This window comes from Iodobacter sp. BJB302, from assembly GCF_002735645.1.
GTDB lineage: Bacteria > Pseudomonadota > Gammaproteobacteria > Burkholderiales > Chitinibacteraceae > Iodobacter.
The window spans coordinates 1-57533 of the sequence record NZ_PDZG01000015.1 but is presented as its reverse complement, the minus strand read 5'-3'; the positions used below and the strand labels follow the sequence as shown (position 1 = coordinate 57533).

Genomic DNA, 57533 nt, shown 5'->3' with positions numbered 1-57533 from the left:
TATAAAGAAACCCAATGCTCGCAAAAATGGCTGATTCAGCAACTCAAAATGGACCCCGGCTCACTCACCCGCTTGCTTAAAGCCATGGAAAAAGAAGGCTTAATCCAGCGCAGCAACGACCCGCAAGACAACCGCCTCAGCAACGTCACCCTCACCCCACAAGGCTGCGCCGAAGTAAACCAGGCCCTGCCAAAACGCAGTGCATTTTTAAGCGTTATTCTGGAAGAATTTAACGACGAAGAATTGCTGGCCTTTCAGGGCATGCTGAATAAATTAGAGCGGGGCTGTGAGAAGGCGGGGTTAAGGGATTTGTAAAATACACTTTTCAAAATAAGATCTGCTGTTCCACAGAGCTACACCTTGAACCACAGAGTAAAACGAGAACACAGAGCACACAGAGAAAACCCATCAGGGCTCGCTTCTCTCTGTGAAACCCTGTGCTGTCTGCATCCTCTGTGGTTCAAAGCTCAGCCGCCGATCAAGGCGAAAAACCTTGCCCGCATATCACTTAACGCAGCGACTCAATCCGCTTTAAAGCCGCTTTCAGCGTCACAGCCGGGCAGCCGAAGTTGAGGCGTACAAAGCCGGGCAGGCCAAAGTCACGGCCATCTGACAGGCCCACACCCAGCGCTTCAAAGTGCGGCAAGGGGTTGACCGGATCCAGCGCTCTGGCATCGATCCACGCCAGATATGTTGCCTCGGGCAGGGTGATTTTTAAGCGCTCAGAGCCCGCAAACCAAGCCAATAAAATATCCCGGTTTGCCCGCAAAGTGGCGATCAGCTCTGCATGCCAGATGCCATCATCGCGGTAAGCGGCTTCGGCGGCGGTAAAGGCCAGCAAATTCACTGATGGCACAATGCCGGCCATTTGTTTTTGAAAGCGGGCACGCAGTGCCGGATCAGGAATCACCGCCAGCGAGCAGCCAAGGCCAGCGATATTCCATGTTTTGGAGGGTGCAAGCAGAGTAATGGTTTGTGCGGCAAAGCTGAGATCAAGCGCGGCCAGAGGCTGATGTTTCAGGCCTTCCGCCAATAGCAAATCGCAGTGAATATCGTCCGAGCAGATGATTAAATCGTGACGGCGGGCGATGGCAATCAGCCGGGTCAGCTCATCCGTCGTCCAAACACGGCCTACCGGATTATGCGGATGGCACAGCAGCAATAACTTGGTTTTAGGCGTGATTGCCGCTTCCAGCGCGGCAAAATCCCATTCCCACGCATTATTTTTTTGCAGCAAGGGCACGGTCAGCAGGCTGCGGCTGGACAGGCCCGGTGCACGTAAAAAGGGCGGGTAGATCGGCGTGGCGGTCAGTACTTCATCACCCGCCTCGCCCACCGTGCGGCAAGCCAGATTTAAACCTTGCACCAGGCCCGGTAACCAAACGATCCAGCTGGCATCAATCTGCCAGCCATAATGCTGAGCTGCGTAAGCCTGCACCGCCTCCACCAAGCTGTCCGGTGCATCGGTATAACCAAACACGCCATGCGCCACACGCTCTTGCAAGGCCGCCATAATAGAAATGGGGCTGGCAAAATCCATATCGGCCACCCACATCGGCAGGACGTCTTGCCCTGCATATTTATTCCACTTTTGGCTTGAGGTCGCGCTGCGATCGATGGGTGTTTGGAAATCCATAACAAAATCCTTTTACAAAATAGTAAGCAAAGGATAACGGTTTAAGAAGATGCTTGATAGACACAGATCTTCATAAGACCGTGCCCGCCAGGAATATCAGCTTACGCAGCCAGCGCTTGCTCTAAATCAGCCAGCAAATCTTCAAGGCCTTCAATCCCCACCGACAGGCGAATCAGATTATCGCTGATGCCCAATTTTACGCGGCGCTCTGGCGGCACCGAAGCATGCGTCATCCGCACAGGCTGGCTGATCAGGCTTTCTACACCGCCCAGGCTTTCTGCCAGAGTAAACAGTCTGGTCTGCGTCAACACTTGATGCACATCGGCGTCGTTCCCTTTCAGATAAAACGACACCACCCCGCCGCCGCCTGCCATTTGCGCTTTGGCCAGCGCATATTGAGGATGGCTTTCTAGGTAAGGATATAAAACGCGCTCAACGCGCGGGTGTTGCTCCAGCCATTGAGCGATACGCAGGGCATTATGATTATGCCGCTCCATACGAATCGCCAGCGTACGAATCCCCCGCAGCGCTAAAAAGCTTTGAAACGGATCAAGCACCGCGCCGATAGCGTTTTGCAAAAAGCCTAATTGCTCCGCCAGCTCCGCGTTATCCCCCACCACCACCGCTCCGGCGATCACATCAGAATGGCCATTCAAATATTTGGTTGCCGAATGCAGCACGATATCCACGCCATGCTCCAGCGGGCGCTGCAAAGCGGGGGACGCAAAAGTATTGTCGGCCACTGTAAGCATGCTGTGCGCTTTGGCAATCGCCACGATGGCGCTTAAATCACTCAGGCGGTTCAGAGGATTGGACGGTGTTTCAATCCAGATCATTTGGGTTTCTGGCTTGATAGCCGCTTGCAGCGCTTCTAAGTCGCCGGTTGGCACATAAGTCACCGTTAAGCCTGCGGTACGCTGTTTTACTTTTTCGAATAAACGCCCGCTGCCGCCGTATAAATCATCCACCGCCACTAAGTGACTATTTACCGGCAACAACTCCAATACCGTGGCAATGGCGGCCATGCCGGACGCAAAAGCATAGCCGCGTGTGCCGCCTTCTAAAGCGGCGATCGCCACTTCAAAAGCATCGCGTGTTGGATTGCTGGAGCGCGAATACTCGTACTGATCTGGCTGCCCAGGGGAAGGCTGGCGGAAAGTAGAAGAGGCATAAATCGGGGTATTGATCGCACCCAGTGGATCGCGATGCAGGCCGCTGGTAACGGCAAGCGTTTCAAATGTGCTCATGGGATGGCTCCGGGGGTGTTATGACTATGTGGCAAGGCTAAATCCTGAACCACAGAGTAAAACGAGGGCACAGAGGGCGCAGAGAAATCCAGCTGGTTTTAGGTTTTCTCAGTGAAGCTTTGTGCGCTCAGTGCTCTCTGTGGTTCAGGATTTAACGCTTTTTCCTATTCATCAAAGGTGCTTTAAATACAAACTGCACTCAATATGCAGCGGTGCTTAAGCCGCTTCACTCACAAATTTCTTGCGCCAAAAGGCGAGCAAATCGCTTTGGGTAATCAGGCCGTAAAAGATTTTCTTATCCGCAATCACAGCGATTTTGTCGTCATTAAATACCTGCAATAAATCGCGCAAGGATGTATCAGGGGCAAGGGTTTTAACGTTGCTGCTCATGGCGGCGCGCACCGGCATAGCAAATTGCTGGGGCTCACCGTGTACAGACAATAACAAATCCCACTCGTCGATAATGCCTACAATTTCGCCATTTTCCAGCACCGGCATTTGCGATACATCGTTGCTGCGCATACGCTGCCAGGCTTGGGAAAGCGGCTCATCCGGGTCGGCAATCAAGGTGGCACCGCTGGCGTGCGGACGGCTGATCAGATCGGCCAGATTGCCCGCTTTAGCGTGCTCGATCATGCCCTGATCGATCATCCAGTGATCGTTATACATTTTACTTAAGTATTTATTGCCGCTGTCACCAATAAAAGTCACCACACGTTTAGGCGTGGTTTGCTCACGGCAATAGCGCAGTGCTGCGGCCAGCAGCGTGCCGGAAGAAGCCCCTGCAAATAAGCCTTCGGCCTGCAGCAGAGCGCGGCCGGTTTCAAAGCTTTCTTTATCGCTGATCCGGTAGCTGCGTTTGATTGAGCCGCCTTCAAATTGTGGCGGTACAAAATCTTCGCCTATGCCTTCCACCAGCCAGCTGCCTGCCATGCCAAATGCGCCGGTTTCTACATAATCAGCCAGAATCGAGCCCACCGGATCGGCCAGCACAAACTCAGTTTTCGGGGAAACTTTAGCAAAAAAGCGCGATAAGCCAGTTAATGTGCCGCTGGAGCCCACGCCCACCACGACCGCATCTACTTTTTCATCGAGCTGACGCCAGATTTCCGGCCCTGTGGTTGTTTCATGCGCGGCGGGGTTAGCGGGATTAGTGAACTGATCAATATAAAACGCTCCGGGAATCGCTTGCGCCACGCGGCGGGCTTTATCCTGATAATAATCAGGGTGGCCCTTGCCCACATCAGAGCGGGTCAGAATCACTTCTGCACCCAGTGCCTGCAAGTTCAGCACTTTTTCACGGCTCATTTTATCGGGCACCACCAGCACAGTGCGATAGCCCTTGCGCCCCGCCACCAGAGCCAGCCCCAGGCCGGTATTACCTGCCGTGGCTTCTACAATCGTGCCGCCGGGCTTGAGCTGCCCGTTTTGCTCCGCCGCTTCTATCATCGAAAGTGCAATACGATCTTTGATCGAGCCACCCGGATTTTGGTTTTCAAGTTTGACAAACAAACGACAAAGCCCAGTATCAAGCTGGGTAATTTCAACCACAGGGGTATTACCGATCAAAGATAAAATGGATGCGGAATTCATAAATACTCACTTAATTAACAGCAAGCGCAGAAAAAGAAACGGCTGCTGTATCAGAATAATGCCGCGCCGCCACATCAAGATGCGAGCGCATACGGCCTTTTAAAACATTTTCACCAACATGACTAAATAGCCGATTGGCTGGATCGCTTGCTTCGCCCTGTACTTCTTGAGCAAGGGCCGCCGGAAGCTGCAGCAGCGGCACCGTGGCATCCAGCCTTGGCCCCATAAAGAAGGCATAAGACAAACGTTCCACCCCTGCCGGTGGCGACACCACCCTGTGCACCGTGGCGCGTAAATAGCCATTGGACGACAGCTCTAACAGCTCGCCAATATTCACCACAAAGGTGCCGGGAACCGGCGGCGCATCCAGCCAGCCCTCTGCGGTAGCCACTTGCAGGCCGGATTGAGTATCCTGCATCACCAGCGTAAGCAAGCCCGCATCTTTATGCGCGCCTACGCCCTGCTCTGCCTGCGTTGAGCCAGGGTAGCGAATCATTTTCAGATGCTGAAATGGCTCTCCCCGGTAAAGCGGCGCAAAAATATCAGCAGACTGGCCCAAAGCCAGCGCAAAGGCCTGCATTAAACGCTCGCAAATATCACTTAAAGTATCCTGCCAAAGCAGCAGGCCCGACTTCAGTGCGGGCAAGCTGGCCGGCCATTGATTGGGCCCGCGTAAACGCCGCCATGCGGGCTGCTGATCCAGCGCAGCAAGGCCCTCATTCATAATGTCGAACTGCTCACGCTGATCGGCACGCCCTGCCGTTAGCTCACCGCCAAGACGGGTATAGCCCCTGAAATGCGGCGAATTAACCATGGCCACGGCGGTTTTTTCGGCGTCACTCAGGGCAAAAAATTGCTTAGCCAGCTGCAGCATATCCTGCTGGTATTGCAGGCTGAGCCCATGGCCACGCAGATAAAAAAAGCCGTAATCACGCGCTGCAAGGCGCAAATCACGCAAAAACGCTTCACGATCAGCGCTGTCAAATAATGCTAAATCCAGTATTGGCAAACTCACACACACCTCACACACTCGTTAATCACATTCCTTTTTGGCAATTAAAAGAGCGTCGACAAGAACAAGGCCAAGGCTTAAACATGAGTAATCCCTCAAAGCGCATCATAAAAAAGCTGATTATCGTTGTTTTTTAGAACAAATCGATCTATGTAGCTAGCTTATCCTTTTTTTATATCATTTGGCTATAAAAAATTGATCTGTTAGTGCTTTCCTGTGGAACTTTTGGCCAGGCATTCAGGCTCTGGCATCCTAGGGCTTGTGTTGTACTTTGCTCATGAAAGGTCTAAAACAAAGCATCAGCTCAACAAAGAAGGCAGTGAATAACGCGGATGAATGCTCGTCAGCCCCTGCCAGCTTTCTTTACTCCAGGCTTTCACATTTTCAAGCACCTTTTTATCAGCAAGCAGGTGTGCCGCCTTATTTGGATAAAAAAATGAAATTTATTCTCTTTTTATTCAGTCTGATCTCAGGCCATGCGCTGGCCTTAACACTCACTACTGAAGACTATCCGCCTTTTAATATTGTCGATCCCAAAACACAAAAGGTCAGCGGCATTTCTACAGAAAAAGTAAGTGAAGTCATGCGGCGCAGCAAAGAAGCTTTTACTATCACGCCCTACCCTTGGCTAAGAGCATTTCAATTAGCGCAAAAAGAAACAGACACCTGTGTTTTTTCAACCACGCGCACACCAGAGCGCGAGGCTTTATTTAAATGGGTAGGCCCGTTAGTCAAAAACAATTGGTATATCTTTGCCAGAACAGGCGATACCCGCAGCCCTAAAAACCTGAAAGAATTAAAAGCTTATACAATAGGGGCTTACCGGGGTGATGCCATTGCAGAGTATTTAGAAAAAAATGGCTTTAAAACTGATCTTGCCAAAGCAGATGAAGATAACCCGCAAAAACTGCTCAGCAACCGTTTTGATTTCTGGGCTAGTGGCGAGCTGCTGGGGCTGTATCTTTTAAAAAGAAAAAACCTGAGTGATAAAATCATTCCTATTTTGCTGTTTAACCAGACAGAAATGTATCTGGCCTGTAATTTAAAAACCAGCCAGGCAAAAATAGACAATTTCAATAAAACATTACAGGATATGGATAAAGACGGTACCAACCTCGCCATCGAAAATAAATATCACTGATACCCTGCCCATCCGTATTTCAGCCCCCCCATCAATTCAGTTTCCCGGCCGCATTAAACTCCATCTTTGCAATAAATATTCAATACAAAAACCCCATATTGCACATTAAAATCTGACCTTCCTGCATAGAAAATACGGCGCTTTCCCGCAAATCTGAATATTCGGCAAAGCCTGTAAACGAGCAGCCTGGATTACTTTAAACGGAAGAGGTAAGTCTTTTTTTGGCTATCCAGCTTCTGCCTCAGCAAGCCAAAATCTGTAGCCTCTGAGCACAGGCAAAATTACCATGCCAATAGCAAGCAAAAAATACTGTTCAGCTTTCAGCAATCATGCGAATATTGCATTTGGAAGCAATACTTTAGATCAAAAATGAATATAAATATGCGCAAATTCTTACTTGCAGCCAGCCTGCTGGGCTTTACCCTGCATGCCTCTGCCGCTGATTTACTGGATACCGTAAAACAACGCGGAACCTTAAAAATTGCAGTTGAAGGCACTTACCCTCCATTTAACTACAAAGAAAACAATGAATTAACAGGGTTTGAAGTTGAATTGGCCAAAGCCTTAGCCCAAAAGCTGGGTGTAAAAGCGGAATTCAGCACCAGCGAATGGAGCGCAATGCTGGCAGGCTTACAAGCTGGCAAGTACGATATTGTGATCAATCAGGTTGGTATTACTGATAAACGCAAGGAGACTTTTGACTTCTCCGAGCCTTACACCATCTCCAGCCCGCAGCTGATTGTGCGCAGCAATGAAACACGCAGCTTTAAAAATCTGGATGATTTAAAAGGCAAAAAACTAGGTCTTGGCCAGGGCACTAATTACGCAGACATCGCTAAGGCAGTTGGCAGGATTGATGTTAAAACCTATCCAGGCTCGCAAGAATATTTACAAGACCTGGCCCTTGGCCGCATTGATGCAGCACTGAACGACAGCCTGCTGATTCCGTACATTGTAAAGAAAACCAAGCTGCCGCTTAAAGCAGGCGCGCCCTTGGGTGATCTTGAAAAATCAGGCATCCCTTTTGTGAAAGGCAACCCTAAATTTAAGGCCTCGCTCAATAAAGCCTTGGCGGATTTACAAGCAGATGGTAGTTTCACAAAAATCTCGAAAAAATGGTTTGACCGTGATGTAAGCAAACCGCCTGTTGCACAGTAAAATATCATGGCAGATTCCCAACACACAGAATCTGCCAGATGAGCAAGACCTGCGCCCCCTGTAATAACCGGGGGCTTTTATTTTTGGAGTGATTAATGGATTTACCCGGTTTAATTCAGCTGCTTAAAGACGCCTTTCCTATCCTGCTGCAAGGCGCAGGCTATACGCTGTTTCTAGCTTTGGCTTCCATGCTGGGTGGATTACTGATCGCCATACTGGTTGTCATAATCCGGCTGAGCAAGTTACCCGTGCTGGCGCAGTTAAGCGCCGTGTATGTCAGCTGCATCCGTGGCACACCACTGTTAGTGCAACTCTTTGTGATTTATTTTGGCCTGCCCAGTATCGGCATCCAATTTGAGCCGCTGACAGCCGGTGTACTGGCACTGAGCCTGAATGTCGGCGCCTACTTATCTGAAACGCTGCGTGGCTCTATCAATGGCATTACACAGGGCCAGTGGGACGCGGGTAAAAGCTTGGGGCTGACCAACAGCCAGACGCTGCGCTATGTCGTGGCGCCACAAGCTTTGCGCCTGGCCGTGCCCAGCCTTTCTAACAGCCTGATCAGCCTGATTAAAGATACCTCACTGGTTTCGGTGATTTCGGTCAGCGAGCTGATGCTGGCAAGTAAGGAAGTAATTGCCACCACCTTTCAGCCTTTCCCGCTTTATTTGGCTGCGGCAGCCATTTACTGGGCAATGAGTGCCTCATTTGAAGGCGTACAAAGAAAGCTGGAAGAAAGACTTAACAAAATGTATATCAGATAAACACACAGCCCGATCGGGCAGAGGCCTTTCAATGAGCGAGCCCGCCAGCTTACGCAAAAGCAAGGCCTTTATTTTATTCTGGTTTACCCGCGTGCTCAGCGCGAGTGGCTTCCAGATTTTATCGGTTGCACTGGCGTGGCAGGTGTACTCGCAAAGCCACCAGGTTTTAGATCTTGGCCTGATTGGCCTTGCACAATTTGCACCGCGCCTTTTGTTTATGCTCTCTGCAGGCGATGCAGCAGATCGCTATGACAGGGGCCGTATTGTGGCCATCAGCCAGCTGGTACAAGCGCTGACAGCACTGGCGCTGGCCTGGGTGGCCACTCAGGCACAGCTTGGCCGTGAATGGATTTTTCTGCTGGCCGTGATTCTGGGCACCGCCCGCACCTTTGAAATGCCCGCCCTGCAGGCTTTGTTACCGAGCCTGGTTCCATCAGCCCTGCTGCCCTCCGCTTTAGCGGCATCCTCATCCGGCATGCAGGCCGCCACGATTATCTCGCCTGCTCTGGGCGGTTTTTTATATGTATTGGGTGCCAGCAGCGTGTATAGCATCAGCGCAGCGCTCTATTTACTGGCACTCTGGCTGATCATGCAATTACCTGCCGCCTTGCCCAGAGCCATCAGCACCGAGGCACGCCTGCCCGCCTTACTGGCAGGGATACGCTATATCCGCAGCAAACCCGAGCTGCTCGGTGCTATCTCGCTTGATCTCTTTGCCGTTTTACTTGGCGGAGCCACCGCCCTGCTGCCGGTTTATGCCCGGGATATCCTGCTCACCGGCCCGGTGGGGCTGGGTGCATTACGCTCTGCACCTGCAGTTGGTGCCTTAGGGATGTCCGTCTGGCTGGCCTGGTACCCGCCGCAGCGGCGGGTGGGCAAGCTGATGTTTGCTGCCGTAGCGCTTTTTGGCATCGCAACCATGGTGTTTGGGGCATCCCGCTCATTTCCCTTATCACTGCTGGCGCTCGTGATCCTGGGGGCAAGCGATATGATTAGTGTGGTTATCCGATCATCGCTGGTACAGCTTGAAACGCCGGATGAAATGCGGGGCAGAGTCAGCGCCGTCAATGCGCTTTTTATTGGCGCATCCAACCAGTTGGGGGAATTTGAATCAGGCCTGACAGCGGCCGCATTCGGTACCGTGCCATCGGTCATAATGGGTGGCGCAGGCACCCTGATGGTAGCAGGCATCTGGATCAAAAAATTTCCGGCACTTGCAAAAAGGGACCGGCTTTATAAGAGGTAATGCAGGCCGCAGAATAATTACTGGGTATATTCATTAATCATTTTCGTAATAATGCCGGTTTTTTTCAGCTCTTCAATAGCCATATTCATTTTTAAAATAAAGTCTTCTTTTTCAGGCCACTTATACTCACTGCCATACGCAATAAAGGCATCTTCTTCAGAAATTTCTGCCGCTTCAATTAGTTTTATTTTTGATGCCTCAAACGCATTTTTCCATTTTCTCAGACTGTAAATAACGGATAATCTGTCATTCGCATAACAAGCGATCCGGCCCACCAGTAATTTTTTAATATTTGGATCATTGCCTTTCACCTCCTCAATACTCAGCCTGCCTGATTTAACCGCAGCCACCATTTTGTCACCTAGTGTAAATCCAAGATTAACGCCAATAAGCAAACCATAAAAATCATTTGGAAATACCTTATGAGAGGGAGAAATCATATCTTCCCGGCAAAACAGCACCACGCGCTCCCGGTAAACTGGCACAGAATAAGCCTGTATATAACGGCGGTCTTTATTCAGATAAGGCGGAAACAAAGCAAAAACACGGCCATTTTCAATGCCTTTTAAACCACGCTTCCATGGAACAGGCCGCAGCTCCAGCAAATAATCAGGGGCCAGTTTTTCTGCTGCAAGCTTTAAAAAATCAACATAAATGCCTTTATATTGCCCGTTTTCAATAAAAGAATAAGGTGCATAATCATCATCGCCTTCGATAATGACTTTCTCTGCCGCAGATATTTTTGCTGCAAAAAGTAAAAGCATATAAGCAAGGAAAAGCTTCATCAGCTGGCCCCTTATCCGGCAGAAAAAGTAAAACATTGTCCAGACTTCCGCCTTCAGAATAGTCCATGATGCTTGTTTCACCCTGCTTAAAGCGGAGCGCACAAACAGGCAACCCGCTGAGCGCTATTTCTGCAGCCCAGCCGGCTTCCACTAAAAATCAAGGACTTAAAAACCACAGAATCGTTTTAACAGAGGATTTAAAACCTGCAAGCCACAGGCAAGTCACTTACTATCAAGTATTCTGACTAAAACTGATCACTGAATAGGTAAGCCATGCTGCAATTGCCTGAACTGGTTGAACTGGAAGAAATCATCCTGCAGGCAGGTGATGCACTCCATTTACAACAGCATGGTGAGGTCAAAAGTGCAGAAATCAGCTTTCCCCTTTACAGCATCAGTATGGGCAGCCAAAAACCCGAAGCGCCTGTGCTTGGTTTTTTTGGCGGCGTGCACGGGCTGGAGCGCATCGGCAGCCAGATTGTGCTGGCATTTTTGCGCTCTTTATTAGTCAGGCAGCGCTGGGACAGCAGCTTGCAGCGCAAGCTGGAAACCATGCGCCTTGTCTTTATGCCGCTGATTAATCCCATCGGGATTGCCCGTGGCACCCGCAGCAACGGGCGTGGCGTCGATTTAATGCGTAATGCCCCGGTTGAATCCAGTGAAAAGACCTCCTTTCTGGTGGGGGGCCACCGCATCAGCCCTCTTTTGCCCTGGTACAGAGGTGAATTTAATTCACAAATGGAATTAGAAAACCAGGCGCTTTGCCATGTGGTTAAAACTCAATTACTCAGCAGCCCATTCAGCATCGCGCTCGATTGTCATTCGGGATTTGGCTTAAGAGACAGAATATGGTTTCCCTATGCCCACACCCGCAGCCCTTTTCCTAATTTACCTGAAATCTATGCGCTAAAAGCTTTGTTTGATCAAAGCTATCCGCACCACCCCTATGTCATTGAGCCGCAGGCTTTACAATATTGCACCCATGGGGATATTTGGGACTATCTGTATCAGGAGAATAGCGGCAGCGGCCATTTATTTCTGCCGCTCACGCTGGAATTAGGCTCATGGTTATGGGTAAAAAAAAACCCCCGGCAATTAATGTCGCTGCTGGGGTTATTTAATCCTATTGTGCCACACCGTCAGCAGCGCGTATTACGCAGCCATTTATTACTTTTTGAATTTTTATTACGCGCAGTGCACGATCACACTCACTGGCTTCCTAAAACCAATCATTATTTAAACTGTAAAGAAGAAGCGGAAGCTTTATGGTACGGAATACTATGAAAACATGGGTTTTATTACGCGGGCTGATGCGGGAATCCAGGCATTGGGGTGAATTTATTCCCAAGCTGCAAACGGCTTACCCCAATGACAGACTGATCACAATTGACTGGCCGGGCAATGGCCTTTTGCATCAGGAAAAAAGCCTGATCGATATCAGCGATATGGTCAGCCATATCCGCCAGACTTTAATTAATCAGCAATGCAGCGGCCCATTTTATGTGCTGGCCATATCCCTTGGGGCAATGGCTGCCGTTGCATGGGCCAATGCGTTTCCAAAAGAAATACGGGCCTGCATTCTGATCAATACCAGTTTGCGGCCCTTTAATCCTTTTTATCACCGCCTGCGCCTGCAAAGCCTTCCCGCTTTAATCCGCGTATTATTCAGTGATACGGCGGGCAAAGAAAAAATCATTTTAGAATTAACCAGCACCCGCCAGCCTCAGGCCGCATTAGCCCAATGGATTCAATTTCAAAAAGAGTTTCCTGTTTCACGAGCCAATATCCTGCGCCAACTCGCTGCAGCGATGTTTTATCGTGCCAGCAAACCCGATGTACCGCTTTTACTGTTATCCGGGGCCAAAGATCAGCTGGTCAGCCCGGCCTGCTCGCAAACGCTGGCAGAAAAATGGCAAGTGCCCTGCTGGGTTAACACACAGGCAGGGCACGATTTACCGCTGGACGACGGCGATTGGGTACTCAATAAACTGGCCCTGTATTTAATGAGCCTGCATTAATTGCTCATCAAGCGCCTGAATACACGCTTGCATTTGATTGCGGCATTGCTCAATTAAAGCGGGTAAATCATCCTGCGTTAAGCCCACAGTAGGAATAGGAGCCAGCGATTTCATCAAAAGCTCGGTGCCCTGCCACTGATTAAGCTGCATATGATTAATATAGGTGCTCACACAGACCGGCAAAATAGGCACACCCGCATTAATCGCCATTTGAAAAGCCCCTTTTTTAAAGGGCAATAAACCACGGCCTTTATTACGAGTGCCTTCTACAAAAACCCAGATTGATGTGTCTTTATGCTGCAAGGTATCTGTGGTGGCCAGCATGGCTTTTTTAGCCCGCTGAGAATTGCCACGGTCTATCAGCACATTGCCCGCCAGCCAGAATAGCTGGCCAAAAAATGGGATCCATTTCAGGCTTTTTTTACCAATCGTTACGGTGCGCGCTGGCACCGCGCCACCAAAAACAAAGAGGTCATAGTTTGACTGGTGATTCGCAATAATCACGCAAGAGCGCTGATGCTCCAGTAAATCTTTTATCTCGGCCTTTACTTTAAAGCCAAGAATACGCATGGCAGGCAGCGAATAAAGGCGCCCGCAAAGGCGACTATTATCGGGATTAAACGGGCGGCAGAGTCCAATCAGGATGCCAATCATGCCAGCTAAAATAAAGTGCACCGACATCAAAAGCATACGAAGCGAATAAAGCATACAAGCGCCCATGGTAAGAAAGGGCAGCAGTGTACGGATCTATGGGCTACTTCACAATCAAAGTCGCCGAATGGTTGAGCATGATCAGATTCAGCAATAGAGATTTAAAGCCCCAACAAAGAGGGCCAGTGTATTTCATAGCGAACGATTAAATCGTTCACCATGAAACACACAGGCCCTCCTGAAGGCGCTTTCATCTACCGGCTTTTAACCAGCAATATGTGTTTACCAAAAAGCTTATGCGGCTACCGGCACAATACGTAATTCAACGCGGCGATTTAAGCTGCGCCCTGCTTCAGTCTCATTACTTGCCCGCGGCTCTGTCTTGCCCCGGCCCAAAGCATCAAGACGAATCGCATTCACATTACGGCTGACAAAATAATCGGATACGGCCTGAGCACGTCGCTCGGAAACACTTTGATTAATGGCAACGCTGCCGGTGTTATCGGTATGACCCACAATAGAAATGCTGGTTTTGCCATATTGGTTCACAATTTTGGCAATCTTATCGAGTGTTGGGGTATAGCCTGGCTTTAGCACTGAAGAATTAGTATCAAAACCGGTGCTTGAAGTCATGCTCACCAGCAGTGACTGATCAGCCATTTTTTGTACGGTGATATCACCACGCTGAATTTCTGCTGCTAATTGCTGCTGAAAATCTTTGGTTTGCTTATCCATATAATAGCCAATACCGCCCCCCGCCAGGCCACCACCCACAGCACCAATCAAGGCGCCCTTGCCACGATTATTATGATTAATTGCAGCACCGGCTACCGCACCACCTACCACACCAATCAAAGCGCCCAGCTCAGTTTTATTTAAATCGCGCTTTTCCCCCAGATCATTGGTGGCACACGCTGAAAGCGTTAACGCAAGAATAAGAGGAAGGGTGATACGCATGCGAACTCCTTTTGAATATGAAATCGAAACATGTTTAAAAAAAACATGCTGATTCAATATTCTGCTGAATGAATAAAGCCCGATTGTAAACGGCTTGGCCTGAAAATCATTCAAAAGGATTTGGGCATATTACCCAATAGGTATAAGTAAAAGACAATATTACTTTTTTAAAACAAAATCTTAAATCAGCCTGAGCATTCAAAATTGAGAGTAAAACGGTAAAAATCCCCTATATAAAAGAGAATAAGCTCACAGCCAGCGGCCTGCTGATTCACCCGCAAAATACCGGTGCAACCAGCAGACCACTAAAACAAGATTAAGTCACAACGGTGGGCTGCACCATACCCGTAAAGGTCTGAATTTGTGCCAGCTCTCGTGAAACTGTAATTAAATCCGCCAGTGCCGCCTGTGTTTCTGCGCCATGCCCAGCTGCATCTGCCTGATATTTTTCCAGGTAAACCCGCAGCGTTGCCCCCGCCGTACCTGTGCCGGAAAGCCGGTAAATAATCCGGTCGCCACCCGCAAAAATAATCCGCACGCCCTGCTTAGCGCTGTGCGAGCCATCTACCGGATCATCGTAAGCAAAATCATCGGTAAGCCTCACCACTTGCCCGCCCAGGCTCTGCCCTGCCAATTCTGGCAGGCGTGCTCTGAGAGCAGCCATCAGGTTTTCCGCTGCATCACTGGCAATCTCTTCAAAATCATGGCGCGAATAAATATGGCGGCCAAAACGTGCCCAGTGTGCAGTGATGATTTCTTCTACCGATTTGCCCGTTACGGCCAGCAGATTCAGCCAGAACAGCACCGCCCACACGCCGTCTTTTTCCCGCACATGATCCGATCCCGTGCCATAGCTTTCTTCACCGCACAGCGTCACCTTGCCCGCATCGAGCAGATTGCCAAAAAACTTCCAGCCGGTTGGCGTTTCATAGCAGACAATGCCCAGCGCTTTGGCAACGGCATCCACCGCTGCAGAGGTTGGCATGGATCTGGCCACACCGGCCAGGCCTTTACGATAGCCCGGCACCAGGGTGGCATTCGCGGCCAATACCGCCAGGCTATCCGATGGCGTCACCACAAAATTGCGTCCCAGCACCATATTTCGGTCTGCATCGCCATCGCTGGCCGCTCCAAAATCTGGTGCATAATCTGCTGACATTGAGGCAATCAGCTCAGTAGCATGGGCAGGATTGGGGTCCGGATGATGACCGCCAAAGTCTTCCAGCGGCACGCCATTCACCACCGTACCGCGAGGCGCACCAAGCAGACCTTCTATAATCTCTGCCGCATAGGGGCCAGCAACCGCCGACATGGCATCAAACTGCATACGGTTGCCCGCAGCAAACCATGCGCGAATCGCGTCAAAATCAAATAAATCCTGCATCAGTACTGCGTAATCGGCCACCGGATCGATGATCTCTACCGCCATGCCTGCCACACTAAAGCTGCCAAGCACGTCCAAATCTAAATCCGCCGCATCGCTGATCTGGTACTGGCTGATGCTGCTAGTGTGCTGGTAAATCGCTTCGGTGATTTTTTCTGCGGCCGGGCCGCCATTATCGGTATTGTATTTAATGCCAAAATCGCCATCCGGCCCGCCCGGATTATGGGACGCCGATAAAATAATCCCACCCGTAGCCGCGTATTTACGAATCACGTTGCTGGCCGCTGGCGTGGATAAAATCCCACCCCGCCCGAGAATCACCTGAGCGACGCCATTGGCAGCAGCCATCTTCAAAATAATCTGCACCGCCACCCGATTATAAAAACGCCCGTCCCCACCCAAAACCAGGGTGCCGCCTTTAAGTGCAGGCACAGCATTAAAAATGGCCTGAACAAAGTTTTCTAAATAATGCGGCTGCTGAAAAACGGTGACTTTCTTACGTAAGCCCGAAGTACCAGGGCGCTGACCAGCGACAGGCTGTGTATTGACGACTTTCAAACGGAGTTCCTTATAAATAACAGGGCTTATCTTACGAAAACCCAAACCCTGAACCACCGAGGACTCGGAGAACGCGGAGTTTCACGGAGAAAAGCGATTGAGTGATCCGTACTTACGAGCTAACTAAACTTGGTTTTACTTATATTTGAATACAACGTAATAAACATAATGATTACGCTCTCGGCATCGGGCTTTTACTCCCCTTGAAGCACGCCGAAGCGAGGAATAAGCGGGGCGGGGTAGTCGTCAATTCGTGTTTGAGCGCAGCGAGTTGAATTGACGCCGCCTCGATTGTCCGCAGTGAGGGGCCTTCGTGCTGGTCGGGGCGGCCTTCTTTTGGTTCTTTTCTTGGCCGTTCAAGAAAAGAACGCCCCCACGGTGGCTACCGTTCCTAAATCAACGTGCCGAAGGCACTAAAAAGCCAGTAGATATAAAGCGCAAAGCGTTTCATATCTATTAAAAAATCAACTTCAACTACTCTCCAAAATCGTCACGCTCCTTGCGGCCACACGGCAGTCGTGAGGATTAATTTCTGATTCTGCATCCCCTGTGCTGGCTAGTCTCAGCCCCCACATCCCTGCTGGCAAGCGAAAATGTACCTGGTGAGCGGATGCATTAATCATGATCAATAAACGCCCGCCCAGCTGTATCATCATCGCCCGCCCACCTGCATCTTCCCAGTCATGCGAATGAAGCGGCGCGCCAGAAGGGTTGAGCCATTCTACGTCGGCCCTTCCCCATTCATCATGAATGCCGGTCCACCAGCGCCCAGACATCAACACATCGCAGGATTTACGAACAGCAATCAGCTCCGCTACATACTCAACCAACCCCGGCTCAGCCAGCTGCCAGTTCAGCCAGTTAATTTCATTATCCTGACAATAGGCATTGTTATTGCCCTGCTTAGTATGCCCCAGCTCGTCTCCGGCCAGAAACATGGGGGTGCCTTGCGCTAATAAAACGGTTGCCAGCATAGCTTTCATCGAGCGTAATCGCAATATATTCACGCCGTTATCTTTGCTTGGCCCTTCCTCGCCACAATTCCAGCTTAAATTATGATTATGCCCGTCGCGGTTATGCTCTTTATTAGACTGATTATGCTTATGATTATATGAAACCATATCACGCAGATTAAAGCCGTCATGGGCACAGATAAAATTCACCACCGCAATGGGTCGCCGCCCCTGGCGATGAAATGAATCACTTGATGCGGCAAAGCGCTGGGCAAACAGTGCACGGTGTACGCCATCGTGCAGCCAGAATTTGCGCATCACATCACGAAACTGATCAGACCATTCTGCCCAGCCATTTGGGAAATGCCCAAGCTGATAGCCGCCGTGCCCCACATCCCATGGCTCGGCAATTAATTTAACCCCGGATAAAAGCGGATCTTGCCCAATCGCAATAAAAAAAGGCGCTTGCGGGCTGAAATGCTGATCCACCCGGCCAAGAATTGGCGCTAAATCAAATCTGAAGCCATCTACATGGCATTGGCTCACCCAATAACGCAAACTATCCATCACCATTTGTAAAACACGCGGGTGGCTTAAATTAAGCACATTGCCGCAGCCAGACCAGTTTTCATACTGATCAGGCTGCCCTGGCTTTAATACATAGTAATTGGCATTGTCGATACCGCGCAGGGATAAAGTCGGCCCCATATCGCTCGATTCAGCGGTATGGTTAAACACCACATCCAGCAATACCTCCACCCCAATGCCATGCAAGGCTTTCACCATATCGCGAAATTCGGATAAAGGCGTGGTGCCTTCTCGCCCCGACCAATAATGAGTTTCCGGTGCAAAAAACCCCAGGCTGTTATAACCCCAATAATTACTTAAACCCTGTTTTAATAAATGCGATTCATCGGTAAAAAAATGAATGGGAAGTAATTCAACAGCGGTAATACCCAGTTTTTTTAAATGCGCCAATATGGCGGGATGCGCTAATCCTGCGTAGCTGCCCCGTATTTCTTCCGGCACATCAGGATGCAGCATGGTCATGCCGCGAACATGGGCCTCATAAATAATCGTTTCGGCTAAAGGAATATGCGGCGGCTTTTCATCACCCCAGTCGTAAGGCTCGGCAACCACCTTCGCCTTGATGGCAATTGCCGCGTTGTCGATCGGATCAGGCAAGCCCGGCTGATCTTCCTGATAGCCAAAGCTGCGCGGATCATTACTGAACTCGCCCACAATGGCATGTGCATAGGGATCAAGCAGCACTTTATTGGGGTTAAAGCGATGCCCCTGCGAGGGCTGATAAGGACCATGCACACGATAGCCATAAACCAATCCGGCAGGCGCATCGGGCAAATAGCCGTGCCAGACATCGTTTGTGCATTCTGTCAGCTCAAAACGTGCGGCTTCGTTAATTCCTGAAGCATCAAACAGGCACAGCTCCACCCTTGTAGCGTGCTCAGAAAACAAGGCAAAGTTCACACCATCCCCATCAAAGGTTGCACCCAGCGGATACGGCGTTCCTTCTTCCAGCTTCATACGAGCTCCCTTTTTTATTACGCAATATTAAATAACTAAACCTTGAACCACAGAAGACACAGAGAACACGGAGCGCCACAGAGAAATTCACAAAGAGGATTAATCATTTATGGCTTATTTAAATTTACTAAAAATTTAATATTATCTTTTACAAAAAAAGCCATAACATATTCATTAAAAAAGCATTCCTCTTTGAATTTCCATATCCTCAGTTTTTTTAATATATAACAATATTTCAAATATCCAAATCACCTGGATATTGAGTTAATCCCCCAGCCACTTAAAATAAAGCGTCGCTAAAGGTGGTATCGTCATCGCTAAGGATTGCGGGTATTGCTGGCTGGCGATATTTTCACTCTGACATTCACTATTGCCCACATTACCCCCCTGGTAATACATCGAATCCGTATTAATGACTTCAATATAGCGCCCGGCATTAGGCACGCCTACCCGGTATTGGTGGCGCACTTCGGGGGTAAAGTTAGCGACAATCAGCACAAAGTCATTTTCTGAATGGCGGCTGAACGCAAAAATAGAATGAATTGCATCATCTGCAATAATCCAGTTAAAGCCGCGTGGCTCGAAATCAATTTGATGTAAAGCGGGCTGACTTTGGTAAATCTGATTTAAATCCCGCACTAAAGCCTGCACGCCCCGGTGCCATGCCGATTCAAGCAAATGCCAGTCCAGACTATGCTGATGCGACCACTCCCGCACCTGCGCCCACTCCGAGCCCATAAATAAGAGTTTTTTACCCGGATGCGCCCACATAAAGGCGTAATAGGCGCGCAAATTGGCAAATTGCTGCCAGATATCCCCCGGCATACGGCTGAGTATCGAGCCTTTGCCATGCACCACTTCATCGTGCGAAAGCGGCAGTACAAAGCGCTCATCAAAGGCGTACATCAGGCTAAAGCTCATTTGATTGTGGTGATGCTGGCGATAAATGGGATCAAGCTGCATATAGCCTAGGCTATCGTGCATCCAGCCCATATTCCATTTGTAATTAAAGCCCAGCCCGCCCTTAGCGACAGGCTGAGTCACCGCAGGAAAAGAAGTCGATTCTTCGGCAAAGGTCACGGCATAAGGGCATTCGCTGGCGAGGATTTCACTCATTTCGCGCAAAAAGGCAATCGCCTCTAGGTTTTCCCGCCCGCCCCATTCATTAGGAATCCATTCCCCTGCTGCCCGCGAATAATCGCGGTAGAGCATCGACGCCACCGCATCGACGCGTAAACCATCCACGCCAAAGCGCTCTATCCAATAGAGGGCATTACCAATTAGATAATTTTTAACTTCATTACGCCCGTAGTTATAAATCAGCGTTTTCCAGTCAAGATGAAAACCTTCCCGTGGATCGCTGTGCTCAAACAGGGGCGTACCGTCAAATTGCGCCAGGCCAAAGCTATCCCCAGGGAAATGACCAGGCACCCAATCAAGCAAAACGCCAAGACCCATTTCATGCGCGGCTTGCACAAAGGACTTAAAATCCGCTGCGCTGCCCAACCTTGCCGTTGGTGCATAAAGCCCCAGCGGCTGATAGCCCCAGGAGCCATCAAAGGGGTACTCGCTGATGGGTAACAGCTCCAGATGCGTAAAACCCAGCTCTTTTACATAGGGAAGCAGTTGTGCTGCAAGCTCGTGCCAGTTTAAGCAGCGATAGCCGTCTTCCGGTACGCGCCGCCATGAGCTTAAATGCACTTCATAAATACTGATGGGCGCATCGCCCTGATTAGCCGCCCGCCTGCCAGCAAACTCTGGCACTTTGGGCGGGCATCCTGCCACTTTGGAGGCTGTGCCGGGGCGCAGTTCGGCGGCAAAGGCGTAAGGATCTGCTTTTAACTGACGAGCCCCCGCCTGATCAAGAATCTCAAATTTATAGCAAGCGCCTTGTTCAACGCCGGGAATAAAAACCTCCCAAACGCCGCATTCCCGCCGTAAACGCATGCCATGCCGGCGGCCATCCCATAAATTAAAATCGCCCACCACTGCCACCCGCTGGGCGTTCGGTGCCCACACAGCAAAAACCACACCACTGACATCATCTATTTGCTGCGGGTGAGCGCCCAGTTTCTCAAAGGGGCGATGATGCGTCCCTTCGCTTAATAACCAAACATCCATCTCGCCCAGGATGGGGGCAAAGCGGTAAGGATCTTCCAGCACGATTTCCTGCTCTCCCCACTGCACTGCAAGGCGATAGCTAAATACTTTTTTACGGCGGGGAATATGGCCGGCAAACAGGCCTCGTTCATCAACCAGGCGAAGCGCCACAAGGCGGCTGCCTGTGGCGCTGTCAATCACCACACAGGCGCTGGCATCGGGTAAAAAAGCCCTGACGCAAATCCTGCCGCCATCCAAGTGCATGCCAAGTACGGCAAAGGAATCGCCATAGCCAGCACTGCAGATTGCTTCTGTCAGATCAGAATCGAGCCCGCTCATCATTGCCTGCTTAAGATCATGTTAATCGCACAATATCGCTTTCATCATAGTCATTGCCCCCAGTAAGCGCTCCCCTTCGTGCTCAAAGTCGAGTAAAATGCTCAACTTTAGTGCCTGGCTTTAGCTCATTATGCTTGCTCGTCTGCGTGAAAATATCTCTGTGGTCTTCGACCGCGACCCTGCCGCCCGTAATATTTTAGAAGTGGTCTGCTGTTATCCGGGGTTTCATGCACTGTCGCTGCACTTAGTAGCCAATGGCTTATGGCGGCGTGACTGTAAGCTTTTAGCCCGCATGGTTTCGCACTTTTCACGCTTTATTACCGGTATTGAAATCCACCCCGGCGCAACAATTGGCCGCCGTGTGTTTATTGATCACGGTATGGGTATTGTGATTGGCGAAACCGCCGAAGTAGGCGACGACTGCACGCTTTATCATGGCGTAACACTGGGCGGCACATCATGGAATAAAGGCAAGCGCCACCCTACTTTAGAACGCGGCGTGATTGTGGGCGCAGGCGCAAAAATCCTTGGCCCAATTACCGTGCATGAGGGCGGCAAGGTAGGCTCTAATGCCGTGCTGGTAAAAGACGTACCCGCCAATGCTACAGCCGTTGGCATCCCCGCCCGGATTATCGAAGAAGCAGATAAATCCAGGGCGGCCAAAGCCGAACAAATGGGCTTTTCGGCCTATGGTATTTCTGCCGACATGAATGACCCCATCGTTAAAGCCATCCACGGCATGCTTGATCATTCAGTTACCACCGATAAGCGCATCGAAGCCATTCTGGCTAAGCTCGAGCAGCTGGGCGTGAACTGTGAAGCAGAAAGAGCCGAAGGCGACCAGTTTGACCCTGGCTACCTCAACCGGATTGTGGATTAAGGACTGGGGGGAGTTGGAAGTGGTGAGTCGTGAGTCAAAATAGAATGAACAGTGCGTGGCACTAAACTTACCTCCCCACCCCCTACTCCCCCATTCCCGACTCACGACTCCCCACCCCCACCTCATCAATACTTGACTAAATCACTCTGGTATTTTAGCATTGGCCTGTAATGAGAGGAAAATCATGCGACTGACGACCAAAGGCCGTTTTGCTGTAACGGCAATGCTAGACCTTGCACTGCGGGAATCCGCGGGGCCGGTGACGCTTTCCGGCATTAGCGAGCGCCAACATATTTCGCTCTCCTATTTAGAGCAACTGTTTGGCAAGCTGCGCCGTCGCGAGCTGGTAGACAGCGTGCGCGGGCCCGGCGGCGGCTATTGCCTCGCCAAAGATGCCAGCCTGATTACCGTTGCCGATATTATTTTAGCGGTGGACGAGCCGCTGGACGCCACCCAATGTGGCGGCAAAGAAAACTGCCATGACGAAGGCCGCTGTATGACGCACGACCTTTGGGCAAGCCTGAACAGCACGATCTTTGATTACCTCGCCTCGATCAGTCTGGCGCAGTTGATAGACAAACATCAGGCCAAGCAAAAACGCTGCAATGACAGCATTTTACTCGGCAGTATCAAGCCTTCTCGTATTGAATCTGGAGCATCCGCAAAATGAGCGCGACCAAACCTATCTATCTTGACTATTCAGCCACCACACCAGTGGATCCACGTGTTGCAGCCAAGATGATTCCCTGTTTAACCGAGCACTTCGGCAACCCTGCATCGCGCTCACACGCCTTTGGCTGGGAAGCGGAAGCGGCTGTAGAAGAAGCACGTGAACAGGTTGCCGCGCTGGTTAATTGCGATCCAAAAGAAATCGTCTGGACCTCCGGTGCCACCGAATCCAACAACCTGGCCTTAAAAGGTGCAGCGCACTTTTACAAGGCCAAGGGCAAGCATTTAATTACTGTTAAAACAGAACACAAAGCCATTCTGGATACCATGCGCGAGCTGGAACGCGAAGGCTTTGAAGTGACTTATTTAGATGTAAAAGACAACGGTCTGCTTGATTTTGATGTACTGAAAGCGGCGATTCGCCCGGACACCATCCTGATCTCAGTGATGTTTGTTAATAACGAAATCGGCGTGATCCAGGATATCCCGGCAATTGGCGAATTATGCCGCGAAAAAGGCATTATCTTCCATGTGGATGCCGCGCAAGCCACAGGTAAGGTGGTGATTGATCTGGCCGCGCTTAAAGTCGATTTAATGAGCTTTTCAGCGCACAAGACTTACGGCCCTAAGGGCATCGGCGCGCTGTATATTCGCCGCAAGCCACGTATCCGCCTTGAAGCACAAATGCACGGCGGCGGTCATGAACGTGGTTTCCGTTCTGGCACGCTGGCAACGCACCAAATCGTCGGCATGGGCGAAGCATTCCGTATCGCAAAAGAAGATATGGGAACCGAGCTGGAACGCATGCGTATGCTGCGTGACCGCCTGTGGGCAGGTTTATCCGACATCGAAGAAGTCCACCTGAACGGTGATATGGAACAGCGTGTTCCGCATAATCTGAATGTGAGCTTTAACTATGTAGAAGGCGAATCGCTGGTGATGGCTCTGAAAGAGCTGGCCGTATCCAGTGGCTCTGCGTGTACATCGGCATCTTTAGAGCCGTCTTACGTATTGCGTGCTCTTGGCCGCTCGGATGAGCTGGCACATTCATCGATCCGCTTCACCATCGGCCGCTTTAATACCGTAGAAGAAATCGACTTTGCGATTGCTTTAATTCGCAGCAAAATCGGCAAACTGCGTGAGCTGTCGCCGCTTTGGGATATGTACAAAGAGGGGATCGATATCTCCACCATCGAATGGGCCGCCCACTAAATTTAGCGTGCCTCGCAGCCCTGTGCGGCGTTGCAAAGCCCCTCGTTTACAAATAGTAAACGTCGTGACTTTGCGCCTTGCCCAGAACTGCGATCCACACTAAATGCAGTCCTAATGATGATTATTAACAGTACGCAGTTTGGGTTAGCAGGATCGTCAGCCGTTTTTAGCTGACGATATCGCGTAACCCAGCACACTCAGTTAACAAGATGTTGGGTTACACACCTGCGAACCACAGCAAAAGTAAAGAGGCACACAAAATGGCATACAGCGAACAAGTTCTGGATCACTATGAAAACCCACGTAATGTTGGCGCGTTTGAAAAAGGCGACGACAACGTAGGGACTGGCATGGTGGGCGCTCCGGCCTGTGGCGACGTGATGAAGCTGCAAATCAAGGTAGGCGCAGACGGCATTATCGAAGATGCTAAATTTAAAACCTACGGCTGTGGCTCGGCGATTGCATCGTCTTCCTTAGTTACCGAATGGGTAAAGGGCAAGACGCTCGATCAGGCTTTGAGCATTAAAAACACACAAATTGCCGAAGAATTAGCGCTGCCGCCGGTTAAAATCCACTGCTCTATCCTGGCAGAAGACGCCATTAAAGCAGCGGTAGCGGATTACAAAACCAAGCACGGTTAATCTATTGGTTCAACTTACGGCGTAATGCGTCTGGATAAGCGATGACGCAGTGTTATTGCGAGGCAAAAAAATGGCTCTTACATTAAGTGAAAGTGCAGCAACCCATATTTCCAATTTTCTGGCAAAGCGTGGTAAAGGTCTTGGCGTGCGTCTGGCCGTTAAAACCTCGGGTTGTTCCGGCATGGCGTATAAGCTTGAGTTTGTCGATGTCGCCTCCGATACAGATTTAGCTTTTGAAAGCTTCGGGGTAAAAATTTTCACCGACAGCAAATCACTCGCTTACCTTGATGGCACCGAGCTGGACTTCACCAAGGAAGGCCTGAACGAAGGGTTTAAATTTAATAACCCCAACGTTAAAAACGAGTGCGGCTGCGGCGAAAGCTTTAACGTTTAGTACGCAAATGCAGCAAGCCTTTGAAACCATAAATCTTCACCACGGAGCTCACGGAAAAAAAACGAGAAAAACAAACCAGAGGACACCCACTCTAAAATAAGTTTTTCTCCGCGTCCTCCTTTTCCTCCGTGGTTTAAGATTTGGGTTTTAAAGCAGCATTTCCCCCCCTTCCCCGCCAAAAACGCCATGAACTTCGACTTTACGCAAAACCACTTCGCCCTCTTCGGCTTGCCTGCCAGGTTTGCACTCGACCAGCGCAGCATTGACAGCAATTACCGCAGCTTACTTGCCACTTATCATCCCGATCGCTTTGCCAGCGAGAACGATGCTGTGCGCCGTATGAGCCTGCAGATTGCCACCCAAGTCAATGAAGCCTATCAAACGCTCAAATCCCCGATTGCCCGTGGCCGCTATTTACTCAAGCTGGCCGGCGTCGACACGCAGGAAGAAAGCAATACAGCCATGCCGATTGATTTTTTAATGAATCAAATGGAATGGCGTGAGGCGATTGGCGATGCAAAAACCACGCAGAATATTGAAAGCTTAGAAAATATAGGCAGAGAACTGGCCGCTGAAACCAGCGCGCTGGAGCAACACCTTGCCAGCCTGCTGGACGAAACGCATGATTTAAGCGCGGCCACCGTTGCCGTGCGTAAACTTCGCTTTATGGAAAAACTGGAGCAGGAAATTGGCGACGCCATAGAAACCCTGCTGTTTTAAATTACATAATGGCTAATCTCAGCCCAACTCTATTAACTAAAGCAAAGCTAATGGGAAAAGATGCTTTTCATAGGTTGGGTTAGCTGGTTTGCGTGGCCCATTTATGGCTACGCGATAAGACTGCTAACCCAAGCTACGAATTCATCTTAAGTTGATAGGGTTGGCTTAAGAAGACCTCTTAAAGCACGCTTTTTAAAGAATAGCGAAGCAAGCTATCTTACGGATGAAACATGGCCTTATTACAAATTTCTGAGCCGGGTCTATTTGCCGAGCCACATCAGCACCGCCTTGCAATCGGCATTGATCTTGGCACGACCAACTCCTTAGTTGCCTCGGTAAAAAGCGGCAGCGCCGTCTGTTTGCCGGATGAGCAGGGCCGCACGCTGCTGGCCTCCGTGGTGAATTACGGCAAGGATGGCGAAACCCGTGTGGGCTGTGGTGCACTGGCACGCCAGAATGATGACCCAAGCAACACCATCAGCTCGGTCAAACGTTTTATGGGCCGTGGCATTAATGATATTGCCGATTTAGCCACGCCCTACCGCTTTGTAGACGAGCCGGGCATGCTCAAAATATCGACACGCGCGGGGGTAAAAAGCCCGGTTGAAGTATCGGCAGATATTCTGCGCACGCTTAAAACCCGCGCCGAGCAAAGCCTCGGTGGCGAGCTGGTTGGCGCAGTGATTACTGTACCGGCCTATTTTGACGATGCACAGCGCCAGGCCACCAAAGATGCGGCACAAATCGCCGGCCTGAATGTACTGCGCTTACTGAATGAGCCCACCGCTGCGGCCATTGCCTATGGCTTGGATAATGGCGCAGAGGGCACTTACGTTATTTACGACTTAGGCGGCGGCACTTTTGATGTATCCATTCTGGAGCTGACCCGCGGCTTATTTGAAGTACGGGCCACCTCAGGCGATTCAAGACTGGGTGGCGATGACTTTGATCACCGCATTTACTGTTGGATTTTACAAGAAGCGGGTTTATCCGCACTGAACGCCCATGACGCCCGTGTGCTGCTGACCCGCGCCCGTGAAGCCAAAGAAGCGCTTTCTGATCACCCTACTACCCGCATCACGGCCGTGCTGAGCGAAGGCGTGGTAGTAGATGTGGAACTAAGCACTGAAACGCTGCATGAGATCACCCATACCCTAGTCAGCAACACCATCACCCCTGTGCGCAAAGCCTTACGCGATGCCAAGCTGCAAGTTAGTGATATCAAGGGCGTAGTCATGGTGGGTGGCGCCACCCGCATGCCGCAAGTGCGCCATGCAGTAGCCGATTTTTTTAAACAAGAACCGCTCACTAATCTGGACCCGGATAAAGTGGTCGCCATTGGCGCGGCCATTCAGGCCAATGTGCTGGCAGGCAATAAAGGGGAGGATGAATGGCTGCTGCTGGACGTGATTCCACTCTCGCTGGGGCTGGAAACCATGGGCAATCTGGTCGAAAAAATCATCCCCAGAAACAGCACCATTCCTACCGCCAGAGCACAAGAATTCACCACCTTTAAAGATGGTCAAACCGCCATGGCCATCCATGTATTGCAAGGCGAGCGCGAGCTGGTGAGCGATTGCCGCAGCCTGGCCCGGTTTGAGCTGCGCGGCATTCCGCCGATGGTGGCAGGCGCTGCGCGCATTCGTGTCACCTTTCAGGTAGATGCAGATGGATTATTGTCTGTTGCGGCAAGAGAGCTGTCATCCGGCGTTGAAGCCAGCATTATGGTGAAGCCTTCTTACGGCTTATCTGACGATGAAATCGCCACCATGCTGACCGATTCCATGCAATATGCCAGCGCCGATGTGCAGGCCCGTAAGCTGGCCGAAGCACTGGTTGATGCCGAATCCATTCTCAACGCCAGCACGGCCGCGCTGCAGCAAGATGGCGATTTACTTAATAGCGAAGAGCGCGCAGCGATTGAAAGCAGCTTGCAGCAGCTTATGAGCAGCATGCAGGAAAAAGACGCCAACGCCATCCACGCTGCTACCGAAAAGCTCAATGAAGCAACGGGTGACTTTGCTGCCAAACGTATGGATGCCGCGGTAAAGCGTGGCTTAGCGGGCAAGCAAATTGCTGAGATGTAAATTTTAAAAAACCTGCAAGCACAGAGACCGATAAAAACACAGAGCACAGAGCGTTTATTAAGCCCGGAGAAGACTTGGTTTTCTCTGTGAAAACCGGTGTCTTCTGTGACCTCTGTGGCTCAAGATTTGGGTTTTTGTGTAATAAGCCAAATGCCAAGGATGAATCATGATTCAAATTGTAGTTCTGCCCCACCCACAGCTTTGCCCCGAAGGCGCAGTGCTTGAAGCCGAAGCAGGCACATCGGTTTGCGATGTGCTGCTTGCTAACGATATTGAGATCGAACACGCCTGCGAAAAATCCTGTGCCTGCACCACCTGCCATGTGATTATTCGTGAAGGTTTTAATTCACTGGCACCATCTGATGAGCTAGAAGACGATATGCTGGATAAAGCATGGGGTCTCGAATCCGAATCGCGCCTGTCTTGCCAGTCTATTGTTACGGACACAGATTTAGTGGTAGAGATTCCAAAATACACCATCAACCATGCCCGCGAGCATCATTAATATACGGCTCATGCCCTGCAAAGAGCAGATCGCAAACGGCTTAGGCAGCTGATAAAAAACATCTGGCCCCGCAAACGGGAAAGACAAACCAATAAGAAACAGCTTTTTGTTTCTTATGAGACAAAAAGGATAGAATCATGAAATGGACAGATTCCCGCGAGATTGCCATTCAGCTGGCGGATAAATTCCCGGAACTGGATCCTAAAACCGTGCGTTTTACTGATTTAATGCAATGGGTTATGGAATTAGAAGGCTTTAATGATGACGCAAAACACTGCGGTGAAAAAATTCTGGAAGCCATCCAGCTGATGTGGATGGATGAAGCAGACTAAGCCCCATTGCAACATAATGGCTACAGAGGCTGATACTGTAGCCATTTTTATGTATAACAAAAACAATCTATATAAAGTGCCGGTTTAAAGGCAATACCTCAGGTATCTTAAGCATTTACACATTCGTTTTTGCCCCGTACAAGAGTTTATTTTAAATAAACATCCCGCTTGTATCATTGCATGCCTTCTCCTTGCTATTTATTCAGCTAAAATGACAAGGATATATACGGAGCTTTGCATGGCCTCATCCCCCCGCTCTGGCGGACAGAAAACATCACGACCACTCTCTGCCCCCCGGTTCGTATTTGAATCCAGGGCTGCACTGGATCGACTTTTATCGAAAGCTGAAAGCTATGCCGGCGTATTTCCTGCCCATATTGGCACGATTGTGGAGCACCTTGGCCGTGCTTGCGATCTGAACCGTAATGTTGTGATTGGCATGATTATGCTGCGTCAGGACGGTACTTACGCTATCCGGCATGCCATTAATGTGGCCTGCGTGGTAGAGCTGGCCTTACGCGATTTAGGCCGCTCCCCCACAGAGCGGCGATCTGTTGTTGCTGCAGCTTTAACCATGAATATCGGCATGTATGCCATTCAGGAAAAACTCTCCACCCAATCCGGCCCGCTGAGCGAAGAGCAAAGACTGCTGATGCAGGTTCACCCGGTAGAAGGCAGAGATACGCTGCGCAGGCTGGGCGTGACTGATCCGCTCTGGCTGGATTATGTTTTACAACACCATGAAATCCCTGATGGCAGTGGCTACCCTCAGCAACTGTCTGGCGATGCCATTCACTTTGAAGCACGCCTGATCGGCATCGCCGACCGCTATTGCGCCATGTTAACCCGCAATGCATGGCGGCGCGGGCAACTGTCTGATCTGGCTTTGCTCACCTCGCTTACAGGCTCAGCCAACAGCATTGATATCAAGCTGGGCCGCCTGTTTACTCAAACCATGGGGCTTTATCCACCGGGCGCGGTTGTGCAGCTGCTCAATGGTGAAGTGGGCATTGTTAAACGCCCTGGCGTGAGCGAGCAAACCCCGATTGTTGCCGCCATTTTTAATAAGCAATGGCAACCCCTGGTGGATATTGTGGAAAGAGACAGCGAGGATATCGATTACAGCATTATTGGTGTCATCGAAAGCCAGCGCATTGCCGGCCTCGTACCCATGGAAGACGTCTGGGGAAGCGACGCAGCCGGGGCCTGAGCGCTTACAAAACCTGCCCGCCGTTTCATGAATACAGCCCCTTCTACAACCCAAATCTATACGCGATTAGTTAATACAGATCAATAATTAAACACAAAGCGTATTGCACACCAATAAAAAAGAGCACACAATCCACGCAACGTGTAGATAAGGTGCCGATATGCAATCCGCTCAACAAACAATCCTTCGCGATGCCATGCGACTGCTCAACCTCACCCGCGATGCGCTCACCGAGCGCCTGGGTGTAAGTCGCCGCGCTTTAGACAGCTGGCTGCTGCCTGACAACTCGAATGAACACCGCAGTATGCCCACCATTGTTGAGCGCTTTCTGGCTGAAATTCTCAGCCAGGATACAAAAGTTGTGCCTGCACACCATGTCAGCACCGCAAACTGGGCGCCCCACCTGCTTTCTGTAGAGCAATTCTCACGCGAATCTGTAGAAGAGCTGTTTCGCATTGCAGATATTATGCAGCCCGTAGCCCGCAGGCAAAAAACCTGCCGCGTGCTTGAAGGGGCCGTACTTGCCAATCTGTTTTTTGAAGCCAGTACCCGCACGCGCATCAGCTTTGGCGCTGCATTCTGCAGGCTGGGCGGATCGGTCTGTGATACCACCGGCTTTACTTTTTCATCGATGGCCAAGGGTGAATCCATCTACGACACCAGCCGTGTTGTCAGTGGCTACGCCGATGTGATTGTTGTCCGTCACCCCGAGCAAGGCGCGGTGGCCGAGTTTGCAGAAGCCAGCAATATTCCCATCATCAACGGTGGCGATGGCCCCGGCGAGCACCCCACCCAGGCCCTGCTTGATCTCTACACCATGGAGCGCGAGTTTTCCCGCCTTAATAAGCTGATTGATGGCAGCCATATTGCACTGGTGGGCGATTTAAAACATGGCCGGGCCGCCCATTCATTAGCAAAATTACTGGGCCTGTATCAGGGGCTAAAAATAACGCTACTTGCACCAACCGGCCTGGAAATGCCTGCCAGTATTCTGGATGCGGCCAGCCGCAATGGAAACGTGATTGAATGCACCGACAATCTGGCCAGCGGGCTTGCCGGAGCCGATGTGATTTACGCAACCCGCGTGCAAAAAGAGCGGATGCAGGGCGAAGTCATGGAAGGATATGGTGAAAACTTCCAGATTAATCTGCGGGCAGTCGATACCTTCTGCAAACCGGATGTGATCGTGATGCACCCGCTGCCCAGAGACAGCCGCCCTGGCGCAAATGACTTATCTACCGATTTAAACCAGGACCCAAGACTGGCTATTTTCCGCCAGACTGATAATGGGGTACCGGTACGCATGGCGATTTTTGCCAAGCTTCTGGGCGTAGACCAGCAAGTGCAGCACAGCCTGCGTGATATCAGCTGGGTACACCCACAAAAATTAGGCCCTAATGACGCGTCATTTGACGAGCTGTAAGCCTGATTTTTGCCAGCCTGCAATCCCTTAAACAGGCTGGCCAGATACTGTAATATCCGGGTGGGCACCTTTAATGCCCACACATCCGTTGCAGCCCATGCGTAAACGACCCTGATATTTCAGCCCCCATTTAAGGATATCCCATGCTTTTTGCCGACGTACTTGCCAGCCTGCCCCTTATTGATCACTTATCCGCACTTGAGCTGCTTGATGGCGAAACGCTGGTGGCGCGCATTGAAAACAAGCCCGGCCAGGCCGGCAGCGTGCGGGTTTATCACGCGCTTTATCAGGAGTTTGGCGCAATCAACGCCGTAGCTGCTGCGAAAGGCCTGCGCCTTTATGCGGAACACAGCCAGGATGCCCTGGCCTTTCCAGGCAAACACCCCAATATCGATCGTTTATTCGCGCTTGCCGAAAACGGCAAACCGTTAGCAGTAAAATTGATTAGCGCTAAAATTTGACCAAGGCGGACGATAAAGCTACATTCCAAGCTGATTCCAAAGAAAAAAGCTCATGCGCTACTCCTTTTTAATAGGCTTATTTTTTTGCAGCTTTGCCTTTGCAGGCGCGCAAAAAGAAGAACAGCTGTCCTCTAATGTACAAACCGCAATGCAAAGATCGATTAATGACGGGCAATCGCCCAGACTGGTCTTTGCTAATCCAGCAGAAGGCGAAGCCTGGCTGGCAGCGATGTCTGCCCGCCTCGCCAAACGTATCCCGGATGAGTTTATCCGCCGCACACTGCTCACCGCCATTCATTACGAAGCCAGCCGTGCAGGGCTGGACCCGCAGCTGGTTTTAGGACTTGTGCATGTAGAAAGTGGCTTTAACCGCTATGCATTATCGGTGGTTGGCGCCAGGGGATTAATGCAGGTCATGCCTTTCTGGCAAAGATCGATCGGCAGCAGCGGGCACAATTTATTCGATATGAATACTAATTTGCGCTATGGCTGCACAATTTTGCGCCACTATTTAGATATGGAAAACGGCGATTATTTCAGGGCGCTGGGCCGCTATAACGGCAGCCTTGGCCGTGCCGAATACCCGAATTTAGTTTATGGCGCCTGGAAAAATTACTACGCCTATACCGATACGGGCACTAAACTGGCTGAAAAATAAAAAGGGCCGGGATAGTTCCCTGCCCTTTTACTGCTTAATGAAAATAAGGGTGGCCTGGCAGCTGATCCATCTGCACCAGGCGAATAAAGCCCATGTCCATCTGTACCCAGCCATACTCCATCCATGCGCTCAGCTGTTTATTCACACTTTCCCGGCTGGAGCCCACCATATTGGCCAGCTCCTGCTGAGTCAGCTTTAAATCAATCAGCACGCCATTCTCATCATTAACCCCATGCTGCTTGGCCAGCTGCTTCAGCGTTTTGCCCAGTCGCTGAGGTAAATTCAAAAACAGGGTGTCTTGTAAAAAATCATCCACATTACGTAAACGCTGGCAAAGCGTAGCAATCATTTGGTGCATCACCTTGGGGTGGCGCTCTAAATGCTGCATTACAACATCACGGCGCAACACCAAAAGCTCACACGGCTCTAAGGTTTCTACCGTTGCGGTTCGCAAGCCACCATCGAGCATGGCAATCTCACCAAACATTTCTCCGGCTTCCAGAATACAAATGGTGGCCTCTTTACCTTCATCGCTGCTGCGTACCACCTTTAAACGGCCATGCAAAACAGCAAACATCTCGTCACCTACCGAGCCCTGTACCACCACCATTTGCTTGGCGCGCAGGCTGCGCAATTCAGTCTGGGTAGCCAGTTCAGTCAATTCTGCGTAGCTTAAATCACAAAATAAACTGCTGCCTGACAATAACTTCGCTTTATCCATTCAAAATTCCCCAGAGATTATTTAATTGATTCATCAGATCGCGAGACTTGCAATCACAGGCGTGTGATCGGATGGGCGCTCATTTTTTCTAGGCTCACGGTCAATCACGCAAGCACTACATAAAGGCACTAGTTTTTGCGACAATAAAATATGATCGATTCGCATGCCGGCATTTTTTCTAAAACCAAAACCGCGATAATCCCACCATGAAAAAGATTTTTCTGGCTGATCAAATAAGCGATATGAATCTGTTAAGCCTAAATCAAGCAGTGCCTGAAAAGCGGCACGCTCCGGCTCTGATACCAAAACCTGCCCCACCCATTTAGCCGGATCATGCACATCAATATCCTGCGGAGCAATATTATAATCCCCTAGTAAAGCTAATTTTTCATGACTGGCCATTTCAGTTTTCAGCCACTGGGTCAGCGCCTCCAGCCATGCTAATTTATACGGATACTTTTCTGAATCCAGGGATTGCCCATTAGGAATATAGGCGCAAACAAGGCGTACTCCTTTTACCGTTGCGGCAATAAGGCGAACCTGATGATCAACAAAGCCGGGGATATTCACGACCACATCACTTAAAGCTTCCCGCGCAATAATCGCCACGCCGTTATATGTTTTTTGCCCTGCAAACACCACATGAAAACCCGCAGCTTCAATCTCTGCCTTTGGAAAATTAACATCTTCCATTTTGGTTTCCTGCAGGCAAAGCGCCGTGACTTCCGGATTGGCAGCCAGCCACTCCAGCACCTGAGGCAAGCGCACTTTAAGGCTATTCACATTCCACGTAACAATTTGCATAATCCGCTCTATTCCCTGATTCAATCAATTTATGCTGCCATTTTAACTAAACAATCCGTCTTCTTTAACTTTATTCGTGCACATCGCCAAAATAGCCACATAAAACCCAGGCATTTTAAAGACAGAAGGGCAATTAATGGGTTGCTTACAAAAAAACAATGCAAGTATTGCACTGTTAACAAAAAAACCACACTCAGTCATTCAAATATTTGCTGCCCGGCACAGGATAAACAAGCGGTTTTCTGATTTGGTAAACACCGGTTTTTACCAAAAGATATATTAATTATATTTAAGCCCTACACTTTTAATGCCACAGGTATATCAGATTAATCGAATATACAGATCAAAGTAATTAAGCCGAATAAAAATACGGCCCGCTTATTCAACAAAAAAGCCACCGCTTAGGGTGGCTTCAGATATGCAAAGTGATCTCAGTTATTTATGAGACAGATCAGCCGCCTGAAAAACAGCCAGAAACTGATGCTGGCCCACATGAAATTTGCACAGAACGGGATCTTCCAGCTCCTCCGAGCTGCCAGGAAAACCCTCAACCGTATAAGCCGTCTTGATGGTTCTGCCTTTATCAGCGGCATGAAAGACTCTTTCCCCAATATTAAATGATTCCATCTCACAATTTCCTTTCATTATTGTTTCAGGAATGATCAGCTTATTCCCAATATAGCTTTCAGGATAGCTGCATCCACTTGACTGAGCGCAAAGAAACCATGGATACCGCCCACCGGCAATCAAGGCCTGCAATGCCGGAGTCATTTCAAACAAAACAACAAATGAGGATGGGTAAAATTATTCTTCATACAAAATAAACCACAAATAAAAGGCCGCAACAGATGCTGATGCGGCCTTTTAGCTTAATTAAATAACAACGTGTTTCTCCGGCGAAAAATAAGCCACAGCACTTTAAACCATACCATGCTGCGCCAAGGCCCACTGCACATGCTCCCGGACAAGCTCACTCGGGTCGTCTGCTCTGGCGGCCAGTGCGGCAATCACCCCGGCAGACTTCGGCGCGTTGCCAAGACCCACAGCCATATTTCTAAGCCACTGCTCGTAGCCAATGCGGTAAATGGCGCTGCCGGCCATTTTCTGTTTGAAATCGGCCTCAGACCAGGCAAACAGCTCGACCAGCGTGACATCATCAAGGCCATGGCGCACATGAAAATCGGCTTCTTTAGTATCTACCGCAAAACGATTCCACGGGCAGACCATCTGGCAATCGTCACAGCCATACACGCGATTACCCAGCATGGGGCGAAACTCCAGCGGAATACTGCCTTTTAGCTCAATCGTTAAATAAGAAATACAACGCCGCGCATCGACTTTATACGGAGCGACAATCGCCCCGGTCGGGCAAGCCGTAATACAGCGGGTGCAACGCCCGCAATGCTCTTCCTGCTGCGGCGGATCAGGCGGCAGCGGTAAATCTGTAAATAACTCGCCAATAAAAAAGTAGGAGCCATATTCGCGGTTAATCAGCAAAGTATGTTTGCCCCGCCAGCCTTGCCCTGCTTGCTGAGCGATTTCTACCTCCAGCACCGGAGCCGAATCCACAAATACCCGATGGCCAAAAGGGCCAATTTCAGCCGCCAGCCGATCTGCTAATTGCTGTAAACGGCCCTTTAATACCTTGTGATAATCGCGCCCCAGCGCGTAGCGCGAAAGATAAGCCTTACTGCCATCAGCCAGAATTTCTTCTGAATTTGCGGCGGCAGGGGGCAAATAAGGCAGGAAAACCGAAATAAGTGAAATAGTGCCGGGGTGTAATTCTGCAGGTCTGGCACGTTTCATGCCGTGCCTTGCCATATAATCCATCTCGCCATGAAAGCCCGCGTCCAGCCATTCTTGTAAACCGGCCTCCGCGTGGCTTAAATCGACGCCGCTAATCCCGGCGCGGGCAAAACCTAATTCAAGCGCCCAGCCTTTAATTTGCTGAGCGAGTTTTTGATAATCTGATAGGGGTAGAGACGTATGCATAGCCGCGATGATACCGGCTTCATGCGTTTTTTGCCTGCCAGACCCCAATTCATCGTATGAGCGTTAAGCCAATGGATACCATAGCCCATGCAAGCCAATACTGATTTCAAATGTTTTTTAGCCGATGAGGATGCCACGCTGGCGCTGGGCGCGCGTTTATCGCAAAGCATAGCGGCAGGCATGGTGATTTTTCTGGAAGGCAACCTTGGTGCAGGCAAGACCACGCTCAGCCGGGGCTTGCTTCGCGGGCTGGGGTTTACCGGCCGTGTAAAAAGCCCCACCTATACGCTGGTTGAACCTTATACTGTTTCTAACTTATACTTATATCACTTTGATTTGTATAGATTTAATGATGCCAGCGAATGGGAAGATGCAGGCTTTAGAGACTACTTCAACCCCGAATCTGTTTGCCTGATCGAATGGGCAGATAAGGCTGAAGGTCTTTTACCCACCCCTGACTGGATCATTACTTTAACGCCCGAAGCTTTGTCCGAAAGCCGCATGGCCCATATCCAAGCATTTAGTGAGCAAGGCCAAACATGCCTCAATCGACTTCAACAGGTTTAATAAACCTGCCCCAGCTGGCACGCCGCGATATTCTGCGCGGAGCAAGCGCCAGCCTGCTGCTGGCCGTTACCCCCTTTGGCTTTGCTGCGCCTGCCGCCAGCGTAGTGGCCGTGCGTGTCTGGCCTGCACAGGCTTATACCCGCGTCACCATCGAATCCACCGTACCCCTCACCTTTAAGCAATTCTCGCTTAAAGATCCGGAACGGCTGGTCGTCGATCTGGAAGGCATTGATATCAACAACGAGCTGCAAAGCCTGGCCAGCAAAGTGGGCGGTGATGATCCTTATATCCAGCAGCTGCGCGCAGCGCGCAATAAGCCCGGCACGGTACGCCTGGTACTTGATTTAAAAACCGAAATCAAGCCACAGATTTTTACGCTCAACCCCGTTGGCGAATACAAGCACCGCTTAGTGATTGATCTCTACCCCGCATCGCAAAATGACCCGCTGCTGGCGTTTTTGGATGATCAAACCAGCGATATCAAGCCTGCCCCGCCCGCACCCGCTACAAAAACAAAGGTAGAAGAAGACGGCACGGTTGATCGCAGCAAAATGAAAGTCGACCGGCTGATTACCATCGTGCTCGATCCTGGCCACGGCGGTGAAGACCCCGGCGCGGTAGGCCCGGAAGGCAATCATGAAAAAACCGTAGTACTGGCGATTGCCAAAAAGCTGAAAGCCCTGCTGGAAAACGAGCCCAATATGCGTGTTGTGCTCACCCGTGATGGCGACTTTTTTGTGCCGCTTGGCATGCGCGTTAAAAAAGCCCGCGCAGTGCAGGCCGATTTATTTGTCTCCATCCATGCTGATGCCTTTACCCGGCCAGACGCCAATGGCTCGTCGGTCTTTATGCTGTCTGAAAAAGGCGCATCCAGCACTGCTGCACGCTGGCTGGCGCAAACGCAAAACGATGCCGATTTGATTGGCGGGGTAAAAATCGACGTAAAAGACAAAGCGCTGGCGCACACGCTGATGGATTTAACCCAAACCGCCACCAATAACGACAGCATGAAACTCGCCAAATCCATGCTGGGCGAGATCGGCAATATCAACCGCCTGCACAAACAAGGCATTGAGCAAGCGGGCTTCGCCGTACTCAAAGCCCCCGATATCCCGTCGATTCTGGTTGAAACCGCGTTTATCTCTAACCCGCAGGAAGAGCAAAAACTCATCGACGAAGCCTACCAGCACAAAATGGCCGGCGCCCTGCACAAAGGCATCAAACGCTACTTCGCCAAAAACCCACCGCTGGCGAAGACAAGGATGGCGCAGAGCTAAAAACCCAAATCTTGAAACACGGAGAGCACGGAGAAAAACAGAGAAGGCAATAAAGTCATTTTAGATGGCTACTGCAAACACGGTAGGTTGGGCTAAAGTTTTATCAGCCCAACATTTCATTAAGGTCACCTCATGCGATATCGAAGAGCAAATATAGCGGGTGCTACTTATTTTTTTACCGTGAACCTTGCCAATCGAAAAAGTACTTTATTGCTTGAGCAAATTGACTTACTGCGTGAAGCAATCCGGAAAGTCCGGCATTCACATCCTTTCGAGATTATTGCCATCGTGGTGTTGCCCGATCATTTACATGCCATTTGGCGCTTACCTATTGGCGATGCTGATTTTCCATTACGCTGGGCCTTAATTAAAGCCACATTTTCTCGCTCTATTCAAAAAACCGAAATCATTTTAAAAAGCAGAAAATTAAAACGTGAACGAGGCATATGGCAACGCCGTTATTGGGAACACTTAATCAGGGATGATGAAGATTTAGCAAAACATGTTGCTTACAAATACTTTAACCCTGTAAAACATGGTTATGTCACCAAGGCTGTTGATTGGCCTTATTCATCCATCCATAGAGCAATTAGCTTGGGTGATATTGATGAGCAATGGGGTGTGCAGCAGATATAATCCGAGTAATAATTCTTGTCGCGTTGCATTTAGGGTTGTGATGCTTGATAAATTGTTGGGCTGATAAAGCATTAGCCCAACCTACAAAAGAAACGGATAAAAGACCAAAGTTAATTAGCTTATTTCGCTTGTGGCCTACCACCATTTTCCATATTACCCCCTCTTTTGCATAGCCAACTTCACAAAAACTAATCGCTAATAAAGACTACAGCGCACTAATTCAATTCATTTCTTTTGCCAAAGCATAGGCCCGTTGCACCGCTGGCCGCGCTGATATCATATTAAACCAGCGCTTTAAGCTAGGAAAGTCATCCAGGTTTTGCCCTTGCTGGGCATAGGGAACTATCCACGGATAGCAGGCCATATCAGCGATGGAATATTCACCGGCAATAAATTCCTTATCAGCCAGATGTTTATTGAGCACCGAATAAAGCCTTGTGGTTTCGGTGATATAGCGATTAATTGCATAAGGGATTTTTTCCGGGGCGTAAAGCGAGAAATGATGGTTCTGCCCTGCCATTGGGCCTAAGCCGCCCATTTGCCAGAATAACCACTGCTGCATGATTTGCTTAGCGCGAAAATCTGTGGGAATAAATTGCCCGGTTTTTTCGGCTAAATAAAGCAGAATGGCGCCCGATTCAAATAATGCAATTTCTTCACCACCATCAGCCGGATCATGGTCCACAATTGCGGGAATACGGTTATTTGGGGCAATACGTAAAAAGTCGGGCGCAAATTGCTCGCCCTTGCCGATATTGATAGGATGAACGCGATAATCCAAGCCCGCTTCTTCCAAAAATATCCGTACTTTATGGCCGTTTGGCGTCATCCAATAATAGAGATCTAGCATTATTTATCCAGTGACCAGGGTTTAGGCAATGGTCAGCCTTATCGTTATCAGTACTGCGGCTGAAGCCGCTCACGCTTATTTCGCCAACGCCCTCAATTGCGTCACGCTTTTACCTGCATGGCCCCAGTTATCGGTATCCACTTCATCGATAATCACAAAAGTTGTGGCCGGGTCTTTATTTAAAACGCGCACCAATACATCGGTCACGCCTGCAATCACTTCAGCTTTTTGCTCAGCCGTCGCGCCATCGCGTGTAATTTGAATGTTAACAACAGGCATGGTGATTCCTTTAATAAACGAGGTGGGTATAAACCAGATCAGGGCGCCCGGCAAAATTGCAACGCCCATACAAACTAACTGCAGCCAAATATACATAATTCAAGCCATCAATCCATCAGCCCCTCCTTGCCTGTAATCATGCCAAAGGCTTACAAGGAATACACAGGTATAATCGGCTATCACTCTATTTCCGCCTGCTCCTATGCCCCGTATTCAGCAACTGCCAGATCATCTGATTAACCAAATTGCCGCTGGCGAGGTGGTTGAGCGCCCCGCTTCTGCTTTAAAAGAATTACTGGAAAACAGCCTCGATGCGGGCAGCCAGAACCTCAGCATTGAGCTATTAGCAGGCGGCACCAAGCTAATTAAAGTGATCGACGATGGCTGCGGCATTGCCAAAGACGAGCTGCCGCTCGCGCTGCATCGCCACGCCACCAGTAAAATCCGTGATTTGGATGATTTACAAAAAGTTGCCACGCTGGGTTTTCGGGGCGAGGGGCTGGCGAGTATTGCTTCTATCTCTAGGCTAACTCTTAGCAGCCGCGAGCAAGGCTCAGATTACGCATGGCGGGTGGATGCCGATAATGGCCATGTCAGCGAGCCAGAGCCTACCTCGCTCAGCCAGGGCAGCACCATCGAGATCCACGAGCTTTACTACCAAGTGCCTGCGCGCCGTAAGTTTTTAAAATCTGAATCCACCGAATTCGCGCATTGCAGCGATATGGTGCAGCGCCTGGCGCTGGCCAACCCCAGCGTGCAGTTCACACTCACCCATAATGGCCGTGCCCAGTTACGCTTATTAGCGGGCGATTTGGCCAAACGTGCGGCGGCGATTTTAGGTGATGAGTTTGTAGCGTCTGGCGTGCAGGTTGATGAAGGTTTCGGCGGGCTGCGGCTATGGGGTATTACCGGCTCGCCCACGCTAGGGAAATCCAGCCGCGATGCGCAGTATTTCTTTGTAAATGGCCGCTTTGTGCGGGATAAAGTGGTGCAACACGCCCTGCGAGAAGCCTACCGCGATGTATTGCACCACGATAAACACGCGGCCTATTGCTTGTTTTTAGAGCTGGATCCTGAAGGCGTGGATGTGAACGTTCACCCCACCAAGATCGAAGTACGCTTCAGGGAATCGCAAGCGATTTACCGCTTTATGCTCACCAGCCTGAAAAAAGCGCTGGCCGGAACGCGCGCGGGTACCGTACCTGCGGGTATTGATCCGGAAACCGGCGAAATCGCCGCGCCAGACTCTAGCGTGATGGCCCCCGCACCCGCGATGACGCCTAAAAATTATGCTGAAATGGCCTATAAGCAAGGCAACTTTCAAGCGCCGCCGCGTGTGCAAGCACCGATGGCCTTTTATGACACGATGTTTGCAGATTTAAAACGGACACCGGGCGAAGCAAACCCAAGTGATTCAAACAGCTGGGCACCCGAGCCATTGCCTTCATTCACCGGCAGCGACACCCCAGAACAAAAATTCGCCCCTGCTGTTCCTACTGGTGCGCTCATGCCCGCCGCTGCAATAGCGCCTTCTGCCACCGCGCCTTCCCGTGCCAGCGATTCGGAAACCGTGCCGCCACTGGGCTTTGCACTCGGCCAGCTGCACGGCATCTATATCCTTGCGCAAAATGCCGAGGGGCTGATCGTGGTGGATATGCACGCCGCGCACGAGCGGGTGGTGTACGAGCAGCTAAAAAATGCGCTCGATCTGCATCAAATGCCCACCCAGCCGCTGTTGATCCCGCATGTTTTTGCCGCCGATAAACACGATGTGGCAACGGTTGAAGATCACGCTGAAACGCTGACCGCTATTGGTTTTGAGATCTCGGTGCAATCCCCTACCCAGCTTGCCATCCGCTCCCTGCCCATGCTGCTGAAAGATGCTAATCCGATCGAGCTGGCGCAAGCCGTTCTCAAAGATATCCGCATGGTGGGCGCGAGTGAAGTACTGGCAGGCAGACAAAACGAGCTGCTCGCCACCATGGCCTGCCACGGCTCGGTGCGCGCCAACCGCAGCCTCACCATCACCGAAATGAACGCGCTCTTACGCCAGATGGAAGCCACCGAACGCAGCGGCCAATGCAATCACGGCCGCCCAACCTGGTTCCGAATGACACTAAATGAATTAGATAAAATGTTTATGCGCGGGCAGTAGGGTGACGCGGTGCCATCGCGGGGTTAAGCATGGCCTCTTTATGCTTTTCGCGTGGCCCCCCTAAACACAAACGGCTCGTAGGAGCTGCTTTAGCAAAGCATTGCATACTAAAAACATTCGCGGCTAAAGCCACTCCTACGCGGCACGAAACACCCAATGGCGGCTTGCACCGCCCTACAACTCTCACCCAAATGAGCCCTTATGCCCAGCAGCGCCTTAATCGTTAAACTCTTTGCCGCCCCATTACTCATTGGCGCGGCGAGCCTTGCTGGCCGTCGCTGGGGGCCGCAGATTGCGGGTTTGCTGGGTGGCTTACCACTGGTGGCCATTCCGATTGTGCTGGCGCTATGGCTGGAATACGGGCCTGAATATGCGATCAAAGTGGCGGGGGCCGCATCGGCAGGCCTTTGGGCCAATGTGGTGTATATGCTGGTACTGGCCCATGCCAGCCGCTATTTTTCATGGCTGGGCACCATTTTTTGCGGCTGGGCGGCTTATTTGCTCACCGCGCTGATCTTGGTCTGGAGCGGCCTTGCATTGTCCCCCATTGCCGGCATTGGCGTGCTGGCAGGACTATGGATTTCGATTTACTTTATCCCTCGGCCCGAGGCTATCAACAGCTCTTCCCTACCCAAAATCGAGCTGTATGCTCGCATGTTAGCGGCGCTCTTGCTGGTGTTGGCGCTATCCAGCCTCTCTTTACTCTTGGGCAGCACCATGACTGGCGTATTGGCAGGCTTTCCTGTTGCCGCCACGGTGATTCCGGCATTTACGCTGGCTAATGCGGGCCGCAATGCGCTATTACTGCAATTACGCGGCTTTTTAATGGGGCTGACGGGGTTTAGCATGTTCTTTTTGGTATGGACACCGCTGGCAAGCCATATCGCCCTGCTGGCCTTTATCCCAGCCCTGATCGCCGCACTCGCCACCGGTATGCTGGTCAGATTCTTGAGCCATCGTTTTCATTAACAAATTTTGCAGGGAGGCTCTATGCAGCTAAGCCCCAAACAAGAAGAACAATTATGTAAGCTGCTGTATGAATTCGAACAGCAAATGCTTGCCAATATTGATGCCAGTATCGCCGCTAGTTGCGTTGCAATAAATAACGAAGCACTACACGCGGGCCTGCAAATAAGTTCAGAGGCCATCATCGATCCACAATATCTGTATGCCGTGCTACATCAGCATTGCTTTCATCATCTACATCAGGGCGATGCTCAAATTGCACAAGAAATAGCAGACAATCAAAGTAATTTGGCTCACCAGTTAACACAGTTATAAAGTGTTCCAAAGCTCTGATTAAATCGTTATCTCCGAGAATGTTATCGAGAATCCGGTTCGCAGACTAAATTCCCAGCTGTACGATAAATCAGAGCTCCTTATAAAATTCGTAGCTCAAGTTTTTGCCACCCGTTTTTATTCTGTATTTTAGAGATTTTAGCCATGCCGAATTCCTCCCCCGCCATTTTCTTAATGGGCCCTACCGCCAGTGGTAAAACCGCCAGTGCGATTCATTTGCTGGAAAGCGGCTTGCCGGTGGAGTTGATTTCGGTTGATTCGGCGCTGGTGTTTAAAGATATGGATATCGGCAGCGCCAAGCCTAGTGCGGATGAGCTGGCCCGTGCACCGCATCATTTGATTGATATTATTTCACCGGAAGAAGCTTATTCTGCCGCGCAATTCCGGCGTGATGCGCTGGCTTTAATGGCCGATATTACGGCGCGTGGCAAGGTGCCGGTGCTGGTGGGCGGCACCATGCTGTATTACAACACCTTGCAACACGGCATTCATGAATTACACCAGGCAGACGCGGCGCTGCGGGCGCAAATCCATGAAGAAGCTGCGCTGATCGGCTGGCCCGCCATGCACGCCAAACTAGCCTCCATCGATCCTGTCACGGCAGAACGGCTTAAATCCACTGATGCACAGCGTATCGAGCGTGCCTTGGAAATATGCACCCTCACCGGCAAAAAAATGTCGGATTTACTGGCCGAGCCCGCCAGCGGCGCGCTGCCTTATCGCCTGCTTAAAATCGCCCTGCTGCCGCAAGACAGGAAATGGCTGCACGATCGCATCGCGCTGCGTTTTGATCAAATGCTGGAGCTGGGTCTGCTTGATGAAGTAAGCCGCTTGCGGGCTAAATATAATTTATCACTGGAACTGCCATCGATGCGCTGCGTGGGCTACCGGCAGGCTTGGGAATATCAGGATGGCCTGGTGGATTACCCAACCATGCGCGAAAAAGGCATTGCCGCAACCCGCCAACTGGCCAAACGCCAGCTGACCTGGCTGCGGGGAATGGATGATTTGCTGGAGATGAATTGCCAGGAAGAAAACTTGGCGGAGCGGGTAAAAACCGCGATAGAGGGCTGGCTATAAGCGATGGCGCACTGGCTTCAGTGCGCCACTGACTACACACTCAGATTAATCACGCTGCCTGATATTGCTCCCGTAACAGGATTATTCTCCCCCTGTGTCAAACGCTCTGGCGCAACTTGCCTCTGCCTGACGTAATCCTCTTGCAGCTTCATTTGATACTGATGATCATAAGCCTTCAGAGCCTCAATCCCCCCTATCTGGCAGGATGTACATCCGCTAACCCCCATCACACACCTCCTGATTAAGCCTACACCGCTGACCATCAACGCTGTGGGTATTTAGTCGTGAGGCGGGGGAAAACATGACATGCCCTCGTGCACAGAAAAGCCACGGATAAAGGATAATGTTGTGTGCTTTTAACTATTTCAGAGCGGTGCAAGGACCAAAGCGCCAGGTTTTAATGCGGTGATTTATCATCGCGCCAACGCTGCATCTGTCTTTCGGCCCAGCGCTCTAATGGCCCGCCCAGATTGATGACCAGCAGCGCTAAAATCACCACAAACGCAGCAATATCAATATAGCCAGCACCACATGCCAAACCAATCGCTGCCGTAAGCCAGATGGATGCGGCGGAGGTCAGGCCTTCCACCATATTATCGCTGCGATGCACAATCAGGCCCGCCCCCAAAAAGCCTATCCCTGTAATCAAGCCCTGAGCCACACGGCTGAAGGCCTGGGCATCGTCGTGGCTGATCACGCCATTTAAAGCAATCATCAACCCTGCCCCCAGGGAGACCAGCGCATGGGTACGCACACCAGCTGGCTTTTTATGCATAAAACGATTAATGCCGATCAGCCCGCCCAAAAACACAGCCACAATCAGACGTAAAAAAATATCGAAGTCCTGCAGCATTCTCATCAGGCTTTACCACCGCTTATAAACGGCAAGAAAATACTGAAAGCAAAAAGCAATCTCATTAAAATTCACCGCTGAGAATTGAGTAAGCCAAGCATCAAAGATAAAGCATAAAACACTTAACGCGGCATAAAACTTGCATCGTGCAGTAATTCACCCACGCCATTAATAAAAAACTGCACCCCGATACAAATCAGCATAAATCCCATAATTCTTGAAATAGCACTGATACCATCATCCCCCAGCACGGCAAACAAACGGCTGGAGGCGCGTAAGGTGAGCCAGCAGATAAACGCTGTGGCAGCAATGCCAAGTACCAGTAATGAATAACCAGCCCAAACAGGGATATGCCTTTGCGAGTGCAGGGTAGAAGACATTGAAATCACCACCGCAATCGAGCCTGGCCCCGCCATCGAAGGCATGGCAAGCGGGGTAAATGCAATTTCACGTCTGGCGCCCTGCTCTGGCTCATTATCAATTTGGGGCTGTGAATCAGGAAACAGCATCCTGAAACCCAGATAAATCACTACCATTCCGCCCGCAATACGTAAGCCAGGGATAGAGATATTAAAGAAATCCATAATCAGCCCACCCGCCATCAGGAAGGTGATTAAGATGCCTGCCATATAGTAGCAAGCCAGCTTAACCTGCTGCTTTCGCTCTGCATCAGATAAATGCACAGAAATCCCCGGCAAAATGGCAGCAGTCGCAAGGGGATTAATAATGGGCAAAAGTGCCGTAACCGTAGTCAGGATGTAAGACAGGTACTCAAGTACCAGGCGAAATAGAGTCATCTTGTCCACGCAAAAAAGGGAAGCTTACACGTAAACCGCGGTCTTCCCTTTTATTTAGATCAAGAATAGAGAAAGTTTACCCGGCTGTATTAAATGCTTCCAGCCTGGCTTCGATGGTGGAAAAATTCCACACCGGATAGGCTGGCAGACCATTTACATAGGGAGGGATCGCCTCGCCCATAATCAAAGGTGCAAAATAGCTGCGTGCGGCTGGCGTAATATGAAAGCCATCGGCGCGGATATATTCAGCGGGCAGGTGTTTCTCGTGATTCGCTACTTCTTCCAGCTTCACCGAGCCAATAGTCCATGCATAAGGCGCATCGCTGGTGCGAACGATAGTTGGCATCACGCCACGCTCACCGGCCAATGCAAACTTCACTGCGGCAGTACCCACGGCCATGGCCTGATCCACATCGGTTCTGGACGCCATATGGCGCGCTGCACGTTGCAGATAATCAGACACGGCCCAATGGCATTTATGGCCTTGAGCCGTTTTGATCAGCTGCGCCAGGTAAGGCGCTACGCCGCCCAGCTGCGCATGACCAAAGGCATCGGTGCCCCCCGCTTCGGCCACAAATTTACCTTCTGCATTTTTAATCCCTTCAGCCGCCACAATCACGCAATAGCCTTCGCGGGCAATGGTGGCTTCAACTGCAGCAAGGAAAGTAGCTGCATTAAATGTGACTTCCGGCAGCAAAATCAGGTGCGGAGGCAAGTTGCCTTCGCCAGAAGCAAGACCGCTACTTGCAGCAATCCAGCCTGTATGGCGACCCATGACTTCCATAATAAATACTTTGGTGCTGGAGCCGCACATCGACGCCACATCCATGCCCGCTTCGCGGATTGATGTGCCCACGTATTTGGCTACCGAGCCAAAGCCTGGCGAGCAATCCGAATGCGGCAAGTCGTTATCAATGGTTTTAGGCACATGGATCGCGGTGAGATCGTAGCCAAGGTATTCGGCGTGCGCGGCGATTTTCATGCAGGTATCTGCAGAATCACCGCCGCCGTTATAAAACAGATAGCCGATATCATGCGCGGCAAAAACTTCAAACAAACGGGTCAGCTCGCGGCCAAAGCGCAGCTTGTGGCGGCAAGAGCCAAAAGCGCCGCCAGGGGATGCGGCCAGCGCGGCCAAATCGGCTTCGCTCATGCAAGCGGTATCAATCAGCTCTTCCGCCAGCACACCTAATACCCCATTTTTGGCGGCAAACACACGGCCAATCTGATCCGGATGAGCGCGGGCGGCCGCAATCACCGCAGCAGCGGATGCATTAATCACAGGGGTTACACCACCCGATTGGGCGTAAAGCGCGTTTCTGGCCATGAGCGTTTCCAAAAAGATAAATTCTAGGCACGTATTTTGCGCGTTGCAGCATGTTTAGTCATCGGGGCTTTTTGCATTAGGGTTATTCAGCATCATTTAAAGTGTATTTTTCACCCCGGGTACAGCGTCCGTATTAACAATCTCAGCATCTTTTCCGGCCTGATAAATCTATACTACGAATTAGCGCCTTTTTGGTGATTTTCGTATGTTTAATGAAAGCAACTGCACAGTATTGCTTGTTGACGATCTGGCTGAAAACTTACTGGTAATCAGCAACTTACTCTCTCCCCACTATCGTGTACTTGCGGCGTCATCAGGGGAAAGATGCCTGCGCATTCTGGCCAGCCAGGCCTTACCTGATTTAATTTTGCTCGACATCATGATGCCCGGCCTTGATGGCTATGCCGTGCTTAAAAAAATTCAGGAAACGCCAGAAACACGGGATATTCCGGTTGTTTTACTCACCGCCTTAGCCGATGCAGGCAGTGAAGAGCTGGGATTGCAACTCGGTGCGGTTGATTACATCATCAAGCCCGTAAAGCCTGCGGTATTACTTGCCAGAGTACGCACCCAGCTTGAGGCCCATCAGGCACGCAGCTGGCTGAAAAACCAGAACACAGCACTAGAAGCCGAGATTTCCCGGCGCATGGCAGAAAATGATATGACCCAGCAGGTCAGCATCCGGGCACTCGCCCATCTGGCCGAGATTCGCGATCCGGAAACCGGCAACCATATTTTGCGCACCCAGAGCTATGTGCAGCTGCTGGCCCTTAAGCTGCAGGATCACCCTCGCTTTACTGATACTTTAAATCCGCGGTATATCAATTTACTCAGCCGCTCTGCCCCTCTGCACGATATTGGTAAAGTCGGCATTCCTGATCATATTTTGCTCAAGCCCAACAGCCTTGACGCACATGAGTGGGAAATTATGAAAACCCATTCCAAGCTGGGCAGCCAGGCCATTGAGATGGCCGAAAAGGATATCGAGCACCCGGTTGAGTTTCTTACACTGGCCAAAGAAATTGCCCGCTGGCACCACGAAAAATGGAATGGCAGCGGCTACCCCGATGGCTTATCAGGTGATGCAATTCCTGTATCTGCAAGGCTGATGGCGCTGGCCGATGTGTTTGATGCCCTAATTTGCCGTCGGGTATACAAACAAGCCCTGCCCTATGAAGAAGCCAGATTAATGATTAAATCAGGCAGTGGTCAGCATTTTGACCCGGATATTGTGCAAGCCTTTCTTGATCATTTTCCGGATTTCACCGCCATTGCCGAACGCTATCTGGATTGCGACTAAGCAAACGGGGGGTGCGATGTACAGAGAGTTAAAACTACCTCTTACCCGTATTTTACAAACCGTGCTGAGCTACTTAGCCATGGCCGTGCTGGGCATGGTTTTAAGCAGCAAAATGATAGAAATACTGCTTGCCGGATCATCAGAGCCTGAGCCCCTTTCGCTGCTGAAAGACAGCTTGATGATTCTGGCCTGCATCCTGCTGCTGGGGCTGGTATGGCAACAACTGCTGCACCAGGATATCCCCAGGAATAATCTCTCCGGCTACGGCAAAAAACTGGAAAGACTGTTTTCTGTACTGGCCGCATTTATTCTGATTTTTAGCGCCGCCAGTATTATTTACCGGGTCAATACCGCAGAAGAGATTCATGAAGCCAGAATGCAGGCCATTGTGGATTTAAAAATACGGCAGATATCCGACTGGCTAAAAGAGCGGGAAGGCGATGCCGCGCTGCTGCAAACCAGCGACATTTATGCGGCGCTTTATCAACACTGGCACACTGATCCTGGCAAGAAAACGCTATTGCTTCAGCGGCTGGAGCAATTTAACAAAATAAAAGGCTTCAGCGCCAGCAGTCTGCTCGATCCGGAGGGCAATCTGCTCTGGAGCTCATCCCAACTCCCGCCCCACCCGGCGCTGCAAATCACACTGCAACAGGCCATCAGAACACAAAAAATACAGAGGTTTGGCCCCTATCTGAATACCCATGTGCAGCCCAGCTTAGATTTTATCGCCCCGCTCAACACAAAAGACAGCCCGGCCCCTTTTATTGTTTTGCACAGCAACCCCGCAAACTGGCTGTTTCCTGCTTTAGAAACCCAGCCTGTTCCCAGCCAGACCAGCGATACCGTTTTATTCAGGCAAGAAGGCGATCAGATCCTGTTTTTAAATCAACCCCGCTTTAGCAAAGATCCACCGCTCACAAGCAAAATAGCCATTTCTAAACCCCTGCTTGCATCACGTTTTTTAAGCAATAAATCACCATTTAATGCCATGCTTCGTGGCCGTGATTATCGGAATGAAAAAGTGATCGGCATCGGCCGTGCAGTGCCTGACACCGATTGGTATTTGATTTGCAAAATGGATCAGTCGGAGCTTTATGATGAAATCATCAAGGATGCTATCTGGATCAGCCTTGCCGGGCTGCTGGCGCTTTTTATGGCCAGAGCAAGCTATGTGATGCTGCGCCAGCAGGAGCAGTTGGTTTTGGCTGCCAATACCCGTCAGTTACAAAGTGAGCGCTCACAAGCCGTTAAGCTTTTTTCCAATATTGCAGACAACTCGGAAGACGCCATTTTCGCCAAAGATATGCAAGGCCGCTATATCCTGATCAACCGGGCGGCCAGCCGTTTTGTTGCACAAAGTGTCAGTGATTTACTGGGAAAATCTGACCATGATATTTTTCCGCCAGAGCAGGCAGAAATGCTGGTCAAAACGGGCCGCATTGCCATTGAGAATAATATTGTACTGACTCAGGAAGAAACACTGGATCTGCCGGATGGGCAGCACGTTTTTTTAGCCACCAAAGGGCCGCTTTATGATGAAAAAGGCAGGGTCATCGGCTTGTTTGGCGTATCCCGCGATATTACCGAAAGAAAACAGGCCGAAATTGTGTTACGCGAAAGCGAAGAGCGCTTTCGCGCCATCGTTGAGCAGTCTTTAGCCGGCATTTACATTATTCAGCGGCATCGTCTTAACTATGTAAACCCGGGCTTTGCCAGAATATTTGCATGGGATGATGCCGATACGCTGATCAATATGGGCGATATCGGGCATTTAATCAGCGCAGAAGACCAGGAGTGGGTGCACCAGCAGATCCGGCTCGCCGAAAGCGGTGAAATAAGTGACGTTCACTTTTATTTTACCGGTGTAAGGCAGGATCACGAGCTGATCGATATTGAGTTTTATGGCCGTAAAGTGGATGACAAGGGCCACCCTGCGCTGATCGGGCTGATTCTGGATATCACTGAACGCAGATCCGTTGAGCAGACACTGACTCAGCAGGCAGAAGAATTACGCCAGCGCAATGCCGAACTCGAGCGCTTTAACGCCGCGATGGTCGACCGCGAGCTGGAGATGATAGAGCTGAAGCGCCAGATCAAAGCCTTAAGTCAGCCTGCCAGCGCAGTATCGAATGATGATTCACCTGGCACAACCGTATGAACGCCCTTTCCGGCACAACTGCTCGCCATGGGGTCTGGCAACGCTTACAGGCAAAGCAGTGCGTCATTTACATACTGGCCTTTCTACTCCCCCTGTTTATGCTTTTTATCCGCGATGCGCTTTCAGTGTTTTTGGGCGATCGCCCCCTGCTGATCTTATATATTTTACCCATTGTTCTCTGTGCCTTTGGCGGTGGTTTTTTCCCTGGGCTGATCTGCACACTCGTGAGCACAGCAAGTGCGGCCTATTTTTTGCCGCCGGAAGCCAGTTTTGCGATTGCCGCCCCGCAAGATCTTTTGCAATGCGCCATTTTGCTCATCAATGGGCTTTTACTGAGCTTACTCAGCGAATATCTGCACCGCTCACGCAAAAATGCATCCGATCGCTGGCAAGCAATGCTTGCCATTCAGAATCAGCTGCTGCAGAGCGAGCTGCGCTTTCAGGCTACATTTGAGCAAGCCGCAATGGGCATTGCACTGGTTGCCCCCAACGGAAAATGGCTGCGCGTAAACCAAAGGCTTTGCCAAATCACAGCTTATCAGCAGGAAGAACTGCTGTTACTCAGTTTTCAAGATATTACCCACCCGGAAGACTTAAAAGACGACGAGCATTTTGTAGCGCAGATGCTGGCAGGCCAGTTGCAAACTTACTCAATGCAAAAAAGATATATACGTAAAGAGGGCTGTTTAATCTGGGTCAACCTCACCGTATCTTTGGTGCGGACGCCCTCTGGTGAGCCCAATTATTTTATTTCTGTGGTTGAAGATATTCAGGCCAGAAAACAAGCAGAGGCCGCGTTAAAAGAAAGCGCTTCTGCATTAAAAGAAGCACAGCAGCTGGCCTGCATTGGCAGCTGGAGCTGGCAAATTGCCAAAGATGTGCACGAATGGTCGGATGAAACTTACTCGATTTATGGCAGAGACCCGGCACTGGGGCCGGCACTTTATCCCGAAGTGCAATCCTATTATTCAGCAGAGAGCTGGCAGCAATTATCCGGCGCGGTCAATCGCTGCTTAAAGGAAGGCCTGGCCTACGAATGTGATGCCGGGGTAATCCGTGATGATGGAGGGCATCGCTGGATTACCGCCAGGGGAAAAGCCCGCCGCGATGCATCGGGGACCATCACGGCTTTGTATGGCACGGTACAAGATATTACCGGGCGTAAAAGCGCCGAAATAGCCCTGATCAACAGCCAGAATGAAGCTCTGAAAAAACAAAGCCGCGGCCGCCTTGCCGCGCTCAACCTGATGGAAGACGCCATTTCTGCCCGCTCCAGCGCAGAAGCCAGCAATGCCGCCCTGAGAGAAAGCGAGCAGCGCCTGCTGATGGCCCAGGAAGGCGCTCATGTGGGCATCTGGAACTGGGACATCGCCAACAATCAAATTTACTGGTCCCCCGAATGCGCCAGGCTCTATGACACGCCTGACGACCAGAAAATCAGCCGCCGCCACTGGCGCTCATGCATTTGCCCGGAAGACTGGCCCAGAATAGAAGCGTTGCTCAAAAATAAATATGCAGACAAAGAAGCCTTTGAGGTGGAGTACCGTATTTATAAACGATCCGGGGAAATTCGCTGGCTGGTCAGTAAAGGACAGGCGCATTATCAGGATAACGGCCAGTTGCACCGTATCTCTGGCATTGCCTTAGACATTACTGAGCGTAAAAAAACCGAAGAACAGCTGCGTAAATTATTTTTGGCAGTAGAGCAAAGCCCAGAAAACGTCATCATTACCGACGCGCATTTATGCATCGATTATGTAAACGCCTCGTTTGTGCGAAACACCGGCTACAGCAAAGAAGAAGTAATCGGGCAGCCATCGCGTTTTATGCAATCGGGCCTGACCCCGGCAAGCACCTACACCAGCTTAAAACAAGCGTTGAAGTCCGGTACTGCCTGGCATGGGGAATTTATTAACCAGCGGAAAAATGGTGAAATCTATACGGTGTTTGCGTCGATTTCCCCCATCCGCCAGGAAGACGGAACAATCACCCACTATCTGGGCACACAAGAAGATATCACCGAGAAAAAACGCTTAGGGCAGGAGCTGGACCGCCACCGCTTTCACCTGGAAGAGCTGGTTTCCGAGCGAACGGCACAGCTGGCCGACTCCCGTGAAAAAGCAGAATCGGCCAATCTGGCCAAAAGTGCGTTTCTTGCCAATATGAGCCACGAGATTCGAACGCCCATGAATGCCATTATGGGGCTGACCCATTTACTGCTGCGGGATGGCGCTACCCCGCATCAGGCGCTGCGCCTCAATAAAATTAATCACGCCGCCCAGCACCTGCTGTCCGTCATTAACGACATCCTCGACTTATCTAAGATAGAGGCCGGAAAATTACAACTGGAGCAAAGCGATTTCTCGCTGACCGCCTTGTTTGATCATGTCTGCACACTGATTAACGATACAGCTTCAGCCAAAGGGCTGGCGATTGAAACCCAAATGGGTAAAGTGCCCTCCTGGCTGCATGGCGATGCCACCCGGCTGCGCCAGGCCCTGCTGAATTACGCCAGTAATGCAGTGAAGTTTACCGAGCAGGGCAAAATCACCCTGAGTGCTGCCGTAGAAGAAGAGCTTGCAGATGGGCGGCTTTTGCTGCGTTTTCAGGTACAAGACAACGGCATAGGCATTGAGCCTGATAAAATCCCCAAACTATTCCAAAACTTTGAGCAGGCCGATGTATCAACCACCCGTAAATACGGCGGCACCGGTCTGGGCCTTGCCATTACCCGGCGCCTGGCTGAAATCATGGGCGGCAGTGCAGGAGCCATGGCCGCACCTGGCCAGGGAAGCATTTTTTGGTTTACGGCACTGATCAGCAAGGGCAGCGGCCCCCGCACACAGCCCAACCCGCAAAGCCTGGCACAGACAGAAGCCGTGCTGCGCCAGTGTGCAGGCGCCCGCCTCTTAGTCGTAGAAGACAATAGTATTAACCTGGAAGTCATTCTGGATTTGCTGGATGGCAGCGGCCTGATACTGGATACCGCAGTCAATGGCCAGGAAGCGCTGGAAAAAGCCCGGGCCAATCACTACCAGCTGATTCTGATGGATATTCAAATGCCGGTGATGGACGGGCTGGAAGCCACAAGAAAGATCCGCCAGCTGCCTAGCTGGCAAAACCAGCCCATCCTTGCCTTAACCGCCAGCGCCTTTGATGAGAACAAACAAGCCTGTGAAGAAGCAGGCGTAAATGGCTTTATCACCAAGCCAGTCAGCCCCGAATCCTTATTTAAAGCCCTGCTGCAATGGCTGCCTAAAAATCCCCCCCAGGATCAGGCGCAAAGCTTTGAGCCACGGGCGAGGCAAACCAGCATCGTCAACGAACGCGAGCTTGCCCGGCTGGCCGCGCTGCCCAGGCTGAATATCAGCCGTGCACTGGAAATGCTCAGAGGAAACAGTAGCAAATATCTGGATTTACTCCGCCGCTTTGTCAGCAGCCATGCAGGCGATATGGCCCGGCTGGACGAGCACTTACACGCCGGGCAGCAGCGCGAAAGCCTGCTGATCGCCCACACACTGAAAGGGGCTGCGGCAGTTTTAAGCGTCGACAATATTGCAGAACTCGCCGCCCGGCTGGAAGCGGCCCTCAATCAGCAGCAACCCGAAGCAGAGCGAAACCCGCTGATGAATGAAATAGACCATGAGCTTGGGCTGCTCAATAGTCTGCTTTTCCCCACCGCTGCCGAGGCAGACTACCCCCTGTCTAAAATCTTAGCCGGGCTGGAATTACTCCTCAACCAGAACGACACCGCCTCACTCACGCTGTTTGATCAGCACGCAGAGCAACTCTTCAAAAAACTAGGCCCCGCCACGGAAGAGCTGGCAAGCCAGATAGGGCAATTTAACTTTGAAACGGCCTCGGGTACCTTACAACAACTGATCAGTAAGGCGCATCTTAAAGACGATTAAAACCACGCATAAAACTGCATATCCATACCAATTTCAACAAACGAATTACTTACTCTGCCAGTCAAATATTTTCAGCATCAGAGATATTTAAATTAAAATAAAAATCAACCTGATTATGTCTCTTGCTCCGGAACCCTTGATGTAGCTGCTTGCCCAGCATAGCTATTTCGGATGGTCAAATAGGTGGGATGCCCTTATTTCATGACACTTTACTCAAGCCGAGTAATGGTCGCGAGGGTTATCGACTGAGCAAGAGACATAATCAGGAAAATCAATCACCACACAATTTAAATACATTTATTACATTTATTACATTTATTACATTTATTTAAAAAATTAAAAAACCAATGCAAACAAATAAAATAAAACTCTTCATTTTAATTTTCACTCTTTACGGATGTGAGAAAAAATTCGATCATGAAGCCGAAGAACCAGAGCCTGAATTTATTTCATTTTACTCAATAAAAAGTGGAAGGATAATCATAACAAAAGCAGCAAGAGATTTTGAAATAAAGCAGATATTTATTAACAAGAAGGGTGAGCAAACAGAATGGCTGGCCACATGCAAATCAATATGCCCAATGGACAAAAACTTAGTCATTGAAAATCATATGTCTGGCTACAAAATTAATGGCGCGATGATGCGTGAAATAAATAACGATGAAGAATTCAATATCCGTTTAGCTATCGATACAGGGGCAAAACATGTTGTTGGCTCTACTGCACAAAAAAATAATTCTTCAGAATAATCAGGCAGAAGTCTTATTTTTATACGCCTGATTTACATCATACCAAACCAGCAGGCTATGCACTCACATTACTGCCACAAGTGTGTAAATCCGTGATGCACAAATCTCGATGCCCTCTTCTGCGCTTGCACAGTACAAACATCGCACCTATGGAAACATACAGTCAATTTGGTGTAATATTAAAAGAAAAATTACGTCAGCCCATGTCCGATAAAGCAAATCGCAAACCTGAGCATATTTAATGAGCAATCTGCAGAAACTCACCATGAACGCAAGCTGGGACTATCGATTCAGGAACGCATATCAGATATTAATTGGCAGATAATTACTGCCCGATGTGGCCCGCTGGAAATTGAAAAAACTTAAGCTCGTACTGCATCTCTGCACTCAGAGAGCATTGAAAAGTGAGATGGAGATACTCGGATGATATACATCTTGCCATTTTGAGTTTCCAAAAACGCTATGAGCTTACCAGGCCTTAAACGCTCAAACTGAATAAACGAGTGGTTCGCCCTATGAAGCCAGCAGCCGCGCTCTTTCAACCAGAACATCAGGAAACAGTATTAGCATGTCGTTACTGATTCAAGAAATCCCTGCAACAAATGCGCCAATCGGGCTGCTGCTGCTTGCTGATCCCTCTGAAGAAAAAATCAGATCCTATCTTCCAGAATCAAAGTGCTTCGTTGCTTCAAGTAATGAGGCCGTAGTTGCAGCATGTGTTGTCCTGCAAATTAAGGCGGGCATCTATGAAATCATGAGTATTGCGGTACAAACAGCTCATCAGCAAGCAGGCTATGGCACTGCGTTGCTAACCTGGATTATTGACTTTTATCGTCAATCTGACGCAAGTGAAATTCGAGTAGGCACCGGCACATTTGGCTATCAGCTTGCCTTCTACCAAAAGCATGGTTTTAGGGTTACCAGCATTGACCATGATTTCTTCATCAAAAACTACCCTGAACCTCTATTCGAGGATGGCATACCGCTTTTTGACATGCTGCGGCTCACACTTAGCTATTCAGGCCGTACTAATTAACGCTTAACACTGTTCTTCAGCAGAGCAGCACCTTCATTTTTACACCACAACTCAAAATACTACTGGAGAGATATGCTGTTCACCCGATTCCCCCAACTCGCCGCTCTTATACTGGCCACACTACTTGCAGGCTGCGCGGGTGGTCCAACGGTGCGCATGAGCGAAGCTGACAAGGCAAATATTAAAGCGGTCACCATGCAAGCGCCGCCAGCAATACCGGCCGATATGTTCTTTCATGGCCGGGCTCAGTCATTTTTGAGCGTAGGAGGGCTTTTAGGAGCCGCGATGGCTGAAAGCGTGCCCAAGGAGCCAAAGGAGCAACTTCTTGAAACCATGAAGGCCAATGGAATTGATCTCTCATTGATCATTAAAAACGAATTCTTCGCCGCATCTGCATCACGCGGTCTGCTGACGCAAGCTGACCCGGGCAGCATGGCGCAAGGTGACCTGTCGCTCACCGTTAATGTCTACGGCTTTGGCCAGACTCAGGGCTTTAGCTCCTTATTGTTTCCACTGCTGAACGTGACCGCCACAATCAAGAAACCCAATGGCGAGATTGCATGGCAAAAAACAGAGTTCGCAGCCCCTCTCAATTCAGAGAACAAGTATGGCTATGAGTTTGAGCAGTACATCAGGGAGCCGGAATTACTGAGAAAAACACTAAGCAATATTTCCGGTATTGTCAGCAGAATGCTAGTTGATGCGCTTGCCGCAGACAGATAACAACGCCAGCCACTTTGCTTAACCTGGCCCGCTGTGCGTCGCTTACCTAAAATGTTTTGCACTAGGAGCAAGGCAATGATTGTTGAACGAATTTTCATCAGCCCGGAGCGAGGTGCGGCTCAGGCAGAGAGCGAACAGATTACGGTTCAAAGCCAAAAGGGCATTCAGGGGGACCGTAACTTTGGCAAAAAAACGCACCCCGGCCAAAATATCACCCTGGTTGAGGCTGAAGAAATTGAACGTTTTTGTGCAGAGCACTCCCGCCCTTCGGATCTTTCGGTCACACGCCGCAACCTGATCACCCGGGGCGTAAGGTTAAACGAGCTGGTGAATGTGGAATTCTCCATCGGCAATGTAAGGCTGCGCGGTATTGAGCTGTGCGAGCCATGCAGCCTGATGGGCAACAGCCTGAGCAGTGAAACCCTTACCTCTGCTGCGGTAATAAAGCACTGGCTTCACCGCGGCGGCCTGCTGGCCGACGTGCTCAGCAACGGAGAGATCACGCGCGGAGATGGAATTAAAATTGACACATAAGCATTTATTCAACGGGGTGCCTGGCTGCGCCCGCAAATCCAAGACTCAGGCATCACAATGATATCCACACCTGCATCCAATGCTGTTCACTTTATAGTCAAATGATGGATAATTGATAGATAATTTCTTTTTTTCATTAATCATGAAGTATGGCGAGCAGAGCTGCACATTTGGAAGATTCGATTCGAATATCTGACTACTTA

General features: G+C 50.3%; 54 protein-coding genes (1 of these 54 running past the window's edge). 34 read left to right on the top strand and 20 right to left on the bottom strand.

Annotated elements, in window-relative coordinates; all coding sequences use genetic code 11:
• Nucleotides 1–315 carry the 3' portion of a MarR family winged helix-turn-helix transcriptional regulator gene (locus CSQ88_RS07195; RefSeq protein WP_099397423.1) on the top strand. 129 nt of this gene lie to the left of the window's left edge, so only the last 315 of its 444 coding nucleotides appear in the window; the start codon falls outside the window, past its left edge; the stop codon is at nt 313–315.
• A gap of 193 nt (nt 316–508) precedes the next feature.
• On the opposite strand, the gene CSQ88_RS07190 is transcribed toward CSQ88_RS07195, so the two are convergent.
• The 4 genes from CSQ88_RS07190 to CSQ88_RS07175 all read right to left on the bottom strand — a co-directional run bounded on the left by CSQ88_RS07190 (nt 509) and on the right by CSQ88_RS07175 (nt 5491).
• Nucleotides 509–1636, bottom strand: a complete 1128-nt coding sequence (locus CSQ88_RS07190) for a MalY/PatB family protein (protein ID WP_099397422.1) — start codon at nt 1634–1636, stop codon at nt 509–511.
• Between the two features lie 101 nt (nt 1637–1737).
• Entirely contained in the window at nt 1738–2883 is a 1146-nt protein-coding gene (locus tag CSQ88_RS07185; protein WP_099397421.1) for a PLP-dependent aspartate aminotransferase family protein, read from the bottom strand.
• 216 nt (nt 2884–3099) lie between these two features.
• Entirely contained in the window at nt 3100–4476 is a 1377-nt protein-coding gene (locus CSQ88_RS07180; protein WP_099397420.1) for a cystathionine beta-synthase, read from the bottom strand.
• A gap of 10 nt (nt 4477–4486) precedes the next feature.
• Nucleotides 4487–5491, bottom strand: a complete 1005-nt coding sequence (locus CSQ88_RS07175) for an isopenicillin N synthase family oxygenase (protein WP_218963027.1) — start codon at nt 5489–5491, stop codon at nt 4487–4489.
• Between the two features lie 433 nt (nt 5492–5924).
• On the opposite strand from CSQ88_RS07175, the gene CSQ88_RS07170 reads away from it, so the two are divergent.
• The 4 genes from CSQ88_RS07170 to CSQ88_RS07155 all read left to right on the top strand — a co-directional run bounded on the left by CSQ88_RS07170 (nt 5925) and on the right by CSQ88_RS07155 (nt 9797).
• Entirely contained in the window at nt 5925–6629 is a 705-nt protein-coding gene (locus tag CSQ88_RS07170; protein ID WP_180273570.1) for an ABC transporter substrate-binding protein, read from the top strand.
• A 381-nt stretch (nt 6630–7010) separates the two neighbouring features.
• Nucleotides 7011–7787, top strand: coding sequence for a transporter substrate-binding domain-containing protein (locus tag CSQ88_RS07165; protein WP_218963026.1), 777 nt, complete (start codon nt 7011–7013; stop codon nt 7785–7787).
• 95 nt (nt 7788–7882) lie between these two features.
• Complete coding sequence (locus CSQ88_RS07160; protein WP_099397416.1) at nt 7883–8551, top strand: amino acid ABC transporter permease; 669 nt, start codon at nt 7883–7885, stop codon at nt 8549–8551.
• A 31-nt stretch (nt 8552–8582) separates the two neighbouring features.
• Entirely contained in the window at nt 8583–9797 is a 1215-nt protein-coding gene (locus CSQ88_RS07155; protein ID WP_099397415.1) for an MFS transporter, read from the top strand.
• Between the two features lie 17 nt (nt 9798–9814).
• On the opposite strand, the gene CSQ88_RS07150 is transcribed toward CSQ88_RS07155, so the two are convergent.
• Nucleotides 9815–10582 carry an ABC transporter substrate-binding protein gene (locus tag CSQ88_RS07150; RefSeq protein WP_180273569.1) on the bottom strand — a complete coding sequence of 256 codons (768 nt, stop codon included), beginning with the start codon at nt 10580–10582 and terminating at the stop codon, nt 9815–9817.
• Nucleotides 10583–10855: 273 nt separating this feature from the next.
• On the opposite strand from CSQ88_RS07150, the gene CSQ88_RS07145 reads away from it, so the two are divergent.
• Nucleotides 10856–11866, top strand: a complete 1011-nt coding sequence (locus tag CSQ88_RS07145) for a M14 family zinc carboxypeptidase (RefSeq protein ID WP_099397413.1) — start codon at nt 10856–10858, stop codon at nt 11864–11866.
• Entirely contained in the window at nt 11863–12600 is a 738-nt protein-coding gene (locus CSQ88_RS07140; protein ID WP_099397412.1) for an alpha/beta fold hydrolase, read from the top strand. The genes CSQ88_RS07145 and CSQ88_RS07140 overlap by 4 nt, the downstream gene beginning before the upstream one ends.
• Here CSQ88_RS07140 and CSQ88_RS07135 read toward each other — a convergent pair.
• The 5 genes from CSQ88_RS07135 to glgB all read right to left on the bottom strand — a co-directional run bounded on the left by CSQ88_RS07135 (nt 12583) and on the right by glgB (nt 21087).
• The gene (locus CSQ88_RS07135; RefSeq protein WP_099397411.1) at nt 12583–13308 is read right to left on the bottom strand and encodes a 1-acylglycerol-3-phosphate O-acyltransferase; all 726 of its coding nucleotides are present in this window, start codon (nt 13306–13308) and stop codon (nt 12583–12585) included. The two genes, CSQ88_RS07140 and CSQ88_RS07135, sit on opposite strands and share 18 nt — an antisense overlap.
• Before the next feature lie 237 nt (nt 13309–13545).
• The gene (locus tag CSQ88_RS07130; RefSeq protein ID WP_099397410.1) at nt 13546–14208 is read right to left on the bottom strand and encodes an OmpA family protein; all 663 of its coding nucleotides are present in this window, start codon (nt 14206–14208) and stop codon (nt 13546–13548) included.
• 316 nt (nt 14209–14524) lie between these two features.
• Nucleotides 14525–16150 (bottom strand): alpha-D-glucose phosphate-specific phosphoglucomutase, encoded by a 1626-nt coding sequence (locus CSQ88_RS07125; protein WP_257212513.1) that lies wholly within the window; start codon nt 16148–16150, stop codon nt 14525–14527.
• Between the two features lie 470 nt (nt 16151–16620).
• The gene (gene glgX, locus CSQ88_RS07120; RefSeq protein WP_257212512.1) at nt 16621–18648 is read right to left on the bottom strand and encodes a glycogen debranching protein GlgX; all 2028 of its coding nucleotides are present in this window, start codon (nt 18646–18648) and stop codon (nt 16621–16623) included.
• Nucleotides 18649–18912: 264 nt separating this feature from the next.
• Nucleotides 18913–21087 carry a 1,4-alpha-glucan branching protein GlgB gene (gene glgB, locus CSQ88_RS07115; RefSeq protein WP_218963025.1) on the bottom strand — a complete coding sequence of 725 codons (2175 nt, stop codon included), beginning with the start codon at nt 21085–21087 and terminating at the stop codon, nt 18913–18915.
• Between the two features lie 130 nt (nt 21088–21217).
• Between glgB and cysE the strand changes: the two genes are divergently transcribed.
• The 13 genes from cysE to CSQ88_RS07045 all read left to right on the top strand — a co-directional run bounded on the left by cysE (nt 21218) and on the right by CSQ88_RS07045 (nt 32279).
• Complete coding sequence (gene cysE / locus CSQ88_RS07110) at nt 21218–21967, top strand: serine O-acetyltransferase (RefSeq protein ID WP_099397408.1); 750 nt, start codon at nt 21218–21220, stop codon at nt 21965–21967.
• 184 nt (nt 21968–22151) lie between these two features.
• Nucleotides 22152–22637: a Fe-S cluster assembly transcriptional regulator IscR gene (gene iscR / locus CSQ88_RS07105; RefSeq protein WP_046350773.1), complete on the top strand. Its 486-nt coding sequence runs from the start codon at nt 22152–22154 to the stop codon at nt 22635–22637.
• Nucleotides 22634–23848 (top strand): IscS subfamily cysteine desulfurase, encoded by a 1215-nt coding sequence (locus CSQ88_RS07100; RefSeq protein ID WP_099397407.1) that lies wholly within the window; start codon nt 22634–22636, stop codon nt 23846–23848. The genes iscR and CSQ88_RS07100 overlap by 4 nt, the downstream gene beginning before the upstream one ends.
• Nucleotides 23849–24108: 260 nt before the next feature.
• Complete coding sequence (gene iscU / locus CSQ88_RS07095; RefSeq protein WP_099397406.1) at nt 24109–24489, top strand: Fe-S cluster assembly scaffold IscU; 381 nt, start codon at nt 24109–24111, stop codon at nt 24487–24489.
• 70 nt (nt 24490–24559) lie between these two features.
• Nucleotides 24560–24883 carry an iron-sulfur cluster assembly protein IscA gene (iscA, locus tag CSQ88_RS07090; RefSeq protein ID WP_099397405.1) on the top strand — a complete coding sequence of 108 codons (324 nt, stop codon included), beginning with the start codon at nt 24560–24562 and terminating at the stop codon, nt 24881–24883.
• A gap of 186 nt (nt 24884–25069) precedes the next feature.
• Nucleotides 25070–25603 (top strand): Fe-S protein assembly co-chaperone HscB, encoded by a 534-nt coding sequence (hscB, locus tag CSQ88_RS07080; protein WP_099397403.1) that lies wholly within the window; start codon nt 25070–25072, stop codon nt 25601–25603.
• Between the two features lie 230 nt (nt 25604–25833).
• The gene (gene hscA / locus CSQ88_RS07075) at nt 25834–27690 is read left to right on the top strand and encodes a Fe-S protein assembly chaperone HscA (protein WP_099397402.1); all 1857 of its coding nucleotides are present in this window, start codon (nt 25834–25836) and stop codon (nt 27688–27690) included.
• Nucleotides 27691–27856: 166 nt separating this feature from the next.
• The gene (fdx, locus tag CSQ88_RS07070; protein ID WP_099397401.1) at nt 27857–28195 is read left to right on the top strand and encodes an ISC system 2Fe-2S type ferredoxin; all 339 of its coding nucleotides are present in this window, start codon (nt 27857–27859) and stop codon (nt 28193–28195) included.
• A gap of 137 nt (nt 28196–28332) precedes the next feature.
• Nucleotides 28333–28527, top strand: a complete 195-nt coding sequence (gene iscX, locus CSQ88_RS07065; RefSeq protein ID WP_099397400.1) for a Fe-S cluster assembly protein IscX — start codon at nt 28333–28335, stop codon at nt 28525–28527.
• A 238-nt stretch (nt 28528–28765) separates the two neighbouring features.
• On the top strand, nt 28766–29737 hold the full coding sequence (locus CSQ88_RS07060; RefSeq protein WP_180273568.1) for an HD-GYP domain-containing protein: 972 nt from the start codon (nt 28766–28768) through the stop codon (nt 29735–29737).
• Between the two features lie 160 nt (nt 29738–29897).
• The gene (locus CSQ88_RS07055; RefSeq protein ID WP_099397398.1) at nt 29898–31160 is read left to right on the top strand and encodes an aspartate carbamoyltransferase; all 1263 of its coding nucleotides are present in this window, start codon (nt 29898–29900) and stop codon (nt 31158–31160) included.
• 143 nt (nt 31161–31303) lie between these two features.
• Nucleotides 31304–31621 (top strand): DUF2322 family protein, encoded by a 318-nt coding sequence (locus CSQ88_RS07050; RefSeq protein WP_099397397.1) that lies wholly within the window; start codon nt 31304–31306, stop codon nt 31619–31621.
• A gap of 52 nt (nt 31622–31673) precedes the next feature.
• Nucleotides 31674–32279: a lytic transglycosylase domain-containing protein gene (locus CSQ88_RS07045; RefSeq protein WP_099397396.1), complete on the top strand. Its 606-nt coding sequence runs from the start codon at nt 31674–31676 to the stop codon at nt 32277–32279.
• Between the two features lie 34 nt (nt 32280–32313).
• On the opposite strand, the gene CSQ88_RS07040 is transcribed toward CSQ88_RS07045, so the two are convergent.
• The 4 genes from CSQ88_RS07040 to queG all read right to left on the bottom strand — a co-directional run bounded on the left by CSQ88_RS07040 (nt 32314) and on the right by queG (nt 35796).
• On the bottom strand, nt 32314–33000 hold the full coding sequence (locus CSQ88_RS07040; RefSeq protein ID WP_099397395.1) for a Crp/Fnr family transcriptional regulator: 687 nt from the start codon (nt 32998–33000) through the stop codon (nt 32314–32316).
• Between the two features lie 33 nt (nt 33001–33033).
• Nucleotides 33034–33804: an exodeoxyribonuclease III gene (gene xth / locus CSQ88_RS07035; protein WP_099397394.1), complete on the bottom strand. Its 771-nt coding sequence runs from the start codon at nt 33802–33804 to the stop codon at nt 33034–33036.
• Between the two features lie 435 nt (nt 33805–34239).
• Nucleotides 34240–34575 (bottom strand): hypothetical protein, encoded by a 336-nt coding sequence (locus CSQ88_RS22735; protein WP_143449441.1) that lies wholly within the window; start codon nt 34573–34575, stop codon nt 34240–34242.
• 147 nt (nt 34576–34722) lie between these two features.
• A complete protein-coding gene (gene queG / locus CSQ88_RS07025; protein WP_099397392.1) occupies nt 34723–35796 on the bottom strand; it encodes a tRNA epoxyqueuosine(34) reductase QueG in 1074 nt (357 codons plus the stop codon).
• Between the two features lie 87 nt (nt 35797–35883).
• Between queG and tsaE the strand changes: the two genes are divergently transcribed.
• The 3 genes from tsaE to CSQ88_RS07010 all read left to right on the top strand — a co-directional run bounded on the left by tsaE (nt 35884) and on the right by CSQ88_RS07010 (nt 38276).
• Nucleotides 35884–36363, top strand: a complete 480-nt coding sequence (gene tsaE, locus CSQ88_RS07020) for a tRNA (adenosine(37)-N6)-threonylcarbamoyltransferase complex ATPase subunit type 1 TsaE (RefSeq protein ID WP_099397391.1) — start codon at nt 35884–35886, stop codon at nt 36361–36363.
• Nucleotides 36336–37640 carry an N-acetylmuramoyl-L-alanine amidase gene (locus CSQ88_RS07015; RefSeq protein WP_099397390.1) on the top strand — a complete coding sequence of 435 codons (1305 nt, stop codon included), beginning with the start codon at nt 36336–36338 and terminating at the stop codon, nt 37638–37640. The genes tsaE and CSQ88_RS07015 overlap by 28 nt, the downstream gene beginning before the upstream one ends.
• A gap of 132 nt (nt 37641–37772) precedes the next feature.
• Nucleotides 37773–38276, top strand: a complete 504-nt coding sequence (locus CSQ88_RS07010) for a transposase (protein WP_099397389.1) — start codon at nt 37773–37775, stop codon at nt 38274–38276.
• 220 nt (nt 38277–38496) lie between these two features.
• Here the strand turns inward: CSQ88_RS07010 and CSQ88_RS07005 are convergent, their stop codons facing one another.
• The gene (locus CSQ88_RS07005) at nt 38497–39126 is read right to left on the bottom strand and encodes a glutathione S-transferase N-terminal domain-containing protein (protein WP_099397388.1); all 630 of its coding nucleotides are present in this window, start codon (nt 39124–39126) and stop codon (nt 38497–38499) included.
• Nucleotides 39127–39201: 75 nt separating this feature from the next.
• On the bottom strand, nt 39202–39405 hold the full coding sequence (locus tag CSQ88_RS07000; protein ID WP_099397430.1) for a 4-oxalocrotonate tautomerase family protein: 204 nt from the start codon (nt 39403–39405) through the stop codon (nt 39202–39204).
• A gap of 202 nt (nt 39406–39607) precedes the next feature.
• On the opposite strand from CSQ88_RS07000, the gene mutL reads away from it, so the two are divergent.
• The 4 genes from mutL to miaA all read left to right on the top strand — a co-directional run bounded on the left by mutL (nt 39608) and on the right by miaA (nt 43939).
• The gene (gene mutL, locus CSQ88_RS06995) at nt 39608–41560 is read left to right on the top strand and encodes a DNA mismatch repair endonuclease MutL (protein ID WP_099397387.1); all 1953 of its coding nucleotides are present in this window, start codon (nt 39608–39610) and stop codon (nt 41558–41560) included.
• A 201-nt stretch (nt 41561–41761) separates the two neighbouring features.
• Entirely contained in the window at nt 41762–42529 is a 768-nt protein-coding gene (locus CSQ88_RS06990; RefSeq protein ID WP_099397386.1) for a hypothetical protein, read from the top strand.
• A 21-nt stretch (nt 42530–42550) separates the two neighbouring features.
• Nucleotides 42551–42841 (top strand): hypothetical protein, encoded by a 291-nt coding sequence (locus CSQ88_RS06985; protein WP_099397385.1) that lies wholly within the window; start codon nt 42551–42553, stop codon nt 42839–42841.
• A 162-nt stretch (nt 42842–43003) separates the two neighbouring features.
• Entirely contained in the window at nt 43004–43939 is a 936-nt protein-coding gene (gene miaA / locus CSQ88_RS06980) for a tRNA (adenosine(37)-N6)-dimethylallyltransferase MiaA (RefSeq protein ID WP_099397384.1), read from the top strand.
• A gap of 32 nt (nt 43940–43971) precedes the next feature.
• Here the strand turns inward: miaA and CSQ88_RS06975 are convergent, their stop codons facing one another.
• The 4 genes from CSQ88_RS06975 to CSQ88_RS06960 all read right to left on the bottom strand — a co-directional run bounded on the left by CSQ88_RS06975 (nt 43972) and on the right by CSQ88_RS06960 (nt 46916).
• Complete coding sequence (locus CSQ88_RS06975) at nt 43972–44166, bottom strand: hypothetical protein (RefSeq protein WP_099397383.1); 195 nt, start codon at nt 44164–44166, stop codon at nt 43972–43974.
• Between the two features lie 170 nt (nt 44167–44336).
• Nucleotides 44337–44798: an MgtC/SapB family protein gene (locus CSQ88_RS06970; protein WP_099397382.1), complete on the bottom strand. Its 462-nt coding sequence runs from the start codon at nt 44796–44798 to the stop codon at nt 44337–44339.
• A gap of 116 nt (nt 44799–44914) precedes the next feature.
• Nucleotides 44915–45589: a MarC family NAAT transporter gene (locus tag CSQ88_RS06965; RefSeq protein WP_099397381.1), complete on the bottom strand. Its 675-nt coding sequence runs from the start codon at nt 45587–45589 to the stop codon at nt 44915–44917.
• A gap of 76 nt (nt 45590–45665) precedes the next feature.
• Nucleotides 45666–46916: a 6-phosphofructokinase gene (locus tag CSQ88_RS06960; RefSeq protein ID WP_099397380.1), complete on the bottom strand. Its 1251-nt coding sequence runs from the start codon at nt 46914–46916 to the stop codon at nt 45666–45668.
• Nucleotides 46917–47121: 205 nt separating this feature from the next.
• On the opposite strand from CSQ88_RS06960, the gene CSQ88_RS06955 reads away from it, so the two are divergent.
• From CSQ88_RS06955 to CSQ88_RS06925, 7 genes are all read left to right on the top strand, one after another.
• Nucleotides 47122–48216: an HD-GYP domain-containing protein gene (locus CSQ88_RS06955; protein WP_099397379.1), complete on the top strand. Its 1095-nt coding sequence runs from the start codon at nt 47122–47124 to the stop codon at nt 48214–48216.
• 16 nt (nt 48217–48232) lie between these two features.
• A complete protein-coding gene (locus tag CSQ88_RS06950; RefSeq protein WP_099397378.1) occupies nt 48233–50377 on the top strand; it encodes a PAS domain S-box protein in 2145 nt (714 codons plus the stop codon).
• Nucleotides 50374–54288, top strand: a complete 3915-nt coding sequence (locus CSQ88_RS06945) for a PAS domain S-box protein (protein ID WP_099397377.1) — start codon at nt 50374–50376, stop codon at nt 54286–54288. Before CSQ88_RS06950 ends, CSQ88_RS06945 begins: the two co-directional genes overlap by 4 nt.
• Nucleotides 54289–54635: 347 nt before the next feature.
• The gene (locus CSQ88_RS06940) at nt 54636–55037 is read left to right on the top strand and encodes a hypothetical protein (protein ID WP_099397376.1); all 402 of its coding nucleotides are present in this window, start codon (nt 54636–54638) and stop codon (nt 55035–55037) included.
• Between the two features lie 568 nt (nt 55038–55605).
• The gene (locus CSQ88_RS06935) at nt 55606–56073 is read left to right on the top strand and encodes a GNAT family N-acetyltransferase (RefSeq protein ID WP_180273567.1); all 468 of its coding nucleotides are present in this window, start codon (nt 55606–55608) and stop codon (nt 56071–56073) included.
• A 72-nt stretch (nt 56074–56145) separates the two neighbouring features.
• Nucleotides 56146–56796 (top strand): hypothetical protein, encoded by a 651-nt coding sequence (locus CSQ88_RS06930; RefSeq protein WP_099397375.1) that lies wholly within the window; start codon nt 56146–56148, stop codon nt 56794–56796.
• Nucleotides 56797–56871: 75 nt separating this feature from the next.
• On the top strand, nt 56872–57330 hold the full coding sequence (locus tag CSQ88_RS06925) for an MOSC domain-containing protein (protein WP_099397374.1): 459 nt from the start codon (nt 56872–56874) through the stop codon (nt 57328–57330).
• Nucleotides 57331–57533 lie beyond the last annotated feature (203 nt).

Excerpts from the sequence above, each read along its gene's own strand:
- CSQ88_RS07190 (WP_099397422.1), bottom strand. The coding sequence starts at position 1,636 with ATGGATTTCCAAACACCCATCGATCGCAGCGCGACCTCAAGCCAAAAG.
- CSQ88_RS07185 (WP_099397421.1), bottom strand. The coding sequence starts at position 2,883 with ATGAGCACATTTGAAACGCTTGCCGTTACCAGCGGCCTGCATCGCGAT.
- CSQ88_RS07180 (WP_099397420.1), bottom strand. The coding sequence starts at position 4,476 with ATGAATTCCGCATCCATTTTATCTTTGATCGGTAATACCCCTGTGGTT.
- CSQ88_RS07170 (WP_180273570.1), top strand. The coding sequence starts at position 5,925 with ATGAAATTTATTCTCTTTTTATTCAGTCTGATCTCAGGCCATGCGCTG.
- CSQ88_RS07165 (WP_218963026.1), top strand. The coding sequence starts at position 7,011 with ATGCGCAAATTCTTACTTGCAGCCAGCCTGCTGGGCTTTACCCTGCAT.
- CSQ88_RS07160 (WP_099397416.1), top strand. The coding sequence starts at position 7,883 with ATGGATTTACCCGGTTTAATTCAGCTGCTTAAAGACGCCTTTCCTATC.
- CSQ88_RS07155 (WP_099397415.1), top strand. The coding sequence starts at position 8,583 with ATGAGCGAGCCCGCCAGCTTACGCAAAAGCAAGGCCTTTATTTTATTC.
- CSQ88_RS07150 (WP_180273569.1), bottom strand. The coding sequence starts at position 10,582 with ATGAAGCTTTTCCTTGCTTATATGCTTTTACTTTTTGCAGCAAAAATA.
- CSQ88_RS07145 (WP_099397413.1), top strand. The coding sequence starts at position 10,856 with ATGCTGCAATTGCCTGAACTGGTTGAACTGGAAGAAATCATCCTGCAG.
- CSQ88_RS07140 (WP_099397412.1), top strand. The coding sequence starts at position 11,863 with ATGAAAACATGGGTTTTATTACGCGGGCTGATGCGGGAATCCAGGCAT.
- CSQ88_RS07135 (WP_099397411.1), bottom strand. The coding sequence starts at position 13,308 with ATGCTTTATTCGCTTCGTATGCTTTTGATGTCGGTGCACTTTATTTTA.
- CSQ88_RS07130 (WP_099397410.1), bottom strand. The coding sequence starts at position 14,208 with ATGCGTATCACCCTTCCTCTTATTCTTGCGTTAACGCTTTCAGCGTGT.
- glgX (WP_257212512.1), bottom strand. The coding sequence starts at position 18,648 with ATGAAGCTGGAAGAAGGAACGCCGTATCCGCTGGGTGCAACCTTTGAT.
- glgB (WP_218963025.1), bottom strand. The coding sequence starts at position 21,087 with ATGAGCGGGCTCGATTCTGATCTGACAGAAGCAATCTGCAGTGCTGGC.
- cysE (WP_099397408.1), top strand. The coding sequence starts at position 21,218 with ATGCTTGCTCGTCTGCGTGAAAATATCTCTGTGGTCTTCGACCGCGAC.
- iscR (WP_046350773.1), top strand. The coding sequence starts at position 22,152 with ATGCGACTGACGACCAAAGGCCGTTTTGCTGTAACGGCAATGCTAGAC.
- CSQ88_RS07100 (WP_099397407.1), top strand. The coding sequence starts at position 22,634 with ATGAGCGCGACCAAACCTATCTATCTTGACTATTCAGCCACCACACCA.
- iscU (WP_099397406.1), top strand. The coding sequence starts at position 24,109 with ATGGCATACAGCGAACAAGTTCTGGATCACTATGAAAACCCACGTAAT.
- iscA (WP_099397405.1), top strand. The coding sequence starts at position 24,560 with ATGGCTCTTACATTAAGTGAAAGTGCAGCAACCCATATTTCCAATTTT.
- hscB (WP_099397403.1), top strand. The coding sequence starts at position 25,070 with ATGAACTTCGACTTTACGCAAAACCACTTCGCCCTCTTCGGCTTGCCT.
- hscA (WP_099397402.1), top strand. The coding sequence starts at position 25,834 with ATGGCCTTATTACAAATTTCTGAGCCGGGTCTATTTGCCGAGCCACAT.
- fdx (WP_099397401.1), top strand. The coding sequence starts at position 27,857 with ATGATTCAAATTGTAGTTCTGCCCCACCCACAGCTTTGCCCCGAAGGC.
- iscX (WP_099397400.1), top strand. The coding sequence starts at position 28,333 with ATGAAATGGACAGATTCCCGCGAGATTGCCATTCAGCTGGCGGATAAA.
- CSQ88_RS07060 (WP_180273568.1), top strand. The coding sequence starts at position 28,766 with ATGGCCTCATCCCCCCGCTCTGGCGGACAGAAAACATCACGACCACTC.
- CSQ88_RS07055 (WP_099397398.1), top strand. The coding sequence starts at position 29,898 with ATGCAATCCGCTCAACAAACAATCCTTCGCGATGCCATGCGACTGCTC.
- CSQ88_RS07050 (WP_099397397.1), top strand. The coding sequence starts at position 31,304 with ATGCTTTTTGCCGACGTACTTGCCAGCCTGCCCCTTATTGATCACTTA.
- CSQ88_RS07045 (WP_099397396.1), top strand. The coding sequence starts at position 31,674 with ATGCGCTACTCCTTTTTAATAGGCTTATTTTTTTGCAGCTTTGCCTTT.
- CSQ88_RS07040 (WP_099397395.1), bottom strand. The coding sequence starts at position 33,000 with ATGGATAAAGCGAAGTTATTGTCAGGCAGCAGTTTATTTTGTGATTTA.
- xth (WP_099397394.1), bottom strand. The coding sequence starts at position 33,804 with ATGCAAATTGTTACGTGGAATGTGAATAGCCTTAAAGTGCGCTTGCCT.
- CSQ88_RS22735 (WP_143449441.1), bottom strand. The coding sequence starts at position 34,575 with ATGACTCCGGCATTGCAGGCCTTGATTGCCGGTGGGCGGTATCCATGG.
- queG (WP_099397392.1), bottom strand. The coding sequence starts at position 35,796 with ATGCATACGTCTCTACCCCTATCAGATTATCAAAAACTCGCTCAGCAA.
- tsaE (WP_099397391.1), top strand. The coding sequence starts at position 35,884 with ATGCAAGCCAATACTGATTTCAAATGTTTTTTAGCCGATGAGGATGCC.
- CSQ88_RS07015 (WP_099397390.1), top strand. The coding sequence starts at position 36,336 with ATGCCTCAATCGACTTCAACAGGTTTAATAAACCTGCCCCAGCTGGCA.
- CSQ88_RS07010 (WP_099397389.1), top strand. The coding sequence starts at position 37,773 with ATGCGATATCGAAGAGCAAATATAGCGGGTGCTACTTATTTTTTTACC.
- CSQ88_RS07005 (WP_099397388.1), bottom strand. The coding sequence starts at position 39,126 with ATGCTAGATCTCTATTATTGGATGACGCCAAACGGCCATAAAGTACGG.
- CSQ88_RS07000 (WP_099397430.1), bottom strand. The coding sequence starts at position 39,405 with ATGCCTGTTGTTAACATTCAAATTACACGCGATGGCGCGACGGCTGAG.
- mutL (WP_099397387.1), top strand. The coding sequence starts at position 39,608 with ATGCCCCGTATTCAGCAACTGCCAGATCATCTGATTAACCAAATTGCC.
- CSQ88_RS06990 (WP_099397386.1), top strand. The coding sequence starts at position 41,762 with ATGCCCAGCAGCGCCTTAATCGTTAAACTCTTTGCCGCCCCATTACTC.
- CSQ88_RS06985 (WP_099397385.1), top strand. The coding sequence starts at position 42,551 with ATGCAGCTAAGCCCCAAACAAGAAGAACAATTATGTAAGCTGCTGTAT.
- miaA (WP_099397384.1), top strand. The coding sequence starts at position 43,004 with ATGCCGAATTCCTCCCCCGCCATTTTCTTAATGGGCCCTACCGCCAGT.
- CSQ88_RS06975 (WP_099397383.1), bottom strand. The coding sequence starts at position 44,166 with ATGGGGGTTAGCGGATGTACATCCTGCCAGATAGGGGGGATTGAGGCT.
- CSQ88_RS06970 (WP_099397382.1), bottom strand. The coding sequence starts at position 44,798 with ATGAGAATGCTGCAGGACTTCGATATTTTTTTACGTCTGATTGTGGCT.
- CSQ88_RS06965 (WP_099397381.1), bottom strand. The coding sequence starts at position 45,589 with ATGACTCTATTTCGCCTGGTACTTGAGTACCTGTCTTACATCCTGACT.
- CSQ88_RS06960 (WP_099397380.1), bottom strand. The coding sequence starts at position 46,916 with ATGGCCAGAAACGCGCTTTACGCCCAATCGGGTGGTGTAACCCCTGTG.
- CSQ88_RS06955 (WP_099397379.1), top strand. The coding sequence starts at position 47,122 with ATGTTTAATGAAAGCAACTGCACAGTATTGCTTGTTGACGATCTGGCT.
- CSQ88_RS06950 (WP_099397378.1), top strand. The coding sequence starts at position 48,233 with ATGTACAGAGAGTTAAAACTACCTCTTACCCGTATTTTACAAACCGTG.
- CSQ88_RS06945 (WP_099397377.1), top strand. The coding sequence starts at position 50,374 with ATGAACGCCCTTTCCGGCACAACTGCTCGCCATGGGGTCTGGCAACGC.
- CSQ88_RS06940 (WP_099397376.1), top strand. The coding sequence starts at position 54,636 with ATGCAAACAAATAAAATAAAACTCTTCATTTTAATTTTCACTCTTTAC.
- CSQ88_RS06935 (WP_180273567.1), top strand. The coding sequence starts at position 55,606 with ATGTCGTTACTGATTCAAGAAATCCCTGCAACAAATGCGCCAATCGGG.
- CSQ88_RS06930 (WP_099397375.1), top strand. The coding sequence starts at position 56,146 with ATGCTGTTCACCCGATTCCCCCAACTCGCCGCTCTTATACTGGCCACA.
- CSQ88_RS06925 (WP_099397374.1), top strand. The coding sequence starts at position 56,872 with ATGATTGTTGAACGAATTTTCATCAGCCCGGAGCGAGGTGCGGCTCAG.